This is a genomic window from Mycobacterium hubeiense (genome assembly GCF_002838065.1).
In the GTDB taxonomy this organism is placed as follows: domain Bacteria; phylum Actinomycetota; class Actinomycetes; order Mycobacteriales; family Mycobacteriaceae; genus Mycobacterium; species Mycobacterium hubeiense.
Window position 1 is genome coordinate 1 of record NZ_PIZU01000021.1, and the last position, 57,179, is coordinate 57,179.

Consider the following 57,179-nt stretch of genomic DNA (forward strand, 5'->3'; position numbering starts at 1 on the left):
CCAACTGCAACGCCTCACCGCCGACGCTCACGAGCGCGGCGACGCAGCCGCCGTCGAATTGAACACGGCGATGCTCGACAAGGTCTCCAAACTGATCAGCGAAATCGACCCGAACACCACGCAGGAACCTCAGTGAGCGCCGACGACCGCGAACGCCGCACCGCACGCCGGACCGCAGCAGCCGCCGCCCGCACCACCGACGCCACCGCCCGCGCCCGCCGCGCGATCACCCGACTGCGAAACACCGGTCAGCCCGTCACCTTCGTCGACGTCGCCCGCGACGCCGGTGTATCGACCAGCTTCCTCTACCAGCACAGCCAACTACGCGACGACATCACCAACCTCCGCACCACCACGACCACCACGGCGACGGCCGCAACAGGGCGCGCGGCAAGCCTGGAATCGCTACGCACCAAACTCGCCACCGCGATCGCCCGCAACCGTGAACTCACCGAACAACTCGCGCAGCTTCGCACCGAGAACGAAGCACTTCGCAGCCGACTCCTCGAATCCCGCATCCCTGCGGCGACACCGCATCCGTCATAGCCGGACCGGACCCAACCAGAACCAACGGGGCCACAGCGCAGCCCACCACCGTCGACGACTTCCTACAGATAACCCGGNCGATTCCCCTAGGCTCCACGTAATCTCAAGCGGCACTACGGTTTTGGTGCCACTTCGACGCTGGGCGGCCGCGGCGACGGCTCCGGCTGCATCGACCGCCGGATGATCGAGAACGCCACCGCTCCCCCGGTCAGCACCGCCGCACCCACCCCGATCAACAGCAGCGGCCGACGGCGACGCGTGGGCCGGCGCGCCTCCTGGAACGCCTCGGGCAGGCTGGCCACCACTTCCTGGGCGGCGGACAGCTCTTGGGCGATCGTTTCCTGCGCCTCCTTGAGCTGATCGGCGAGCCGGCCCTTGCGGTAGCGCTCACGAATCGCACCGCCGGCCGACTGTGCGCCGTGCAGGCCCAGCGCCAGGGTGCCGCGCGTGATATCGACCGGCCCGACGGCGGTGTACGTCAGACCGCGCCTCAGCCGCTCGCGTGGGGTCAGCCGAGTCTTCGCTGTAGCGCTCACGTTTCGCCCTTCTGCCGACGGTTAGGCACTCCCCTAGCCTGCCACTGTTGGCGACGTGGCACACTGGCATCCCGTGACGAGCCCCATTCAGACAGCGACCGCGACGCTGCACACCAACCGCGGCGACATCAAGATCGCTCTCTTCGGAAACCACGCTCCCAAGACCGTCGCCAATTTCGTCGGCCTTGCGCAGGGCACCAAGGAGTACAGCACCGAGAATGCGTCGGGCGGGACGTCGGGTCCGTTCTACGACGGGGCAATCTTTCACCGCGTGATCGACGGCTTCATGATCCAGGGCGGCGACCCGACCGGCGCCGGCCGCGGCGGCCCCGGCTACCAGTTCGCCGACGAGTTCCACCCCGAGTTGCAGTTCGACAAGCCCTACCTGCTGGCGATGGCCAACGCGGGCCCGGGCACGAACGGCTCGCAGTTCTTCATCACGGTCGGCAAGACGCCGCATCTCAATCGCCGGCACACCATTTTCGGTGAGGTCGTCGACCCCGAATCGCGCAAGGTCGTCGATGCGATCGCCAGCACCGGGACAGACCGCAACGATCGGCCTACCGAGCCGGTGGTGATCGACTCGATCACCGTGTCATAAACGCGAGCGCAGGCTAGCCGCTGCCGGCGTAACCGGCCGCGGTGAGCGCGTCGAGAACATTCAGCGGGTCGGTGCCCAAGTCCCATCGGGTGAAGACCAGCAGGCGATCGTCGACGATGTCGATTTCCAGCAAGCGCACCTTGCGGGCGATGCGACGAAATTCCGTGATGCGAATGATCTTGATATCACTACGCTCAAGTACCTCTGTCCGCCACCATCCGCGGATTAGCAGTCCGTCGTCAGTGATTGCCAGTTTTGGTCGCGCGCGCCACGAGAGCGTTGCAAACACAAGCAGTCCCACTGCGGCAATCCCGGTTAGAAGCCGTCCAGGCGGATCTGTGATTAGTGTCACAGAGGCGACAGCCATTATAAGTCCGCATATACCGGAACCCACGATACCCAGCGTCGACGGACTCCACTCAGTTTGCTGCACGGGTTCTTAACACCCTCTTACCGTTGCTAACGAGGTTATCCACAGGTGCTATCCCCAATGGGGATGAATCACACCCGTGTGATTGGACATGCATGACGTTGCTGAAACAGTAACGCGTGGAACACGAGATGAATTCAAACGAGCGCTTGCTTCGGTTAGCGCCAGCGCATGGTGAGCAACAAACCGGTGATCATGAAAGCAAACGCGATCGCGTAGTTCCACGGCCCCAGTTCGGTCATCCATTGCAGAGCGGTCGGCGTGCTCGATCCTCCCGCGGCCAGCTGGAATACCAGCAGCCACAGCAGCCCGATGAGCATCAGGCTCACGAACAGCACCACGAACCACACGCTGGACGGTCCAGCTTTGACCTTGACCGGCGTCCGACTCACCGGGCTGACGGTGAAGTCGTTCTTCTTGCGGACCTTGGACTTGGGCATGGGTACCTTCGCGGTGCGACGATGAAGCAGGATTGCACTACGAGCCTAACGTAGGCCCGGCGGCGGGAGTTCAACCGATGGAGCAGAACAGGCGGTCGCCCTGGCGGTTCGGCGTGCCGCTGGTCTGTCTGCTGGCCGGGTTGCTGCTGGCAGCCACCCACGGCGTGTCCGGCGGCGACGAGATCCGCCGCAGTGACGCTCCCCGGCTGGTCGACCTGGTGCGTGAGGCCCAGCAGTCCGTCGACCGACTGACCGCCGAGCGCGACGCCCTGGTGACGGCGATCGACACCCAACACGGCGGGTCTCCCAGCGCCGACGCGGCGTTGGCCGCCATCACCAGGCGGTCGGCCAGCCTCACCGCGGCCGCGGGCCTGGACCCGATGCGCGGTCCCGGTCTCGTCGTCACTCTCAATGACGCCCAGCGCGACGCGCAGGGCAGGTTCCCCCGCGATGCGTCACCTGACGATCTGGTGGTGCATCAGCAAGACATCCAGGCCGTGCTCAACGCCTTGTGGAGCGCCGGCGCCGAGGGCATCCAGATGCAGGACCAGCGGATCATCGGCACGTCCGCGCCGCGCTGTGTGGGCAACACATTGCTGCTCAACGGGCGCACGTACAGTCCGCCCTACGTGATCACCGCGCTCGGCGACGCCGCGCGCATGCAGGCCGCGCTGGCCGCCGCACCGCTGGTCACGCTGTACAAGCAGTACGTGGTGCGGTTCGGCTTGGGCTACACCGAAGAGCCGCGACCGCTCGTCGAACTCGTGGGCCACACCGAACCCGTGCGCATGCGCTTTGCCGAGCCGGCGGGCCCGATCGGCTACTGAGCTAACCAGCGATTTCGGCGCGCGCAGTCGTGGTGAGCGCGACCAGGCGCGCCGAAATCGCACTAGGTAGCCTGGCCTGATGCAGGTTCTGGTCGTCGACAACTACGACAGCTTCGTCTTCAACCTGGTCCAGTACTTGGGCCAGCTCGGTGTCGACGTGCAGGTGTGGCGTAACGACGACGCGCGGCTGGCCACCAACGACGACATCGCCACCGCGATGCGCGAGTTCGACGGCGTGCTGCTCAGCCCCGGCCCGGGCACGCCCGAACGGGCCGGCGCATCCATCCCCGTGGTCAATGCCTGCGCCGCGGCACGCACCCCGCTGCTGGGCGTGTGCTTGGGGCACCAAGCCATCGGCGTGGCATTCGGCGCCACCGTGGACCGCGCACCCGAACTGCTGCACGGCAAGACCAGCATCGTGCATCACACCAATACCGGTGTGCTGCAAGGACTTCCGGACCCATTCACCGCAACGCGCTATCACTCGCTGACCATCCTGCCCGATACCGTTCCGCCCGATCTCGAGGTCATCGCTCGCACACCGGGCGGCGTCATCATGGCGGTGCGCCACACCGGCCTGCCGATCCACGGCGTGCAGTTCCACCCCGAGTCGATCCTCACCGAGGGCGGCCACCGGATGCTGGCCAACTGGTTGGGCTACTGCGGACAAGCACCCGCCGAGGCGCTGGTCCGTCAGCTCGAAGACGAAGTGGCCCAAGCGGTTCGGGCCGCTACGACGCGAAGCTCAGCGTAATACTGCTGCCGAAGTTGACCCCGGTGCCCGGCGCCGGATTCTGGGTGACGACGGCATTGGTCCGCTGCCCGCTGTTGGGCACGTCGGCGCCCTTCACCAGCACACCGGTCCAGCCCAGCGCACGCAGAAGCGGTTCGACATCGGTCCAGAACATGCCGCGCACATCGGGCATGACGAACTGATTGCCTCGCGACACTTGGATCTGGATCACGGTGTCCTGCGGAACCGTCTCTCCCGCACCGGGAATGGTGCCGACAACCTGGCCCGCAGGCTCAGTGCTGTCGACCTCGACCGGAACCGAGCGGGCGAAGCCGAACGCGGTCAGGTTCTGCTGCGCCAGCTCCAGCGTCTGACCCTTGACAAGCGGCACCTGACCCGTCGAGGGACCCGAACCCACCACGATGGTGATCTCGTTGGTGATCGCCGACGTCTGATTGGCCGGCGGGTTGGTGGCGATCACCTTGTCCTTCATCTCCGGCGTCGACGGTGACGTCGACTGCTTGAACCGGCCGAACCCGGCGTCGGTCAGTTTGCGCACCGCCTCGGCATACGACAGCGACGACACGTCGGGCACCTCGCGCTGCTCGGGCCCGGTGGAGACGTTGACGGTGATCTCGTCGCCGGCGTCGACCGAGGTGTTGGCCTCCGGTTCGGTGCTGATCACGTGATCGGGCGGCACCGTGGAGTCCGGATGGTTCTCCGTGCGGGTCTTGAACCCGCGGTTCTGCAGCGCCGCAATCGCGTCCGCGGAGGCTTGGCCGCGCACATCGGGCACCTGCACGTCGCGGGGGTTACCACCGATCATGTTGATGGCGATGGTGACCACCACGGTGAGCACCGCCAGCGCCGCCACCGCGATCACCCACCGGCCGACCGACCCGCCGCGGTCACGGTCTGGGTAGGCCGGCTGTGGGCGCACCATGTGCTGGATCGGCTCGGTGCGGTCGTTCGTCGGATTGGAGGCCAACAGCGACGACCGCTCGGCGTCCGTCAGCACCTTCGGCGCCTCCGGCGGCTGCCCGCTGTGCACCCGCACCAGGTCTTCGCGCATCTCCGCGGCGGACTGGTAGCGATTGTCCGGATTCTTCGCCAGCGCCTTGAGCACCACGGCGTCGAGTTCGGGGGAGATGTCGGCGTTCCGCTGAGACGGCGGAATCGGATCCTCGCGGACATGCTGATAGGCCACCGCGACCGGCGAATCGCCGACGAAAGGTGGTTCGCCAGTGAGGATTTCGTACAGCACACACCCCAGCGAGTACACGTCGGAGCGGGCGTCGACGGTGTTGCCGCTGGCCTGCTCGGGCGACAGATACTGCGCGGTGCCGATCACCGCGGCGGTCTGGGTGACGCTGTTGCCGCTGTCGGCGATCGCCCGGGCGATGCCGAAGTCCATCACCTTCACCGCGCCGGTCTTGCTGATCATGATGTTGGCCGGTTTGACGTCGCGGTGGATGATGCCATGCTGGTGGCTGAAATTCAGGGCCTGGCAGGCGTCGGCGATTACCTCGATGGCCCGCTTGGAGGGCATCGGGCCTTCGGTGTGCACGATGTCGCGCAGTGTGACGCCCTCGACGTACTCCATCACGATGTAGGGCAGCGGGCCCGTCGGCGTCTCGGCCTCGCCGGTGTCGTATACCGCGACGATGGCCGGATGGTTCAGCGCCGCCGCGTTCTGTGCCTCCCGGCGAAACCGCAGGTAAAAGCTGGGGTCGCGGGCGAGGTCGGCGCGCAGCACTTTGATCGCGACGTCGCGGTGCAGTCGCAGGTCGCGTGCCAGATGAACTTCGGACATGCCGCCGAAGCCGAGGATCTCGCCGAGTTCATATCGGTCGGACAGTTGCTGTGGGGTTGTCATGTCGCGGTCTGTTCTGGGGTGTGAAGCCGGATTACCCCGATCTGGCCGTCACTGACACTCGGCAGTGCGGCCGGGGACTCGTACGGCGTCGTCTGCGTGACGGTGTCGGTCACCGTGGGCGGCGGCGTCTCACGGTCCTTGCGGTCTTGGGCGTTCAGCACGATCAGGATGGCGATGACGATCGCCAGCGCGCCGAGCACCCCGGCGGCCCACAGCAGGGCGCGCTGACCCGACGAGAACGTGCGGCGCGGCGGCGGCGGACGGTGACTGCCGGTGGCGGGGCGCACGCGGGCGGCGGTGGCCGGCGCCCGCCCGGTCAGATCCGCGGCGGCGCGGGCCTGCGCGGCCGAGGGGACCGCCGCCGGCGTCGCACGCCCGATCGACGGCGCCTGATTGGGTCGCGGTGGCCGCCGACCCGCGCGCACCGCGGCGACGGCGTCGGCGAACGGCCCGCCGGAGCGGTACCGCATCCCGGGGTTCTTCACCAAGGTGATCTCGATGAGTTCACGGACATTGGGCGGCAGATCCGCGGGCAGCGGTGGCGGCGTCTCCTTGATGTGCTTCATCGCCACCGTCAGCGCGCCGTCGCCGGTGAACGGCCGCTTGCCCGAAACAGATTCGTAGCCAACGACTCCCAGCGAGTACACGTCGCTGGCGGCGGTGGCGTCGTGGCCCAGCGCCTGCTCGGGCGCGATGTACTGGGCGGTGCCCATTACCATGCCGGTCTGCGTGACGGGCGCGGCGTCGACGGCCTTGGCGATGCCGAAGTCCGTCAGCTTCACCTGCCCGGTCGGGGTGATCAGGATGTTGCCGGGCTTGACGTCGCGGTGCACCAGACCCGCGGTGTGCGCGACCTGCAAGGCGCGGCCCGTCTGCTCGAGCATGTCCAGCGCGTGCCGCAGCGACAGCCGCCCGGTGCGCTTGAGCACCGAGTTCAGCGGTTCGCCGTTGACCAGCTCCATCACCAGGTACGCGGTGCGGCCTTCGCCGTCCATCTCGGTTTCGCCGTAGTCGTACACGCTGGCGATGCCGGGATGGTTGAGCATGGCGACGGTACGCGCCTCGGCGCGGAACCGCTCGACGAACTCAGGGTCCGTCGAATACTCGGCCTTGAGCACCTTGATCGCGACGCGACGACCCAGCCGGGAGTCGACGCCTTCCCACACCTGGCCCATGCCGCCGGTCGCGATGAGCCGCTGCAGCCGATACCGGCCTGACAGCGTGACTCCGACCCGCGGACTCATTACGATCCCTCCCGCAGCGCCGCCGCGATGGTGGCGCGTCCGATCGGGGCGGCCAGTGCGCCGCCGGTTGCCGACAAGCGGTCGCCGCCGTTCTCCACCAGCACCGCGACCGCAACTTTCGGCGCCTGGGCCGGCGCAAAAGCGATGTACCAGGCATGTGGCGGGGTGTTGCGCGGATCCGTTCCGTGCTCCGCCGTGCCGGTTTTCGAAGCGATCTGCACGCCGGCGATGGCTCCCTTCTGCTGCGTCACCTGCTCGGCGGCGACCATCAAGTCCGTAAGTGTAGCCGCGACCTGGGGTGACACCGCCCGGCGCTCTTCCTGCGGAGCGGTCGAGCTGATGTTGGTCAGGTCCGGCCCTTTCAGGCTATCGACCAGGAAGGGCCGCATCGTGACCCCTTCGTTCGCGATGGTGGCGGCCACCATGGCGTTTTGCAGCGGGGTGAGCGCGACGTCCTTCTGCCCGATGCTCGACATGCCCAACGCGGCGGCGTCGGGGATCGTGCCGACGGTGGACTCGGCGACCTGCAGCGGGATCGGCGCCGGCGGCGCGTCGATGCCGAACGCGTGCGCGGCGTCCTTGAGCGCCTGCTCGCCGACGTCCATGCCGAGCTGGACGAACGCGGTGTTGCACGATCTCGCGAACGCCTCACGTAGCGCCGCCGTGGACCCGCCACCACATGGCGCGCCGCCGAAGTTCTCCAGCGTTACGGTGCTGTCCGGCAACGGAATTCGCGCCGCGGCGGGCAGCTGTGTGTCGACGGTGGCACCGGCCTGCAATGCGGCCGCGGTGGTGATGACCTTGAACGTGGAACCCGGCGGGTACACCTCGGAGATCGCCCGGTTCAGCAGTGGGGACGCTGGGTCGTCGCGCAACTGCTGCCAGGCCTGCGACTGCTTGTCGACGTCGTGGGTGGCCAGCAGGTTGGGGTCGTACGACGGCGCCGAGACCATCGCGAGGATCTTGCCCGTCGACGGCTCCAGCGCCACCACCGCGCCCTTGCACGGACCGTTGCACCCGTTGGCCATGGCGTCCCAGGCAGCCTCTTGCACTTCGGGTTTGATGGTGGTGTCGACGTTGCCGCCGCGGGGGTCACGCCCGGTGAAGAAGTCGGCGAGACGCCGCCCGAAGAGGCGTTCGTCGGAGCCGTTGAGGATGGTGTCCTCCGCGCGTTCCAGTCCGCTGCTGGAATAGCGCAGCGAATAGAACCCGGTGACGGGGGCGTAGGTGAGCGGGTCGGGGTAGACCCGCAGATAGCGGAACCGCCCCTCGGTGGACACCGAGTACGCCAGCAGCTGGCCGCTCGCCGAGATCTGGCCGCGCTGGCGCGAGTACTCGTCGAGCAGCACCCGCTGGTTGCGCGGATCCGAGCGGTACCCGTCGGCGGTGAACACCTGGGTGAGCGTGGCATTGGCCAACAGCAGCACGATCAGCGCCATGATCGTGACTGCTATGCGGCGCAGCGAGGTGTTCATACCTTTTCGATCACCTCGGTGTTGGCCGCCGCGATCGGGGTGGACTGCTGCGGGGTGGTGACGATCGGTCGGCGCGCGGCGTGGCTGATCCGGACCAGGATCGCCAGCAGCACATAGTTGGCCAGCAGCGACGAGCCACCGTAGGACATCCACGGGGTGGTCAGCCCGGTCAACGGGATCAGCTTGGTGACGCCGCCGACGACGATGAACAGCTGGATCGCCAGCGTCGAGGCCAGCCCGGCGGCCAAAAGCTTGCCGAAGCTGTCGCGCACCGCGATCGCAGTCCGCAGACCGCGGATGATCACGATGGTGTAGAGCATCAGCACGGCCGCCAACCCGACCAGGCCGAGCTCTTCACCGACCGCGGCGATGATGAAATCGGTGGAGGCGGCGGGCACCGTGCCGGGTTGTCCGTTGCCCAGCCCGGTGCCGAAGATGCCGCCGGTGGCGAAGCTGAACAATGACTGCACCATCTGGTAGCCGGCGCCGTCGGGATCGGCGAACGGGTCGATCCAGGTCTGCACGCGGACCTTGACGTGGTCGAAAACGTAATATGCCGCAACGCTTCCCGCGGCGAACAGCGCCAGTCCGATGACCACCCAGCTGAGCCGGTCGGTGGCGACGTACACCAGCACCAGAAACGACGCATACAGCAGCAGCGACGTGCCCAGGTCCTTTTCGAAGATCATCACGCCGACGGACGCGATCCACGCCGCCAGCAGGGGCGCCAGGTCCCGCGGCCGCGGCAAATCCATTCCCAGGAAATGCTTTCCGGCGCTGGTGAACAGGCTCCGCTTGGCGACCAACACCGCCGCGAAGAAGATCAGCAGCAAGATCTTGGAGAACTCCGCGGGCTGAATTGAGAAGCCCGGCAACTCGATCCAGATCTTGGCGCCGTTCTGCTCGGACATCGAGCGGGGCAGCACGGCCGGTATCGCCAGCAGGATCAGCCCGGTGAGGCCGCAGACGTATCCGTAGCGGGCCAGCACCCGGTGGTCGCGAAGGAAGATCACCACCAGTGCGAACGCCGCCACACCGACGAGCGTCCACAGCATCTGCTGGCTGGCGGTGCCGCCGAGGCCGTCGGACGTCAGGTCACCCTCGGCCAGGTCGAGCCGGTGAATCATCACCAGCCCCAACCCATTCAGCAGGGCGACCACTGGAAGCAGCAGCGGGTCGGCGTACGGCGCGAATCGCCGTACCGCCACATGTGCGCAGCCGAACAGCGCCATGTAGCCGGCGATGTAGGTGGCCAGGTCCCAGCGCACACCCTGCTCCTGGTTGGCTTCGACAAGCAGGAGTGCCACCGTGGTGATCACGGTGGCGAAGCCGAGCAGAAACAGCTCCGCGTTGCGCCGGTTGGGCAGCGGCGGCATCACGGTCACCGGTGACTGGGGCTGCGTCGTCACGACACCGCCCTGCAATTGGTGCCCGGTTCGGGTGGGGGAGGGGGGAGGGCCGTCACCGTTGGGGGCGGGGCCGGAGCGGGCGATGTCGGCGCAGGCGGGATGATCGTGCGTGGCGTCTCCGGCGCGGGGGAGTCCTCCGGCAGGCCGGGAGTGGCTGGCGCGCCGGGGGTTTGAGTCGGCAGATGGGGGACGGGCGTGGGAGCCTTGGTTTTCGGTGCGGGCGGCGGGCAGATGGGCAGCACCGAACTGCGGGCCAGCTCCTCGATCTGGGCGATGGCCTCGTCGAGGCTGCCCGACGGCAGGCCGGCCACCACCTGGGCGCGCTCGGACGGACGCATGTCGTTGACGCCCAGCATCCGGCAGTCCAGGTTGTCGCGGGATTGCCCGGCGCTGATCAGCGACAACTCATTTCGCGCGTTGAGGCACCCCAGCAGATAGGGCTGCTGAAGTGCGTAGCCGAGAAACGAGCCCTGCACGCCGCGCATGATCGACACCGTGCCGTCATGCTGGCTGACGTAATAGTTGCTGCGCACGATCTCGCGGCCGATGGCCAGCCCGGCGAGCACCACGAGCAGTACCAGCACCGCGGCAATGAGCATCCGGCGCCGCGAGCGCGGACGTTTCACGGGCTCTTCGGGCTGGGGCACAACCCTTTTGGGCTCGTTGCGGCGCGGGTTGAACGCCGACGCCCGTCCTGCCGCGGTGTTCGGCGGCACCGTGTCCTCGTCGCCGGACACCGCGCCGGCCAGGATGGGCTGGGTCTGGCCGTAGTCGTAGTCGATGACGTCCGCGACGACGACGGTGACATTGTCGGGTCCGCCGCCGCGCAGCGCCAATTCGATGAGGCGGTCTGCACTTTCGGCGACATCGGGGATCTGCAGGGCCTCGAGGATGGTCTCGTGGCTGACCGGATCGGACAGCCCGTCGGAGCACAGCAGATAGCGATCGCCGGCGCGGGCCTCGCGCATGATCAGCGTGGGCTCCACCTCATGTCCGGTCAACGCCCGCATGATCAACGAGCGCTGCGGATGGCTGTGCGCCTCCTCCGGGGTGATGCGGCCCTCGTCTACCAGGGTCTGGACGAACGTGTCGTCCTTGGTGATCTGGGTGAGCTCACCGTCGCGCAGCAGGTAACCGCGCGAGTCGCCGATGTGCACCAGGCCAAGCCGGTTGCCCGCGAACAGGATTGCGGTCAGCGTCGTGCCCATACCCTCGAGCTCGGGGTCGGCCTCGACGTGCGCGGCGATCGCCGAATTGCCTTCGCGCACCGCGGCGTCGAGCTTGGAGAGCAGATCGCCGCCGGGTTCATCGTCATCCAGGTGGGCCAGCGCGGCGATCACCAGCTGGCTGGCGACCTCGCCGGCGGCGTGCCCGCCCATGCCGTCGGCCAGGGCCAGCAGGCGCGCACCGGCGTACACCGAGTCTTCGTTGTTGGCGCGGACCAGCCCACGGTCGCTGCGAGCGGCGTACTTGAGGACGAGTGTCACGGGCGCAGCTCGATTACCGTCTTGCCGATTCGAACCGGCGTGCCAATCGGAACCCGTACCGCCGTCGTCACCTTCGCCCTGTCAAGGTATGTGCCGTTCGTTGATCCTAGGTCTTCCACATACCATTCCGAACCTCGCGGGGACAGCCTGGCATGACGGGTGGACGCGTAGTCGTCGGTGAGCACGAGCGTGGAGTCGTCGGCGCGCCCGATCAACACCGGCTGTGAGCCCAGGGTGATGCGGGTGCCGGCCAGCGCGCCTTCGGTGACGACGAGCTGGCGTGCGACGCTGCGACGCGCCCGGTTCGGCAGCAGTGACCCGCGCAGTGCGAGCCCCCGGCGCACCATCACCGCGCCGGTGGGGGCGTAGATGTCGGTGCGCAGAATCCGCAGCACCGACCAGATGAACAGCCAGAGCAGCAACAGAAAACCGACACGCGTCAGCTGCAGAACTAATCCCTGCATCCGACGTCCTCTCCGTCCCCGTTACGTCGCGCCCCAAACACGACACCGATCCTCGGCTCGGCCACCCGTGGCAACGTCACGATACTTGGACGGCCAGCGAAGTGAAGGTGAAGCGGACAGCTTCTCACCCCGCCGCGACCGGTTCGAGAACTCAGTGAACGCGGACGATGATCTCAGAGTGGCCCAGCCGGATCACGTCCCCGTCGGCCAGCTGCCACTCCTGCACCGGCGCATTGTTCACCGTCGTGCCGTTGGTGGAGTTGAGGTCACTCAGCAACGCGACCTGGCCGTCCCAGCGGATCTCCAAATGCCGCCGGGACACCCCGGTGTCGGGCAACCGGAACTGTGCGTCCTGGCCACGGCCGATGATGTTGGCGCCCTCACGCAGCTGATAGGTGCGCCCGCTGCCGTCGTCGAGCTGCAGGGTGACGGTGGTGCCGGTGGACGGGTAGTCGCCGCCGTAGCCGCCGGGCTGACCGTAGCCGCCCGCGGGAGGCTGGCCGTAGTCGTAGTCACGGCCGGCGGGCTCGGCGTAACCGGGCTCGCCGTACCCGGCTGCGGCGGGGGGCTCAGCGTAGCCGCGGCCGTAGTCCGGCTGGCCGTAGTCGCGACCTGCGGGCTGCCCGTAGCCGCCGCCGGCCGGTTGACCGTAGCCGGGCTGATCAGGGTAGCCACCCTGGTCGGGGTACGCCGGGCGCGGCTCGGGACGGCCGTAGCCGGCCGGGGGCTGGCGGTAGTCCTGCTCATATCCGCCGCCCTGCGGGGGATAGCCGCCGGGCGCCTGGCGATAGCCCTGATCCGGGTAGCCGCCCTGCGGGCCGTAGCCACCCGGCTGACGCTCGTAGGACTGCGGCGGGTAGCCCTGATCGGGGTAGCCGCCCTCCGGATAGCCGGCGTCGTCGGGGTAGCCGCCGCGAGGAGGGTAGCCACCCTGATCGGGGTAGCCGCCCTGGTCCGGTGGCGGCGGATACGCGCCGCGTGGATCTTGGCCGCGGGGATCATCCTGCGGCGGGTAGCGGTCGTCGTAGTACTCGTCGGCCGGCCGCCCCTGTCCCTGGCCGCCGCCGCGGTAGCTCGGATTGTCAGTCATCGGTGGTACTCCTACCTCTGAGATGAACGCACGGTCTGGTTGTGCTGGGGCGGGTTCGCCAGTGGTCGAGTCGGGGTTGACCGCTCCACGTGCACGGAACTGTCCGGTGTGCAGGTTCGGCGACTGCGCGAACCTGACAACCACATCACCATACGTTTGCCACCCCTGGTCATGGATATAACCCTGAAGATGCTTGGCAAAAACGGTAGACGTGACGTCAGGATCGGCGCTCACTTTCTGGTAGTCAGGCACACTGAGGGTAATGACGTAATCGTTCGGGGCCAAAATGCGACCGCCGCCCACTTCCCGCGCCCCGGCCTCGGCTTCACGGCGCAGCAGCGCCTCAACTTCTTGCGGCACAATCGATCCGCCGAAGACGCGAGCGAAGGCATCGCCGACGGTCGATTCGAGTTTGCGCTCGATACGGTCCACTAGACCCATATCACCGCCCGCCCTCTGTCGTCGTTGTCCGTCGGTCCTGCTCACGCGTTGATCCGCCCGCGTGTCGCCTGGCCACATTGCTTACATGCATGGTATCGGCCCTGCACAGCGCAGCGGGACCAACAGAACTCTGAGAATCCCATCGCGGCAGGTCAGCAGCGGTGATCTTGATGATTTGGACGCTTGCTGGCGAACTGTGCGCGGCGATCGGTACGGTTGGGAGACGGGGTGGCCGGTCTGATAGGCTCCCCCGGGTTGTTGGGGCGAGTGGCGGAATGGCAGACGCGCTGGCTTCAGGTGCCAGTGTCCTTCGGGACGTGGGGGTTCAAGTCCCCCTTCGCCCACACACGACTGAGCCGAGTAGCCACTCGGCGCCACGGCGCGCGCCGATGCCCGCTTAGATAACCCGTATGCATCCGGTCGGGGCGGTCATTGCGGGGTACCGCGTCGAGCGCGTGCTCGGCTCGGGCGGTATGGGCACCGTCTACCTCACCCAGAATCCGGAACTGCCCCGTCGTGATGCGCTCAAGGTGCTCTCCGCCGGGTTGTCGCGCAACCCGGAGTTCCGCGCCCGGTTCATCCGCGAGGCCGATGTCGCCTCCCGGCTCAACCACCCGAACATCGTCTCGGTGTACAGCCGCGGCGAGACCGACGGCCAGCTGTGGATCGCGATGCAGTTCGTGGACGGCACCGACGCCGACGCCGCGCTGCGGGCGGGCACCATGACGCCGGCGCGCGCGGTGCACATCGTCGCCGAGGTCGCCAAGGGACTCGACTACGCCCACCGCCACAACGTCGTGCACCGCGACATCAAGCCCGGCAACTTCTTGCTGTCCGGCCCGGTCGGTGACACAGAGCGGGTGTTGCTGGCCGACTTCGGGATCGCGCGTGCGCTCGACGACGTCGGGCTGACGGCCACCGGCGCGCTGATCGCGACGATGGCCTACGCCGCGCCCGAGGTGCTCGCCGGCACCGGCATCGATGGCCGTTCCGACGTGTATTCGTTGGGCTGCAGCCTGTTTCGTCTCCTGACCGGCAAGACACCGTTCGCCGGCGCGAACGGCCCGGCCGCGGTGATGATGGCCCACCTGCATCAACCGCCGCCTCGGGTGACCGAACGCGTGCCTGGTCTGCCACCGGAACTGGACGGCGTGATCGCGACCGCGATGGCCAAGGATCCCGCCCAGCGGTTCCAGACCGCCGGCGATCTCGCCGGGGCAGCCCGGGCGGCGCTGGACGATCGCGCCACCGAGACGACGGTGCCGTGGACCGTGCTGCCGAGCCGCGAGGTGATGTCGTATCCGAATCCGCCTGCAGGGCAGCAGTGGTGGCAGTCGCCGTCGGGACCGAGCACGATGATGAGTCCGGCCGCGCAGCCGACACAGTTTCGCGCGGCCGCCCCACCGAGCGTTCAGCCGCGCCCGGCCACTTCACGCCGTCGACGTCCGCGCGCTTGGATCCTCGTTGCGGTCGCGGCGGCCGTGCTTTTAGCCGGGGGCACCGTCGCGGCGCTGAGCATGAACCGCGGATCTTCTGACGACACTGCACAACCCGAGACCACCACGTCGGTTTCGTCGACCCCGCCACCCGTCCCGGTGTCGGCGCTGCCTGAACTGCTGCCGCCGCTCGCCGAACTCGCGCCGATCGTCGGCGGCACAAATCTTGTGGTCGACGCGAGCAGCCCGCTCGCCACCTTCACCAGTGGCAATCCGACGCCGCAGGAATGTGTCGGCGTGTGGATGCCCGCCCAGAACGCTGTCTATGAGGGCAGCGGCTATCGCGCAATGCAGGTGCAGTCAATCACTGACCACGACGACGCCCGCAAGCTCACCCAACTGACACTTTCCGTGGCAGCATTCCTCACCGCCGAGCAAGCCAAGCAGTTCATGGACGGGCAATCGCAGGATTGGGCGCAGTGCGCCAACCGCGCAATCACTTTCAGCTATTCGGCAGCGCCTCCAGTCCGGATGGATTTCGGCCCACTTGTTACTAGCGACGACGGAATACTTTTGGTTAGCCAGCGCATGGACGTGTCACCGCCGGACCAGCACTGCAACCACGCGTTGGCCGTTCGCAACAATGTGGTGATCGACGTGCAGGCCTGCACCATCCTGCCTGGCGACCACGCGGTCACCATAGTGCGGGACATCGTCGCCCGGATCGACCAACAGGAGAAGTGATGCTGTCCGCCGGATCGGTGATCGCGGGATATCGCGTCGAGGGGGTACTGGGCGCGGGTGGTATGGGCAGCGTGTACCTGGTGGCCAACCCGGTGCTACCGCGTCGCGAAGCGCTCAAGGTGTTGTCCGCGGAGTTGTCCCGCGACAACGACTTTCGCGCCCGGTTCATGCGCGAGGCAGACGTCGCGGCAAGCCTTGTGCACCCGAACATCGTCGAGATTTACAGCCGCGGAGAGACCGACGATGGACAGCTGTGGATCACCATGCAGTACGTCGAGGGCACAGATGCCGACGACGCACTGCGCGCGGGAGCCATCTCACCGGCCCGGGCGGTGTTCATCGTCGCCGAGGTCGCTAAGGCGCTCGACTACGCGCATCAACAGAACGTCATCCACCGCGATGTGAAACCCGCCAACTTTCTGCTCTCCAGCGAAGGCGGTGTGGAGCGAGTCCTGTTGGGCGACTTCGGAATTGCGCGCGCTCTTGATGACGTCGGCTTGACGGTAACCGGTTCGGTGCTGGCGACAGTGCCCTATGCGGCACCCGAAGTGCTCAGCGGCATGCCGATCGACGGGCGCGCTGACCTGTATTCGTTGGGCTGTAGCCTGTTTCGATTGCTGACCGGCCGAACGCCGTTCGGCGACGACGTTCCGGTGCCGGCGATGATGATGGCCCATCTTCAGCAGCCGCCGCCGCGCGTCACCCAGTACGTGCCCCAATTGTCGCAGGCGTGGGACCAGGTGATCGCCACCGCGATGGCCAAGGATCCCGTGCACCGGTTCCAGTCGGCCGGCGACCTCGCTGCCGCGGCGGCGGCAGCGTTAGAGGGACGGGCCATCCCGGTGGTGATGCCGCCGCCGTCGACAAACGCGGCCCCGACAGTGATGCCGACGCCGCCTACGCAGCTCGGGTGGTCGCCGTCCGCCACGCAACCCAAGCCCGTCAGACGGCGCCGGGGGAGATGGATCGCCGCCGGGGCGGCGGCAGCGCTCGTAGCCGTCGGCACGACTGCAACGTTGGCGATGCAGCCGGATTCGTCGCCTACGGCGACATCGACCACGACGACGTCGGCGCCGCCGGTGCCGGTGTCCGATCTCGAAAGCCTAATGCTCACAACGGAACAGGTCAGTGTGATCATGGGAGTGGGCATGAATCCCGAGCAGGTGTCGACAAACATGGGCGGTGACGCCCAGTACATGCCGGACAAAGAGTGCGCCGGACCGTGGGCGCCGGGGCAGAGACTCGTCTACGCCGGCAGTGGTTGGGTCAGCGTCGCGCAGCAGCCCCTCAGCGCGCCCGGCACCGGGCAACCGCCCTTGCCGTATCAGGCATTTCAAGCCATCGTGGGTTTCCCGTCCGCCGATCTCGCGGATAGATTCCGGGCGTCGCAGATGGGCACTTGGGAGCGATGCGCCAACCGTACGGTCCAATACGAGTCGCCGGGATCCCCGGGATTAGTGAGCATCATTTTCGGCGCATTCAGTACCACCGACGACGGAACCCTCACTATGACACAGATCTTGGAAGGCGCCCAAGGCTGGCTCTGCGGCCGCGCACTAGGCGTGCGTAACAACGTCGCGATCGACACGCTCGCATGCAGCCCGGACGACGCTGTGGGACAAGCGGTCCGGCTGGTGAACGAGATCGCCGCCAAGATCTCGGGCTAGCTCGTCACCCTGTCCAGGATCAGGTTGACGATCGCCGAGGCGTGATCGGCGACTGAGTGGCTGTTGTCACTGCAGGCGACCACATCGGCCACCACGTTGGACGACGCGGCCAGGCCGCGGGCACAGCCGAACCCGCCCGCCCCCTCTTGCGTTCGGGAGAGGACGTTCACGCCGTTGGAAACCTTTGGCGGAGTGGCGTTCCAGTTGACTTGCTGATTGGAAACCTTGAGCGTCAGGGGTTTGCCCGCACACTCCCGCCAGGCGTCCTTCTGCTTGGCAACGAACGCGTGCGCCTCTTCAGCGCTGCCGAACGTAACCACACCGGCGTCCATGCGGCCGGCGGTCAGCGCGGCCGGATCCAGCAGGCGGTGACCGTAGACGCCCTCGTAGCCCGAACCGCGGTAAACCGATTCGACCGTGCCGAACACCGCGCCCATGCAGTGCGGGTCTGAGATCGCATCCTCGGGCACCGACTCGAGCTTGCGGTATTTGAGGGCGACCAACAGGCCAGGGACCTTCATCACCTTGCCCATCTCGGCGGCCGAGGGCAGCAGCTCGGGCAGCTGCGAGTTCTTGACCAGGGGCTTGCCATCGGACGGCTTGGTGCCGGCGTAGCGCGCCGTGCCCTCCACGGTGGTGGTACAGGAGGCCACGGTGCAGGCCAGGACTAGCAGGACAAGGGCGGCGGCGCGCGATCTCACGAGGAGCACGGTCCGATTGTCCCGTAACCCGGCCGTCGGCCGCAGCGGCATCCCGGTGACGGCCCTCACCGGACCGACCTGACACTATCCAAGCGTGGGCAAAAACGAACGCGCGAAGATCGTCATGACCGATGACGAGATCGCGGAATTCATCGAGCACAGCCGCACCGCCACCATGGCCACAGTGCTACCGAACGGGCGTCCGCATCTGGTCGCGATGTGGTACGCGGTTCTCGACGGCGAGATCTGGTTCGAGACCAAGGCCAAATCCCAGAAGGCGGTCAACCTGAAACGCGATCCGACCGTAACGGTCATGGTCGAGGACGGGCTGACCTACGACACTCTGCGCGGGGTGTCGATCGACGGCCGCGGCGAGATCGTCGACGACCCCGATACTCTTCTGCGCGTGGGGATCAGCGTGTGGGAGCGCTACACCGGGCCGTACACCGACGAGATGCGCCCGTTCGTCGATCAGATGATGAACAACCGGATCGCGATCCGGGTGGTGCCGGAGCGGATGCGCAGCTGGGATCACCGAAAGCTCGGGATGGCTGCGATGCCAGTCGGCGGCAGCACGGCCAAGTACCTGGGTTCGGTGTGATGGGCGCGCCGAACCGGCCCAGCCAGCTGGACTCGCCGCTGCTTCCGAAGATCTTCAAGTACGTGGGCAAGGCGCATGTGTGGGTTTACCGCCGCACCGGCGGGAGGATCGGCGGCAAGTGGCGCATCGGCGCGGGGTTCCGCAAGCCGGTGCCGACGCTGCTGCTCGAGCACCGCGGCCGCAAATCCGGCAAGGTCTTCGTCACCCCGCTGCTCTATATGTTTGACGGCTCCAACGTGGTGATCGTGGCGTCGCAGGGTGGACGGCCCGAGCATCCGCAGTGGTATCGCAACCTGATGGCCAATCCCGATACGTACATCGAGATCGGTTCGGATCGCCGGGCGGTGCACGCCGTCACCGCCGACCCGCAGGAGCGGGCCCGCCTCTGGCCGCGGCTGGTCGAGGTCTACGCCGACTTCGACAACTACCAGAGTTGGACCGAGCGTGAGATACCAGTGGTCATCCTGCAGCCGCGCTAGACGGTATGAGGGGCTGGGGCCTCACTCACATGTGAACGTGGGTTGCCGACAGGAAACGGGTCCTGGCCGGTAGAGCCACAAGATGTGGGAGCCCCAGTGAAGGTCCAGCGTACGAGTGTTGGGTTGGATGTGCACGCACGATCGGTCGCGCGAGATCTGGTCCGGGCCCGCGAGGACTGCCGCGGGGATTTGATGACCGCACGACACCGGGTCTCGAAACTGCTGCTGCGCCAGGGAATCGTCTATTCCGGCGGACGAGCTTGGACCGGCAAGGCTGCGCGCCCAGAAGTTCGACAACTCGGCACTGCAGCTGAGCACGAGGCGGCCTTCGACGCGCTGCTGGCGTGTGTGGATCGGCGGAATCGTCTCGATGACGCGATTACCTCGATGGCCGCCGACAGTGAGTTCACCCCGATGGTGCACCGGTTGGGCTGCATCCGCGGCATCGCGACGTTGACCGCGTTCGGGTTGGGATCTGGCTTCCCCAGCGGTGCGTGCCCGAGGACAAGCCGCGAACCTCGGCGCACAGTGGACCGTGTCAGGCCGGGTCGACGATGTCATCGAAGTCGTGGTGCTTTTTGAGGTAGCCCGCGACCATCGGGCAGACCGCGACGATGCGCAATCCCGCATCGCGCGTGGCCTCCAACGCCTCCCGCACGAGAATCGTTGCCAGGCCGCGTCCTTCGTATGCGTCGGCGACCTCGGTGTGGGTGAACACACGCTGGCCATCGCGGTCGGTGAACTGGGCGAACCCCACCTGCTGTCCCTCGACCGAGATGGTGAAGCGGTGTGGTTCGGCAGTGACCGTGATTGGTGCGCCGGTCTTGTCGGTTGTCATCAGCTCTCCTTCGGGTTCGCGCGGGGGCGCAGGGTGGCATTGGGCAGCGGCGGCGCGGGCAGCCGGTCAATCGCGCCGCGGTACCCATCCACGGCGCCGAAGCGGGCGTCGCGGTCCTGCCACATCTGACGGTAGGCGACGATCTCGTCGTGACTGCGCCCGACGAAGTTCCACCACATCACCAGCTGGTCGGGGAACGGCGGACCGCCCAGCAGCAGCGCACGGGCAGGCCGGTCGCCGCGATTGGCGATCGTCAACTCGCGCTGACCGGCGCCGTGGAAGGCGAGGTCGGCGACGTCCAGCGGTGCACCCCCGACGTCGATGCGGCCCTGGTCGAGCAGTACGCCGTGCTCGAAGCTGGGATCTACGTCTAGCGTGATGGTGGCCCGCGGCTTGAGGTCAAGCTGTGCGCCGAGCAACGGGGTGAAGGTGTGGACGGGGGAGCGGTCGCCGGCCAGCTCGCCGAGGAACACCCGCAGCACCGCTCCGTCCACACTGCGAGGCGGCGGGACATAGTGGGCGAAGTCCCGGCCGGTGTCACGGTCTGCGGCGGGCAGCGCCACCCACAACTGCACGCCGTGCAGCACCGTGGTCGCCGCGGTGGACACTTCGGAGTGGCAGATGCCCGCCCCGGCCGTCATCAGGTTCAGCTCGCCGGGCCGGACCATCGCATGCACGCCGGCGCTGTCGCGGTGCTCCACCGCGCCACTGAAAAGCCAACTGACCGTTTGCAATCCGGTGTGCGGATGGGGAGGCACGTCCATGCCGGTACCGCCGCGCACGTCGTGCGGACCGTAGTGGTCGGCGAAGCACCACGCGCCGATCAGCGACCGCTCCCGCTGCGGCAGGGTGCGCCGCACCAAGATCGCGCGCGGACCGCCGAGCGGCACCTCCCGAGGCTGCAGCACGCCGACGAATGATGAAGCCGTACAAGCAACTTCCGCCGGAGCGGTGTCGGTGTTGCTCATTGACTCACAGTAGCCTCCGCGGGCTGCGTCATCGCCGCGCGAATCAGCTTGAAGTCGTGCTCACTGATCCTGAACACCCCGAACTGGAACTTGTATCCCCACCGCTTCTTGTCCTCGATGAACTCGAGTTCATCGATCAGCGGGCGGACCGATGTCTCGGAGCACTCCAAGAAGTCGACATTTCGCCGCCACGGCTGGAAGTCGGGCCCTCCGTCGGCCTGATACGCCTCGTCGTCGGCCACCTGGCCGATGGCGGTGAACGCCTGCAATGGTTCGCCGTCGGGGTAGACGGTTCGCGGTGAATAGAAGATGACCCAGTCGCCGCGCTTCATCTTGCGCAGCATGGTCGGCTTGCCGTGGTTGGCCTTGGTGAAGCGACCGCGAACCCCACGCTCGACGTGGTCGCGGCTGACGGTGTTGATCCAGTAGTTCATAACGCCGACGCTAGGTCGGTGCTCCGACAGAATCGCCCAGCCGAAGGCTTGTCACGCGCAGCCTGTGGATAACTCCTAGCATCAATACCCGTGGCGCTGACCGCCGATCAGCACGCAACGTCCGGTTCTCGAAGCCGCCGATCTTTTACCGCGGGTACGACGAAGACGAGGTCGACAGGGTCCTCGACGAAGCGGCGCGACGATCGCCGAACTCGACCGCAGATAAAGAGGTATTCCGCCCCCTCGCCGCCGTCCCCTCGCATCGACGGCGAGAGGGCGGACGATCAGGCGGACTCCGGAAACACTCGGCGGACTGTGCGGACCGGATAACCGTTGCGCTCGGCGAGCGAGCGCAGCTGCCGCAACGCGAACGTACGGCCGCGGCCGGCTTCCGGAATGACGATGCCGGCCCACAGGCCCTCGGCCCGCGGCAGCTCGCAGGCCTCGCGCGCACACATCCAGCGGCGCGGGCAGCCGCGGCAGATGGCCTTGGCCGCGTCGTCGGCGGTGGTGGTCCACCGCTCCGGATCCTGCGTGCAGGCACCCACCGGGGTCTCGTCGAACATCACTACGCTCATGGCCCTCGCTCCTCGTACAAGCGTTGCGGCCGTCCTGCCGCATTGCCGCAGAATCTATAGCAGAAACCGTAGCAATGCAACAGTTAGCGCTACATCGAGAGGTCAGGAGCCGTACAGAATAGCTCCGACCTGCACTGATAGTCCCCGCCGCGCCCGTTGCGGCGATTCGGTTCAAGGCCGCCAAAGGTGTAGCTTCGATACGGAACTGTTGCAACGACATGGCTAGAATTGCGGCGGAGATGACCAACGTGGGGTCGACGACCGAACCGGCGGCGTTGATCATCCGTAACGGGGCGACGTCGCAGGTGATCGAGCCAAGCCGGGGTGTGGTGACGATCGGTCGCGACCCGCAGTCCGTGGTCCAGATCGACGATCTGCGGATTTCCCGTACTCATCTGCGCGCCGAGTATGTCGACGGTTGGTGGCGAGTCACCGACAGCAGCAGGAATGGGATGTATGTCGATGGAGTGCGGATGGGTTCGGTGACAGTCAACGACCGGGTGACGGTCCAGTTGGGTGACCCCATCGCCGGGCCGTCGGTCGCCTTTGAGGTCGCGGCCGCCAAGGGCGAAACCGAGGACCACGCGACCACCGTGTTGGATCCGGGCATGGTTCGCGCGGGCGCGGCGGCCGCTGCCCGGCGGCGGGAACTCGATATCAGTCAGCGTCGCCTGGCCGCTGAGGGAATCATCAACGCAGGGGCCCTCATCGCGTTCGAGAAGGGGCGGAGCTGGCCGCGCGAACGCACCCGCGCCAAGTTGGAGCAAGTGCTCCAGTGGCCGCCGGGAACGATCGCGCGGCTACGTCAAGGAGAGCCGGTGGCCCGCGAGGAGGCCACCGAGGTTCTCGCATCCGACGACGAGGTGCCGCTGGTTGCACAGGCGGTGATCACCGCCGTGCACACCCTCGGCGCAGCGATTGACAACCTGCCGGCCGTCGAGGATCCGGACTTCACGTCGCGGGTGACGGCCATTCTTGCCGACCTGCGGCAATTGGAGACGGTTGCCGCGCAGGCCACCCGGATCAGCAAGGTGACACCCGCCTCGATCAAGGCGCTCAGCGCAGTGCGACGGAGGATCGACGAGCTGACCATGCTCGCCGCCACCGCGCCAAGTGCCACGCTGGGTCAGCGGCTGTACGCCACCCGCAGGCGGGCCAATCTCACGATCAGTGAAACCGCCCAAGCCGCAGGAGTTTCCGACGACGTGGTGGTTCGAATCGAATCAGAACGCGAAGTGCCCGCGGAGGCGGCTCACGCGGTCGAGTCGCTGATCAAGCAGCTCGACTAGACCGCGAGAGCCGGCCCTCCGTTCGTCAGGCCGCGGGCCCGTGGCTCACCGGCGCCGGCACGGGCGTGGTGGGCGTTACGGGCGTCGCTTCGGTGCCCTCGGGAGCCTGCCCAGCCGGAGCCTGCTCGGTGCCGGCCGGCGCAGGTGCCTGCGCGGGTGCGGGCGTCGACAAGCTGCCCTCCGGCGTGGTGCCGAGGCCGCCCTCCGGTGCGGGGGCGACAGCGGCGGGAACCGCAGCGGGCTGGGCGCCTTCCGGCTGTGGCGTCTGCGGGGTGCCTTCCGCAGGTGCCTGCTGGGTACCCGCGGGAGCAGGCGTGGTCGCGGTGCCCTCGGGGGCAGGTGCGGCTGGGGTGCCCTCCGGGGCGGTGCCCAGGCCACCCGCGGGCGTCTGGTTCGCGATCGGCGTCGTCGCCGCACCCTCAGCGCCCTCCGGCGCCTCTTCGGTCTCGGCGGCGGCCGGAGCCGGCGTGGCCTCGGCGCCCTCCGGAGCCGGTGTGGTGCGGCTACGCGCCGGCGCGGGTGAGGACTGGCTGCCCGACTGACCCTGCGACTGTGCCGGCTTCACCCAGACGGCCAGGTCCTTGCCGGCGGCGTTGTACACCACGCGGTCGGGGGCCGGACCGGTGACGTCGAAGTAGACCTTGCCCTTGGTCTCCTGGCCCTGCGCCAGCGTGGCGGGGTTGACGCCTTGCGGAGTCGCGACCTGGAACAGAGCGCGGTAGTTGGTGCCGTCGCTCGCGCGCGCGTTGAGGTTCGAGACGATCGGCGTCACCCCACCGTCAATGGCCTTGTTCGTCGCGGTGGCTTCCCACAGTTTTCCGCGGACCTCGTACGGGATGGTGTCGGAGCTGGGTTTGAGGTCAGTGATGATCCAGCCCCCGTTACCCAGCTTCGCCTGCTCGCCGATCTCGTAGGTGGCCACGGGCGCAGCCTCGGCGTCGGCGAACGCAGCCGGCGCGCCGACGAAGACGGCGCCTGCCGTGGCCAGAGTTGCTGCTGCCAAGGCGGTGGTGCTCTTGTTGATCTTCAAATCATTCACTCCTGAGTCGTCCATTGGCGGCTGTCCCCGAATTCGGGGTGGTCACTGCATGGAAAAGTTAGCAGGTTAAGAAATTCTGTGGGACGTGCGGAGAGGTTCAGCCGGCGGTATCCGCCGCTACGGCGGTAGCTGTCGATGAACCGTTGACACGTAACGCAATGCCTGTGGCGTGCCGATGCAGGCTGTGCGTTCGCTGCGTTAGTTGCGATCCCTGGTGCGATCATCCTGGGCGGGGAAGTGCTCGGCCAGCGCCGCGGCGATCTCGATGAAGCGACGCCGCGTGGCCGGCGACATCTCGGTGGTGCGGTCGATGACCCCGCCGGGACGCAGATGCCCGTCGAACGGCACCTCGACCACCGTTTGACCGTGGCCCGCGAACTGCTGCGCCAGGATCGAGCGCGTGCGTTTGTCGGCGTGACCGTCGGAGTCGTTGAGGACGATCACCGTGCGCCGCAGCAGGCCGGTCAATCCCCGGTTGGCCAACCAGTCCAGCGTCTGACCTGCGGCGGCAGCGCCGTCGACCCACGGTGAGGACACCACGATGAGGGCATCGAGATCCTTGAGCACTTCCTGCGTGACCGGCGAATCCATCGTCGAACTGCAGTCGACGATCGAGATCGTGAAATGGCGGTCCAGTCGCGAGGTGGCTTCGCGATAGATCGCCGGGTCGAGGACCCGTCGACGCGCAGGAGAAGCCTCGCCCGCCAACACGAACAGCCCCGCAGAGTTGTTGCCCACCCGGGCCCGCACATCGGCGAAGGTCTCCAGATGCTGATCGGAGGCCAGCTCCCAATACGAGCTCTGCGCCTTGGGATCCACCCGGCTGCCCAGCTTGCCGAACGCGGTGTCGGCGTCGATGGCCACCACGCGATCGTCCTGGCGTAGTTCGGCGAACACCGAGCCCACACTGGCCGACACCGTCGTCTTGCCGACGCCGCCCTTGCCCATCACCCCGATCTTGTAGTGCCCGCGCAGCGCGCCCTTGATCTTGTTCTCGAGCTCGGCCAGGCGGATCTCGTCGGGTGACGGTCCCGGATTGATGAGCCCGAAGCTGGCCTTGTACACCAGCAGACGCCAACCCCGCCCGGGCGGTGTCCGGCGCGCCGGAACCAGATCGCTGACCGGGATCCGGTCCGCGTAGGACGGCGGGGGCGCCAGGGGCGCAGGCCACGGCTGAGTGGGAGGACCACCGGGAGGCTGTTGTTGCGGCGCCGACGGCGGCGGCGCGGCGGGACGCGGAGCGCGTGGCTGCCAGTGGGGTTGGCCCCACGTGCCGGGATCGGGCCGGGGATCGGGCCGGGGGGCGCCCGGCGGCATCTGGCGCGTATCGCGGTTGGCCTGCTGAGGTGGGCCCTGGGGTGGTCCATAGCGCGATGGTTGATCGCGGAACGTCCCGTCCTGCGGTGGCGGCGCTTCCGGGGTGCCGCGGGGCGGGGTGTGGTCGCTCAGAATCTGCGTCGGCCCAGTGTTAAACGATTGCGGCTCATCGGGTGCCTCGCGGGCCTCGTCGGCCGACGACTCCGGCGGCTCGGGAGACTCGGGGGGCTTCGCCGGCACAAAATCCACCGGTGGCCGTCGCGGCACCGGCTTGGGCGGAGGTGGAGGTGGCGGCTTCGGCTCGGGCGCCGGCTCGTAGTCAGTTTCCTCGGGACCGGTCCAGCCGAGTTCCTGCCGCAGAGCATCATCGCGGTCAGTCACTGCACTTCTCCTCCGGAAGGTCCACGGCGCAAAGATCGGCCTTCCCAAGTATCAACTACGAAGTGGTGCCACTGCGTACGGCCCGCGGATGCGCGTGCGTCCAGCAAAGCGACGGCGGCGGTGAAATAGCGCCGCGGTGTAGAGCGGACCCAGCCTGCCGTTGCCAACTTGCGACGCGCGTGCGGTTATCGGACGTCGAGCGCCGAGATGCCGCTGGCCAGAATTTGCTGAAGCGACCTGAACGTCAGCTTTGCACCACCGAGATTTCACCGCCGCGTTGCTGCGAGTGCGGTTTCTGGCCGCAGAATTAGTGCACTGGAGGGGGTCGATTCGCTGGTACCCTCGCATCCGGCGAAGGGGTTTGCGCGTATGGGTTCAGGCGGGGAAATGGTGGATCTCGGCAAAGGCATCGGCGGTAAGGACGCACGTCGCGATCGACCGATGCAGAATCTATAGCCATGTCCAGTCCGTTTGCAGCGAACAGCAGGCCTACTCATATAGACGACGTCGTCGGCGTCGAGGTCACGATCGACGGCATGCTCGTCATCGCCGACCGCCTGCATTTGGTCGACTTTCCGATCAGCCTGGGCATCCGGCCGAACATCCCCCAACCCGAGCTGCGTGACCGGGTGTGGGAGCAGGTCGCTCGGGATCTGACTGAGCAAGGAGTGCTGAATCTTTTCGGTGAGCCGCACCCCGAGGTGGCGGTGATGGTCGACACCCTCAGCAGGCCTGATCGGATTCTGGAGGGCCGCTGGTGGCGTCGCGATGTCGGCGGCAAGATGGTGCGTTTCGTGGTCGTCCGCAAAGGCGAGCGCCACGTCGTCGCCGCCCGTGACCAGGACATACTGGTGCTGCAGCGGGTCGCCCCGCAGGTGGGTCTCGCCGGCATGGTGACCACCGTCCTGGGCACCGCCGACCCCGCTGACGTGGAACCGCTGACCGGCGTGGCCAGCAAATTGGCCGAATGCAAGACCGCAAATCAGTTGGCGCAGTACGGCATCGCACCGGCGTCGGCCCGCGCGTACGCCGACATCATCAACGACCCGACCAGCTGGGTGGAGATCACCGCCACCGAACGTCATCCGGGTGGCACGACGACGCAGGCCGAGGTCGCCGCCGGGGTGCTGGACTCCCGCCAAGGTCGGATCGTGTCGATACCGCGCCGGGTGAACGGCGAGTTGTTCGGAAGCTTCCTGCCCGGCACGCAAGCCAACCTGCAGCGCGCGCTGGACGGGCTAATCGAATTCCTGCCGTCGGGCACATGGTTCGAGCACAGCGACACCGACGCCGCCGACTCGGACGCCTACCCGGACTGAAAGGCGCCCATGGTAGGTGAATCTCCGCCCCACGATCCCGACGACGATGAGTACGACGACCTGGCCGCGCTCGACTTCACATACACCGATGACGACCCGGACGACAACGGTCTCGACGTGCTGGCCGAATACGCCCCCATCGCAGAACCGGAGGACAGCGATGACGTGACCGCCCCGGTCCTGGCGGAGGTGGAGGACGATGATGCCGCTGCGGTGCCGCTGTTCACCGTGACCAATCCACCCGGGACCGTGACTGTGACTACTTTTATGGACGGCCGCGTGCAACAGATTGAACTCTCGCCGAAAGTAACGACTATGACGGAAGCAGATCTCGCGGAGGAGATCCTCGTGATCGCAGACCTGGCCACTCAGGATGCCAGGTCTGCGCAGTATGCGTACATGCTCGAAGGGATGCGCCAGCAGGGCCATGACGACATCGCCACCCGCGAGTTCTTGACCCGCGACCTGGATCTGCCCACCCCCGAACAAGCCGAAGCGGCACGCGCGGAGGTCTTTTCGACCAGATATGTGAGTGGCCATGAGTGATCACCTGGCAAGCCTTTTCGGTAGCGCTGTCGGCATGCTGCCCAGCGCACCGGCACGGTCGTTCGAACTGTTCACCGAGATCACCAATCTGGACGAATCCGCTTGCGACGCATGGGTAGGACGCATCCGCTGCGGTGACACCGATCGGGTGACGTTGTTCCGCGCCTGGTACTCGCGGTCGAACCTCGGCCAGCTCGCGGGCGCTGCCGAGATCTCGATGAATAGCCTGGGCGCCAGGGTGCCGATCGGCGGGATGTTCGGCGACATCACCTATCCGATCAACTCACCGCTGGCTATCACGATGGGTTTCGCTGTCCACGAGGCGTCCGTCGGCAACTTCGCCGACGCGATGGAGGCGCTCGAGGATGTGCCCGCCGGCGGCGCCGAGCACCTGATCTCGTGGGTCAAGGCAGTGATCTACGGTGCGGCCGAACGGTGGACCGACGTCATCGACGAGGTCCGCGGTGCGGGTGGCTGGCCGGACAAGTTCCTCGCCGCCGCGGCGGGAGTCGCGCATGGCGTCGCGGCCGCCAACCTCGGGCTGTTCACTGAGGCCGAACGCCGTCTGACCGAATCGAATTCGTCGCCCGCAGGGGAGGCGTGCGCGCCGGCCATCGCGTGGTATCTCGCGATGACGCGCCGCAGCCAGGGCAACGAAGAAGCCGCGGTGGCGCTGCTGGAATGGCTGCAGGCCACCCATCCGGAGCCCAAAGTCGCTGCCGCGCTGAAGGATCCGAACTACCGACTGGTGACGACGACGCCGGAGAAGATCGCCTCACGCACCGATCCGTGGGATCCGGCCAGCGTGGTGGCAGACACCTCCGGACGGGAGAAACTGCTGGCCGACGCCCAGGCGGAACTCGACCGCCAGATCGGACTCACCCGAGTCAAGGAGCAGATCGAGGCCTACCGCGCCGCGACACAGATGGCCAAACTACGCGCGGCGCGAGGCATGAAGGTGGCGCAGGCGTCCAAGCACATGATCTTCGCTGGGCCGCCGGGTACGGGTAAGACCACGATTGCCCGGGTGGTGGCCAATATCCTTGCAGGGCTGGGCGTGATCGCCGAACCGAAACTCGTCGAAACTTCCCGTAAGGATTTCGTCGCCGAGTACGAAGGCCAGTCCGCGGTCAAAACCGCGCGCACCATAGACCGGGCGGTCGGCGGGGTGTTGTTCATCGACGAGGCCTACACGCTGGTGCAGGAGCGCGACGGGCGGGCCGACCCGTTCGGCACCGAGGCGCTGGACACCTTGCTGGCCCGCATGGAAAACGACCGCGACCGGCTGGTGGTGATCATCGCCGGGTACAGCGCCGACATCGACCGGCTGTTGGAGTCCAACGACGGCTTGCGCTCACGGTTTGCCACCCGCATCGAATTCGACTCCTACACCCCCGACGAGATTGTCGAGATCGCCAAAGTGATTGCTGCCGCGAATGATTCGAAGCTCGATGAGGAGGCCGCCAAGCGGGTGCTGGAGGCCGCGACGTTGTTGAGTCAAAAGACGTTGAACGGGAAGCCGGCGTTGGATATCGCCGGCAACGGTCGGTATGCCCGCCAACTCGTGGAGGCCGGCGAACAGAGCCGAGACATGCGGCTGGCCCGCTCGGTCGACTTCGACAGCCTGGGCGTGGACCAGCTCAGCGAAATCAGTGGCGAGGATATGGCCGCGGCGATCTCGGCGGTGCACGGCCGCCTGAACATCAGCGAGTAGGCGCGAATAGGCGATGGCAAGTTTCCGGCTCACCACCAAGGTTCAGGTCAGCGGTTGGCGGTTTCTGCTGCGCCGCGTCGAACACGCGATCGTGCGTCGGGACACCCGGATGTTCGACGACCCATTGCAGTTCTACAGCCGGGCGGTGTCGGCGGGCATCGTCATCGCAGTGCTGATCTGTTTGGGCGCCGCACTGCTGGCCTATTTCAAGCCGCTCGGAAAGCGCGGCGGCGACACGCTTCTGGTCGATCGCTCCACCAACCAGCTCTTCGTGGTGATGCCGGGCAGCGGAGAACTGCGCCCAGTGTACAACCTGACCTCGGCCCGGCTGGTGCTGGGCAATCCGAGCACCCCGGTCGAGGTCAAGTCCGAGGAGCTGAATCGGATGCCGAAGGGCCAGCCGATCGGGATTCCGGGCGCGCCTTACGCCACTCCGGTTGCGGGCGTGGCGGAATCGATGTGGACGCTGTGCGACACGGTGCCCAAGCCCGACAGCGCGGTGCCCACCGTGGAGACGTCGGTGATCGTGCGCCGGCTGGCGATGGACTCGTCGGTCGGCCCGCTGACGCCGGACGAGGGCATGCTGGTGTCCTACAAGGGCGACAACTGGCTGATCACCGAATCCGGTAGGCACGCCATCGATCTCGCCGATCGCGCGGTGACCTCGGCGGTCGGCATACCTGTCACCGCGAAAGCCACGCCGATCTCGGAGGGGCTATTCAACGCGCTGCCCAACGCGGGGCCGTGGGCGCTGCCCCCGGTGCCGGCCACGGGCGCGCCGAATACCGTTGGGCTACCGCCGAACCTGGTGATCGGCTCGGTGTTCAAGACCGTCACCGACTCCGACGAGCAGCACTATGTGGTGCTGCCCGACGGCGTCGCGAAGGTCAACAACACCACGGCGGCCGCGCTGCGGGCGACCAACTCCTACGGGCTGATCGAGCCGCCGTCGGTCGAGGCCAGCGTGGTGGCGCGGATCCCCGAGCAGGTGTTCGTCTCGCCGCTACCGGACGAGCCGTTGGAGATCCTGCTGCGCGAGGATGCGCCGACGCTGTGCTGGTCGTGGGAGCGGGTGCCGGGTGATCAGGCGCCCAAGACCACGGTGATCGCCGGGCGGCGACTACCGATCCCATCGTCGGCACAGAACACAGGCATCGACCAGATCGGCGGTGACTCAACCGTTTTCATTGACGGAGGCCAGTTCATCCGGCTGCAATCCCCGGACCCCCGCTTCGGTGAAAGCCTCTACTACATCGACCCGCAGGGCGTGCGCTACGGACTGCCGGACGAGGAAACCGCCAAGAACCTCGGGCTGTCCGCGCCCAAGACGGCGCCCTGGCAGGTGGTGAGCAAGCTGGTGGACGGGCCGGTGTTGACCAAGCAGGCCGCCCTGCTCGAACACGACACGCTGCCCGCCGACCCCAACCCACGCAAAGTCGACGATGGGCAAGGCCAATGACCACAAAGAAGTTCACCCCGACCATCAAGCGTGGCCCGCGGCTGACGCCGGGTGAGATCACCGTCGCGCCACCCGACGACCTCGGCGTCGAGATCCCGCCGTCGGGCATCCAGAAGGCGCTGCCGTGGGTGATGGGCGGCGGCATGCTCGGCATGATCGCGATCATGATCTTCACCGGCATCCGGCAGCTGTCGCCATACATGCTGATGATGCCGCTGATGATGATCATGGCCACCGTCGGGTTCATGGCGGGCGGCGGGCCGGGCGGCAAGCGGGTGCCCGAAATCAACGCCGACCGTAAGGAATACCTGCGGTATCTGGCCGGGCTGCGCACGCGCGTCACCTCGTCGGCGGCCGCCCAGGTGACGTTCTTCTCCTACCACGCACCGCATCCCGACGACCTGCTGTCGATCATCGGTACCCACCGCCAGTGGTCGCGACAGACCAATTCCGACTTCTACGCCGCCACCCGCATCGGCATCGGCTCCGAACCGGCCGTGGATCGGTTGTTGAAGCCGTCGGTGACCGGCGACCTGGCCGGACCGCAAGGCGCGCCGCAGCCGCACCTCGAGCCGGTCAGCCACATGTGGGTGACCAAATTCCTGCGCACGCATGGGCTGGTCCACGACTGCCCGAAGCTGGTGCAGCTGAGGACTTTTCCGACCATTGCCGTCGGCGGCGACCCCGCCGGCGCGGCCGGGTTGCTGACCGCGATGATCTGCCACCTGGCGGTGTTCCATCCGCCGGACCTCCTGCAGATCCGCGTGCTCACCGACAACCCGGAGGACCCGAACTGGTCCTGGCTCAAGTGGTTGCCGCATGTGCAGCACCAAACCGACACCGACGCCGCGGGTCCCACCCGGATGGTCTACACGCGCCCGGACGGGCTGAGCGATCTCACCGCGCGTGGGCCGCACACCGCCGACGCCGCGCCCAGCGGCCCCTACGTCGTGGTGGTCGACTTGACCGGCGGCAGAGCAGGTTTCCCCGTCGACGGCCGTGCCGGCGTCACGGTGATCACGTTGGGCAACCACCGCGGATCGGCCTACCGGATCCGGGTCGACGCGGACGGCACCGCCGATGACCGGCTGCCCAACCAGACGTTCCGGTTGGTCACCTCGGTTTCCGACAAGATGACGCCCGAGCAGGCCACCCGGGTGGCGCGCAAACTGGCGGGCTGGTCGATCACCGGAACGATCATCGACAAGAACGTCCGGGTGCAGAAGAAGGTCGCCACCGAATGGCACCAACTCGTCGGCGCGCAGTCGGTCGAGGAAGTCACGCCGGCGCGCTGGCGGATGTTCACCGACACCGACCGCGACCGGCTGCGGATTCCGTTCGGCCATGAGCTCAAGACCGGCGAGATCATGTACCTCGACATCAAGGAGGGCGCCGAGTTCGGTGCCGGCCCGCACGGCATGCTCATCGGCACCACCGGTTCGGGTAAGTCCGAGTTCTTGCGGACGCTGATCCTGTCGCTGGCCGCCACGCACCATCCTGATCAGGTGAACCTGCTGCTGACCGACTTCAAGGGCGGGTCGACGTTCCTGGGCATGGAGAAGCTGCCGCACACCGCCGCGGTGGTGACGAACATGGAAGAGGAAGCCGAGCTGGTCTCCCGTATGGGCGAGGTGCTCACCGGTGAACTGGACCGGCGCCAATCCATCCTGCGCCAGGCGGGTATACAGGTGGGTGCGGCGGGCGCGCTGTCCGGTGTGGCCGAATACGAGAAGCACCGCGAGCGCGGCGCTGACCTTCCGCCGCTGCCAACGCTTTTCGTCGTCGTCGACGAGTTCGCCGAACTGCTGCAGAATCACCCCGACTTCATCGGCTTGTTCGACCGGATCTGCCGCGTGGGCCGGTCGCTGCGCGTGCACCTACTGCTGGCGACGCAGTCGCTGAACACCGGCGGGGTGCGCATCGACAAACTCGAACCCAACCTCACCTACCGCATCGCGCTGCGGACGACGAGTTCGGCGGAGTCCAAGGCGGTGATCGGAACGCCTGAGGCGCAATACATCACGAACAAGGAGAGCGGCGTCGGCTTCCTCCGCGTCGGAATGGAGGACCCGGTCAAGTTCCACAGCGTCTACACCGGCGTCCCCTACGAACCGTCCAAGCAGGATCGCGACGACGGTGAGGCCAAGCCACGGTCGCACGCGCAGAGCAGGCTACGTATCCATAAGTTCACAGCGACACCGATATTCGACACGGCGGTGACGTCATGACAAGCACTGATTCCGGCCAGCGCGTACTGCGCGAGGTCGTCCTCGATCAGTTGACGACAGGTGAAATCCGGGCGTACCGGATGTGGTTGCCGCCCTTGGCGGATCCCACGCCGGTCAACGAGCTCATCGAACGCGACCACCAGCGCGCGCCGCTGCGTTTCGGGCTGGGCATCATGGACGAACCGCGGCGGCACCGCCAAGAGGTCTGGGGCGTCGACGTTTCCGCCGCGGGGGGCAACATCGCGATCGGCGGGGCACCGCAGACGGGGAAGTCGACATTCCTGCAGACGCTCGTGCTGTCGGCCGCCGCGACGCACACGCCGCGGCAGGTCCAGTTCTACTGTGTGGATCTCGGCGGCGGCGGCCTGATGTATCTCGAAGACCTGCCACACGTCGGCGGTGTCGCCACTCGCGCCGAGCCGGATCGGGTCAACCGCGTCGTCGCCGAGGTGAAAGCCGTTCTGCGGCAACGTGAGCAGACCTTCAAGCAGTACCGCGTCGGGTCGATCGCGTCCTACCGGCAGATGCGCGAAGATCCGAACAGCCCCGCGGCGGCCGATCCGTTCGGCGACGTGTTTCTCGTCATCGACGGCTGGCCGGCGTTCGTGGCGGAGTTCCCGGATCTGGAACCGGTGGTGCAGGATCTCGCCGGGCAGGGTCTGGCCTTCGGCGTGCACACCATCATCTCGACACCGCGCTGGACGGAACTGAAGTCACGGGTCCGTGACTATCTGGGTACCAAGATCGAGTTCCGGCTAGGTGACGTGAACGAAACCCAGATCGACCGCATGACCCGCGAGATCCCCGCGAACCGTCCCGGCCGGGCGATCTCGATGGAGAAGCACCACCTGATGATGGGGGTTCCCCGCCTCGACGGTGTGCACAGCGCCGAGAATCTCGTGCCGGCGATTACCGCTGCGGTGCAACACATTGCGGCGCAGCACACCGACGAAGCCCCGCGGGTGCGCGTGCTGCCCGACCGCATCTACTTGCAGCAGCTCGACCCGCAGCCGCCCGGGCCGGACGCCGACTACCGCACCCGGTGGACCGTGCCGCTCGGTATCCGCGAGTCCGATCTCACCGTCGCGTACAACCACATGTACACGACGCCGCACCAAATCATCTTCGGGGCGCCGAAATCCGGTAAGACCCGTATCGCCCATGCCATCGCCGAGGCGATCTGTGCGCGCAACAGCCCGTCACAGGTGCGGTTCATGCTCGCCGACTACCGGTCGGGCCTGCTCGATGCGGTGCCGCAGAGCCACCTGCTCGACGCCGGCGCCATCAACCGCAACAACAAATCGTTCGAGGAGGCGGTCAAGGCGCTGGCGTTCAATCTGCAGAAGCGGCTGCCGCCGCCCGACCTGACCACCGCACAGCTGCGGTCCAGGTCGTGGTGGACCGGCCCCGACATCGTGCTGCTGGTCGACGACTGGCACATGGTGGTCGCCGCCGCCGGGATGGTGCCGCCGACGGCGCCGCTGGCGCCGCTGCTGCCCGCGGCAGCCGATATCGGCCTGCACATCATCGTCACGTGCCAGATGAGCCAGGCACACAAGGCCACCATGGACAAGTTCGTCGGGGCCGCTTTCGGCGCCGGATCACCCACGATGTTTCTGTCCGGTGAAAAGAACGACTTCCCGTCCCGGGAGATCATCGTCAAGAAGAGACCCCCTGGCCAGGCATTTCTCGTCTCGCCGGACGGAAAAGAGGTCATTCAGGCGGCCTATGTCGATCCGCCGGAAGAAGAAGTGTTAGCACCACCGCTCCAGAGCGGTTAAGATCTTACGGAGCACTACAGCAACGTTGGCAATAACGCGCCAGCAAACAGATCGGGGGACTGTGCCAATGACGACCAAGCAACGGCCGTCTCGTCTTGTGCAGTCCAATATCCAGTGTGTTCGGAATAAGTGAGGAGTTCGCGCAAATGCAACCTATGACCCACAACCCCGGTGCTGCGGGAATTGGCGCCCAGGTCGTCGCAAACGGTGCCCGTGGTTTGGCCGGTGGTACCGCCGCTACTTCGGCCGTTACCGCCCTGGCTCCGGCCGGCGCCGACGAGGTTTCCGCGGCTGCCGCGGCGTCCTTTGCCTCGGACGGCGTCGAGACTCTGGCGACCAACGCCTTCGCGCAGGAAGAGCTCGCGCGAGCAGGTGCGGCGTTCGTCGAGGTCGCGGGCATTTACGAGGCGGTTGACGGCGCCAACGCCGCCGCCCTGTCGTAACGCACTAGGTCTAACTGGTCTATTCGGGAGCAAACACAGCGATGCAATTCCCGCCACTTTTGGCGTTCTGGGACGCAATGCCCCCAGAGGTCAATACCGCACGGCTGATGGCTGGAGCCGGCCCCGCGCCGATGCTCCAGGCCGCTGCGGGGTGGGAAGCATTTGCCATCCTTCTGGAAACCCAGGCCGACGAATTGGCCGCAAGCCTGGCCAATTTGAGTGCGTTGTGGACCGGAACAGCGGGCGAACGAGCGGTTGCGGCAACGATGCCAATGGTCGCTTGGCTACGGGTTGCCTCGGCGCAGGCGCAGCAACGCGCAGCGGCGGCAACGGCTCAGGCCGAGGCGTACAGCACCGCGCTGGCCACGACGCCGCCGCTGGCGGAGATCGAGCTGAACCACATCACCCACGCGGTACTGGAGGCCACTAACTTCCTCGGCATCAACACGATTCCGATCGGGTTGAACGAGGCGGATTACGTCCGCATGTGGCTTCAGGCAGCGGGCGTAATGCACACCTACCAGTTCGCGACAGCGGCGATCTGCGCCGTCTTGGAGCCGATCATGAAGCCGAAGCCGGTCGTGATCCCGGGCGCCGAGGGCGCGGCGATGGCGTCCATGGGGCAGATCGCGGCGATGGCGCCGGGCTCGGCGTTCCGCGAGGCGGCGTTCGCGCACGTCAGCTCGCAGGCCGCAGTCGAGTCCGCGGCGTTGCAGGGCGGACGTGCCGCCGCGCTGGGCAACCACGCGGCGACGCGCGCCGAAGGTGCGGTGCAGAAGGCCGAAAACGTGGCCCAGCAGGCGGGCCGACAGCAGGACAAGGCCCAGCCGGCGGAGCAGGGCATGCAACAGGGCATGCAGATGGGTATGCAGGTGGCCAGCCAGGTCGGCTCCATGGTCGGTCAGCTGCCGCAGCAGGCCACCCAGATGGTGCAGGGCCCGATGCAGACCCTGACCCAGCCGCTGCAGCAGGTGTCGTCGTTGTTCAGCCAGATGGGTGGTGACAACGGCAGCGCCCAGATCGGACTGATCGGGGCCAGCCCGTTCTCCAACCATCCGCTGGCCGGTGGATCCGGTGCGGCTTCGGGCGCGGGCCTGGTGCGCGCGGCGTCGTTGCCGGGAGCGGGCGGCACGTCGCCACGCACTCCGCTGATGGAGAACCTCGTCGGCAAGCAGACCGACGTGGCCCCGGTAGCGGTGGCGGCCGGTGCGGCGGCAGGCGCCACCATCGGCGGTGCGGCACCCGTCGGCGCGGGCGGTGCCGGCATGGGCCCGATGGGAATGATGGGCCAGAACAGCAAGAGCGGCGGTTCCAAAGCCGGGCTGACCGCGCCGCGACCACTCGCCCAGGACCTGGGCGAAGACGACGAGGACGACTGGTAGTCGTCCACCTACAGACTTCCCGGCCACCCGGCCGGAAAGACTCGCCATTCCAGTGGTGAGGACACAGGAAGAAAGAAAGAGTATCCAGCATGGCACAGATGAACACCGATGCCGCTGTCCTCGCCAAGGAGGCAGCGAACTTCGAGCGGATCTCCGGTGAGCTCAAGAGCGTCATCGCGCAGGTCGAGGCGACCGCCAGCGGTTTGATGCCGCAGTGGCAGGGCCAGGCGGGCCAGGCCGCACAGGCCGCGTTCCTCCGTTTCCAGGAGGCCGCCGATCGCCAGGTTCAGGAGCTGAACGACATCTCCACCAACATCCACAGCTCCGGCATGCAGTACACCTCCACCGATGAGGATCAGAGCGGCGCTCTGTCCTCGGCGATGAACATCTGACCAACTCACCACACGAACGGAGATAAGACATGACAGAACAGGTTTGGAATTTCGCGGGCATCGAAGGTGGCGCGGGCGAGGTCAACGGCGCTGTCGCGACCACCGCCGGCCTGCTGGACGAGGGCAAGGGTTCGCTTGCCGCGCTCGCCTCGGTCTGGGGCGGTAGCGGTTCGGAGGCCTACCAGGCCGTGCAGATGCGTTGGGACAGCACCTCCGCTGAGCTCAACGCCGCGCTGCAGAACCTCGCTCAGACCATCAGCGAGGCCAGCGCGACCATGGCTCAGACCGAAGCCGGTGTGACCGGGATGTTCGCCTAGTCACGACGTTGCAGCACTAAGGTGGGCGGGTAGGCCCAGCGCCAATCCCGCCCACCTTGTGCGCTTCGGCGCGACTTAACAATTGAGAGGTACCAATGTCGGCCGACTATGACCGGCTCTTCTCCGACCCGGGGCAGACGGTCGAAGAGCACACGTTGATCGTGAAGCGCGAGGATGTATTGGCCGGGACCGCGGCACCCATGCCCGCCGGACCGGAAGGACCGGAAGGCAAGAAGGAGGCGCCGACGTCTCCGACGCCGCCGATGCCCGTGACACCGCCCCAGACACAGACCCAGGCCGGGCCGGCGCAGACGCAGGCCGCGCAGGCGCCGCCCCCACGCGCAGCTGAAACCACTGCGCAGATGCCACCGACCCGCACCGGCGGGTCGCATCGGCAAGCCAACAGCATGATGCGCACGCCGCAGGCCAACGCGCCCACCGGCGCGGCGTTCGAGCAGCCGCGGTCGGCGCCCGCCCCGATGCCGCGTCCAGCGCCGGGACCAGCACCTTCACAGCATTTCGCCGAGTCGCAGCCCGAGACGACGGGCACGTGGCGGCCGGGCCAGACCATGACCACGCCAGCGGCCCCGACGACGGCCGCAGCGATCGGTGAGCACCGCGCCATCGACGCGCTGTCGCACGTGGGCGTCAAGTCGGCGGTGAAGATGCCGTCGCAGCGCGGCTGGCGGCACATCCTTTATGTGCTGACGCGCATCAATCTCGGCCTCTCGCCCGACGAGCTCTACGAGATGGATCTGCACGCCCGGATCCGGCGAAATGCCCGCGACTCGTACCAGATCGGCGTCTTCGGGCTGAAGGGCGGCGTCGGCAAGACTGCTGTCACCGTCGCGTTGGGCTCGGCGTTGGCGGAGGTGCGAGGCGATCGCATCTTGGCCATCGACGCGGACCCCGACGGCGGCAACCTCGCCGACCGCGCGGGCCGGCAGTCCGCGGCGACGATCGCGGATCTGCTGTCCGACAAAGAATTGGCCCGCTACAACGACATTCGTGCGTACACGAGCATGAACTCGTCGAATCTGGAAGTGCTGTCCTCCGAGGAGTACAGCGGCGCTCGCCGTGCCTTCAACGACGAGGACTGGAAAGGCGCGGTCGAGGTCGTCTCGAAGTACTACAACCTCGTACTCGCCGACTGCGGCGCAGGGCTTTTCCAGCCCGCCGCCCGTGGTGTGCTCTCCACGGTGTCGGGCATGGTGATCGTCGCCAGCGCGTCGATCGACGGGGCGCGCCAAGCCGCGGTGACGATGGACTGGCTGCGGCAGAACGGTTTTCAGGATCTGCTGGGCCGGTCCTGCGTGGTGATCAACCATGTGGTTCCGGGCAAGCCGAACATCGATGTCGAGGATCTCGTGCAACAGTTCGAACGTCACGTCCCGCCGGGCCGAGTGGTTGTCCTGCCATGGGACAAGCACATTGCTGCAGGCACGGAAATCCAACTTGATCTGCTGGGCAAGACATTCCAGCGGCGGATCATCGAGTTGGCCGCGGCGCTGTCCGACGACTTCGACAGGCTCGAACGGCGTTGACCGCGACGGCCCCCGCAACCGCAACCTCGACGTCGAGCGTTTCGCCCGGCCGGCCGACGACCACCCGAGTGACCATCCTGACGGGTCGGCGCATGACGGATCTGGTGCTGCCTGCGGCGGCACCGATCGAGTCCTACATCGACGAGACGGTGTCGTTCCTGGCTGAACTGCTCGAGGACACTCCGGCCGATGTGTTGGCGGGTTTCGACTTTTCGGCTCAAGGGACCTGGGCGTTCGCCCGTCCGGGCTCGCCGCCGTTGAAGCTCACCGAATCACTCGACGACGCCGGCGTGGTCGACGGGACCTTGCTGACGTTGGTGTCGGTGAGCCGCACCGAACGGTATCGGCCGCTGGTCGAGGACGTGATCGACGCGATCGCGGTGCTCGACGAATCGCCGGAGTTCGACCGCACGGCGCTGAATCGTTTTATCGGCGTGGCCATTCCGGTGGCGGCGTTGGCCATCACGGTGATGTCGCTGGTGGGCTGGAGCCGCAGCGGGCACGGCTGGTGGTGGCCGGTGGCGCTGGGCGTGTTGGGGATGGGTCTGCTCGTCGGCAGCGTGTTGGCGCAGAACCGGTACCGCAATCTCGACATGGCCGAAAGCCTGCTGGCCGCATCGGTGCCGGTGCTGGCGGGAGCGGCGGCGCTGGCCGTGCCGCTACCGCGCGGAGTTGATTCGCTGGGTGCACCCCAGGCCGCGGGTGCTGCGGCCGTGGTGCTGCTGCTGACGCTGGCGACCCGGGGCGGACCGCGTAAACGGGCGTCGTTGGCGTCGTTCGTGGCGGTGGCGTCGATCGCAGCGACGGGCGCGGCCATCGCCTATGGCTACGGATGGCAGTACTGGGTGCCGGCGGGCGCGATCGCGTTCGGTCTGATCATCGTCACCAACGCGGCCAAGTTGACGGTCGCCGTGGCACGCATTGCGCTGCCGCCGATTCCGGCTCCGGGGGAGTCGGTGGCCAACGAGGAGCTGCTCGACCCCGTCGAGCATCCCGACGCCACTGACGAGGAATCGCCGACGTGGAAGGCGATCATCGAGTCGGTGCCGGATTCGGCCGCGAGGCTGACGGAGCGCAGCCGTCTCGCCAAGCAGCTGCTGATCGGCTTCCTCACCGCGGGTGCGTTGGTGTTGGCGATCGGCGCCATCGGCGTTGTGGTGCAAGGGCATTTCTTCATCCACAGCCTGATCGTGGCCGGATTGGTGACGACGATCTGTGGCTTCCGCTCGCGGCTGTACGCCGAACGCTGGTGTGCGTGGGCACTTTTGGCAGCGGTCGTGATCATCCCGACCGGCGTGATGGTCAAGCTGTGCATGTGGTATCCGGATACCGCGTGGCTGGTGCTGAGCATCTACACGGCGTTGGCCATCGTGACCTTGATCATTGTGGGAGCGACGGACAGCGTGCGGCGGGTGTCGCCGGTGACCAAGAGGATCCTCGAGCTGCTGGACGGTGCGGCGATTGCGGCGGTCATCCCGCTGCTGCTGTGGATCGCGAGCGTGTACGACCTGTTGCGGAATCTGCGGTTCTGATCTCTTGAGGGGGCGAGGTAGTGAGCGAACAGCTGAAGGTCGACCCGTCGGTGCTGCAGACGGTTGGCGCCTCGTTCGGTGAGGCCGGGGCGGGGATCGCAGGAATAGGTGCGGATGCGCCGCTCGGGGACGCCGCAGGTGCGGTGCCGCAATTGGCGACGGCGAGCGCGTGCCAGCTGGCGGCGTCGGCGGTGGCGTCGGAGACTACGGCGATCGCCGACGGTGCGCGCACGTACGGCGGAAACCTGAACTCGGCTGCGGGCCAGTATCAGGGCAAGGACGAGACCGCGGCCGATGCGATCAAGCACACCGTCCCGCGGTAGTTGCTCGGCAACCGCGATCACCCAAACTTCGTGCAGTGACCAATGTTGCTGTTCCGGTAACATTTCGCTGGTGACGCCTGAGGGAGGCTGCCCAGTGTCTAAGGATGTGCGCGATTCCTCGGCAACTGAGCCGACGATGCGTGCGTCCGCGCGTTTGCTGGCATCGCGCCAAGTAATGCTGCGCGCAGCTCAGGCGAATCTTGCTGCGCCTCCGCGTGTTCCTGTGAGCGCTGACAAAGGACTGTAAGGATGGGTAATCCGGAACTCAGGGTCGTAGAGCAAGCACTCAATTGGGAGCCCGCCCAAGTGACGGTGCCCTCGGTGCCGGCAGTCGCCCCGGGCGGCGATCCGATGAGCGTGATGATCGCCGCGTTCATGCCCACGGTCCCGGTGGACGTCGTCGACAAGGTCGCGAAGACGCGGGCGCGGGAAGAAACGTTCAAAGCCAACCTGGAGGCTGCGCGCAGCGCGTACCAGAACACCGACGGCTCAGAACAACAGAATCTCCAAGCCGCCAGCGCCGCCACCGACGCGGCCGCCGCACCCAGTGCCGCGGGTTCGCCTGCGGGCGCGGGATCTCCGGCGGGGCAGATGGGTCAGCTCGGCCAGATGATGGGCATGCCGATGCAGATGGCGGCGCAGGCCGCACAGATTCCGATGCAGATGATGGGCATGGCAGCAGCGGTTCCTCAGGGCATCATGCAGGGCGTCCAGAGTGCTATGCAGCAAGTCGGCCAGATGTCACAGATGGCCGGCGGCAGCGGTGAAAAGGACGGTGCAGACGCGGATCTCGCGGATAAGGCGGCAGAGGCGGCGGAGCGTACCGAGGAATCCTCCAAGACGCCCGAGGAACGCAAGACCGAACCTGCCGACGAAGCGCGGTCGGATGAAGGCGCGTCAGGGGGCGGCTCCGGCAGTGAGCGGGCACCTGCAGAACCTCAGCAAGACAAGGCAGTCGCGCCGCCAGCGCAGACGCGTCCGGCTGATTCTCCGGAGATTGCGCTGTGACACAAGGCTATTGGAGAGGTGTTGATACACGCATGACTGTGGGCATGGAGATGGTCCGATGACGCAGCCGCCACCGCCGCCGGGTGGTCCGCAGTATCCGCCGCCAGGCGCACCGGGCCCGTATCCGGGGCAAGGGCCGCAGTGGCCGCAGCAGCCGTGGGGTGCGCCACCGCCACCACCGCAGAAGCGCGGTAACGGATGGAAGTGGGCATTGGGCGGCGTGGCATTGCTGGCGGTCATCGGCGTGACCGCGGCAGTGACGCTCTCGGTGGCTGGCGATGACGATGGCAATGGTTCGACGACCACGCCAACGGCATCGGGAAATACATCAGAGATCGCGAGCGCCGACGACAAGGGCCCAGTCACAGTTATTACCGAGGATCCATCGTGCGCCCCGGCGCGACCGATCCTCGAGACCCGCGCGGCGACGCAGCGGAACGGTTGGATTCAACGCGACCCTTCAATCCCCGCAACTGCCTGGACGCCCGAAGTGCGTGCACAATACGAAGCGGTGCAGCAGTCGATGCGCGGTTCCGCTGACCAACTGGTGCCGATAGCGAAGCTGACACCGCACCGCGTGATGCGCGAACTCTACGAACAGCTCATCGCCTATTCGCGCGCCTATGCGGACAGCATCCCCTCCTACACCGCACCCGATGACAACCTCGCGCTCGCCTCGGTCGCCGCAGCCAGCGCGGTGACCTACGTGTGCTCCGCTATCACGTACGGGTCCGCACCTGCGCGTGGGCCATTAGTGCCGGCGCTGCCTGCCCCGTCGAGCGTCTCGCCCTTAGGTGATCCTTCGCACCCGAAGCAATTCCTCACGGAACCAAACTCCGTGTGTAGTGATTGGGATACGGCATGGACACAATTTCAGAAGGACACCGCGGCTTGGCGTGAAACTCCGGCGGACATACCCGGTTCTGAATGGACTCCAGCGCAACGAGCGACCAACGACGAAGTTGTACCCGTGATGCGCAGATTCGCCAGCGAGCTGCAGACCCTTGGCGGACGTAGCGACAATCCCACGCTCCGGGACTTCGCTGACCTATCAGCTCAGTATCACCGCGCGTACGCCCAAGCGCTGCCTACATACACACCAGCGGATAACTATTTAGCGACGGCTGCGCTGAACTCGGCCGGCGTCGTACAGGCGGCGTGCCTGGCAGCTAAGGAGTAGGCGCCGTGACACATTCAATCGCAGCGAAAGCACTTCGGCGGGGATGTTAGATGGCGATTCAGCCAGACAACAGTGAGTACGGTGGCCAGACGGTCACAGGTGCCGGCTGGCCGAACGTAAATGAAGACGACATATCCGCCGCTGCCAAGTCATTTGAGGATTTGGCGTCCAACCTTCGCGACGAAGTTATCCCGGCCGCGCGTAACCAGATGATGAATCTGTCGGACGCGTGGGAGGGCTCTGGGTCCGAGGCAGCGCGGGATGAGGCTAGCGCGATCATCAGCCAGCATGAGGCGAACGCAACTGCAGCCCAGATGACCGCAGGTCAGCTGCGAAAAATGGAAGCCTCGGTCGTTAAGGCGAAGAACTTGGCGAATTTCGTGGCCGCTGTCGTTCAGGCGTTGTGCGAAAAGATTAGGAATGAAGCAGTCCCGGATGGCGCGGAGGACACACGCAGCGCCCGAATAGCGCAAGCGATCACCGAGGGATTCAAGGAAAACGTTGAAAACGTTGCGGCTAGCACAACAGAGTTGGCTAGCAATCTCCGTGTACCAATCGGCACACCCGGGGCAGATGGAAAAGTGCCGGCTACTCCGCCGCCAGAAGTTCCCGGTGACAAGGGGCCAGGTGGCCTAGCTCCGGGCGAAACAGCCGCGCCCCCACCACCACCGCCGCCAGCGGGTGAGCCACTCTTCTTCAAGGGGTCAGGCGGCCTAGCCCCGGGCGAGCCCGTCGCGCCCCCACCACCGCCGCCTGCCACGGAGCCCGCTTCCTCCAAGGGACCAGGTGGTCTCGCTCCAGGTGAGCCAGCCCCGCCGCCGGCACCCAAGCCGTCCGTTGTTGAAGCGCCCGAACCCGCGGCTCCACCTCCTGCGATGCCCGCTCCGGGCGCCCCCGCTTCCCCTGCGGCTTCTACCGGAGGCAGTAGCGGCGGGGTGAGCGGAATCTCGGGTTCGCCTGGTGGCCTTGGGTCTTCGTCCTCGTCGTCCTCGAGCGCGGGTTCGTCGTCTTCCTCCGCGGGCTCGTCGTCGAGCCCGACCGCCGGATCATCGAGCAGTGCGGCTTCCGCTGCCGACGCCGCGAAAGCCGGTGCCGCGCCTGCTGGCCCCATGTCGCCGCTTGAAGCCGCCGCCAAGGCAGCGAGCGGTGCTCAAATGCCGGCACCACCGCCTCAACCCCTTCAGCCCGCCGCCTCCGCAACACCTGCCCAGCCTCCGGCCGCGCCAGCCCCTCCCGCGGCCACCACTACTGCCGGCACAACCGGCGGCGCAGCCGGGCCTGTCGGCGCCGGCGCGGGCCCGGCGCCCGCTGCTCCCATGCCTGGTTCGGGTGCCTCGACCGGCACACCGATGCCGCTCGGCCCCCCGCCCACCCCACCTCCCGCCGCCCCCGTGCCAGCCACGCCCCCTGCGGGACCGGTCGGTCCCGGTGTCGCCCCGCCAGCCGCCGCTTCTGGCGCTGGCGCGGTCGGTCCTCCGGCACCCGTACCCGTGTCGGCGCGTCGTGCGGAACGCGACGCGATCGCAGCCGCAGCCACGGCCGGCGCACTCCGGCGCAAGACAGATGGCTTCGACCCGTTGCGCCTGGCGCGTCAGATCGCGGCGGCACTCAATGCGCCCCAATCGATTCCGCATATGGCGTGGGGCTTCCTGTGGGCCACCGGCGTCACCGTCGACGGAACCATTCTCGTGGCCAACACCTACGGCCTCGGCTACATCCCCGAAGGGGTGAATCTGCCGGAGCAGGCCAGGATGGTGAGTGCCGACGACTCGATTGCCCCGTCCGAGCGAGCGAAATGGGTGGCGTATCCGTACTTGGCATTGCAAGGATGGGCCCAGCACAAGAACACCCGCTTGCAGGCGGTCATTGGGACTGAAGAGCAGTTGAAAGGGTTGGACCCCGGCGCTCGAAAGGTCTATCTCGACGAGGCCGACATCCCGGCCAACGGCACGATGCAGGGGCGCAGTCGGCTCGAAGTCATCGCCCCCGGGCCAGCCGCTCAGTTGACCTCGACGGCCGACGCCTCGTTGATAGAACTGCTACCGACACGGCCCGTCGATGACAACCCGCCCGAAGACAGGTCAGAGCAACTGTGGTTCGACATGCTCAAACCGCTGATGCGGTCAGGCACCGGCCGTGAGACCGCGCACCTGGAGGCGTTCGTCACCTATGCGAGCCACAAAGAAGAGTTGCTTCTGCACCAGGCCCATACAGCGACCGACGCCACCACCCAGCGAGTTGCGATCGCCGATTGGGCCTACTGGCAGCACCTCAGCGTCCTCAACTCAGACGCACTGACTGTTCCCGCGTCCTCGTAACCCAGCGGCACCCCGAGATCAGCCCCAACTGGCTCAAACCATTGCGCACAGTCGGCGCGGATCGGCCCGATATCGGCACTGCCGACTGGCGCACGAATCCGTGTGTCCAGTTGAAAACCGTTCATCTTAAGCAGGTTTCGTGCGACGAACGGTAGAGTCGTGCGGAATTTCGCGACACTCGCCTCACTGTGTCGGAGGACCAACGATCTGCACCGCGAATGGCCCCAGACGACGTCTTCACGGTGCGGACGTACGCCACCAGCGCAGACTACGGCCCGAAAATAGTGCGCAGATCAGCAGGTCACAGCCTGCGGCTCGCACGGCCCGCCGGACTGCACGTGCAGCGAAGGTGTGAGCGCGACGCCACTAGCCGAAGGCGCTGTTACGAGATCGTTCCCTAAGTCATCTGGCGACCGCTGGCCAGCCCGGGTATGCGGGCTTCGTTGGGAAATCGGAACGCGGATGCTGTCCCGCGATCAGGAACTTGCGCCGCTCTGGAGGATCGGGCGCCTTGTCGACGCATGCGGCAAGATCAGCCTCGTACGACGGCCACTTCTCGCTGCGTTCGCCTTCGAAGAATGAGAATGAGTTCAGCGCGCCAGTGATCCTCCAGTCACCGAAGACATCGCCGGATGGTGCGGGCGCTGGCCCCTTCTGCGGAGGTAGAGCGTGCGGCGTATTGTCCTCAGGTGCCGTCATTTTCACAAAGTTGGCATTGATCCCGGCGTTGACATCACGAAGTTTCCCCCATTGGCCGGTAACAGCGAACCTGCCGTCGCCCTGCTCTTGGGCCGTCGTGTAGTCGTACCTGCATACCACAGCGGTGACATTTCGGCCTGAGGCCGTGAGGGACAGTATGTGGGTGTAAAGCGTGCCGACAAGTGGTTGCTTTAGGGGAATTTCGGTATTCGGCCAGCGACCCCATTCGCTGGGATCATCACTTTGCGGATCGTCCGGCAGCACCGCGCGAGTAAATCCGGGATAGGCAAAGTCAATATCTCCCATCGACTGCGCTAACTCGACGGATTCCCAGTAGGCGCGAACCGGCACTGCGGGTCCACCGAACAGGTCAATGCCGGGCTCCGCGCTCCACACCATTCGCAGATTGCTGAGCAAGCCACCCCAACGCTCGACGGGTTGCGGCGGGGGAGGGGGAGCAGGTTCCGGCGCATTTGGTGTGCAACCAGCGGTGATCAGTAGTGCGCCTGTAGCGGCGAGCAGGCGCGTCATGCGCAGCGGTATAACCATCGGTTAAGGGTCCGGTTTCTTGACGAGGTCTTCGTAGTGCTGTGCGACGTGACCGACCGGGTTGACGTCCTCCCCGACGGTATAAGTAACCGCATTGTTCAGCTTGGATTCCCAGGTGCTCTGAGGCACCGAAATGCCGTTGAATTGCTTGATTTCCTCAGGGGTCCCGATTCTCATACCCTTCGTCGGGTCCTCCGGATTCACAGGAACCAGGTATTCTTCGGGCACCCCAGTGATCGGGACTCCGGCGGCAATCAATGGGTTGAGCGTCACTTGTGCGGCTTCGCCGTAGCCCATATTGGACACGATCGGCGCCGCCGCGGCCGGGTCCGGTGGCTTGCCGATGAACGTTTCTTGCATCGACGGCGCCAGAAGATCGATACCCTTGCTTGCCAGGTCACCGCCCCCGGGGATGAAGCCAATACCGGTGGTAGCTGCTTTAACGCCGAATTCGTATGCAGACTTCTGTCTCTCATACGCCTGTACGGCTTGGTCGTGGCCGTTGAGATCCGTGGCGTATGCGGCGTTGACCGTCCCGCATTCGACCAATCCCTTCAACGTCGCTGCGTCAAGCAGCCTGTCGTTGTACTGCTCGATATTGGGAACGCCGTTCTTGACCGCGTCCGCGTACTCGCTTTGGGCGGCCAACGCCGCTGCAGTTGCCTTGCCGTTGAACCAATCTGAGGCCTCTTGGTCGGTGCTGATCACCGAGAAGATGCCCTTGGCGATGTTCATGTCTTTGTCGCCGAGATCCGGCGCGTCAAAGGGATCCGTCTGATCGGCCGTAGACAGGTCAGCGATGTCCGGTATGTAATCCCCCAAGCCGTGAGCATAGGCCTTCACGAGTTCCGGGTTTACCTCGCCGAGAGTCTTTTCGCCCGGCAGGTTCAGGAGTTGATCCTCGTGTGTACCGATATAAGTCGCGTACTTCTCGGCAGTTTCTGCGGCGATGACGCTCTCAGGCCCCCCCCTGCGCGTTCTCCGTCCAGCCGATGAGAGACCCTGCCGCCACGCCCTTGTCTGCCCACGCGTGCTGATTAATGTCGTGCAGGAAGTCGTCACCGTCCTTGCCGAGCAGGTGGTCGTGAACGACCTGATGATCACGCCCCGCCGAGGTAAAGATCTCGGAGACCACAGGATCAAGGAACGGATCGCGCCCGACGTTCTCGCCGTTGCTTGCCGGGTCCTTCTCCCAGATCGGTGCGTCCATCATTCTGTCGGCCTTGCTCAGCATTTCGCGGTCGAGCTCGGTGCCGGTTTGTAGTGCTGGGTCTCCGTCGCGCACGATCCCGGCGATATCTCGCATTTGCTCGGCGTAAAGGACGCCGTCGGACTTGATCGCCTGCTGGACACTCTGCGGAAGCTGGTCGACGCTGCCCTTCACGATCTGGTTGGGATCATCGAGAGAGCCGACTTTCGTTTCGGCCTTCGGGAACTGCACATTCGGGTTACTCATGAGCTGCCACGAGTCGCCAATGATGTCTTTGTGCCCACCAAGTCGTTGTTCAGCCGACTTCAATTGCTCGACCGTCATCCCGTTTTGTTGGGCCTGCATCTGGCTCAGGTATGAGGCTTGTTCGGGCGACAACTCTTGACCGGGTTTGATTGAGCCGATGACTTCCTCGACGCGCGCTGCGGCTTGTTGGTCGCCAGCCAGCGCATCCTGAACGTCCTGTTCGGCCCTCTTCCGCGGATCCTTTTCGTCGGTTTGCTCCTCGCCGACCGCGTTCTGTGCGTCGCCTTCTTTGCCTTCCTTGGCAAACTTCTGACCGCTGCCCAGCGCCTCGAATTCGCCCTGGAGCTTACGTATTTCAGCCGCGATCGCGTTCGATTCGCCGTTGGATCGTTGGACGATCTCCTGCAGCTGCGCCAGCCCCTTCTGCGCGAGCGCCATCCGCATCTGCTCACCGGACTTACCCGGCGGAATGCTCGCCTCCATGTCCGCCACCCATTTGCGCAGGTTCTCCAGATCACGACGGCCCGCGGAAACCACCTCCGCGGACTGATCGACCTGCGTCTTCAGTTTCTGGTCCAGCGTGGCGAGCTCGCCGATGACCCGACGGTGCTCGGTGTTGGCCGCGTCGTAGTTCGTCGCGGCTGAGCCACTCCATCGCGATCCCGGCGCGGCGGCTTCCAGCCCCGACTCCAGTTGCCGCAGCTTGCTGCTGTTGTCGAACTTCTCACCCGTTTCGGGCGTGCCTTGGCCATAGGTCTGGCGTGCGTTGTCCCACGTCGTGTAGAACGCCCCGAGCACACTCACTTGCTCAGTATCCCAGGCCCCCAGCTACCTCCGTGCCACTAGATCCAATCGTCCACACGCGCCAATCCCCTTACGTGGCCGAATCTCCCCACTCGGCGGTGATTTCGGAGACCATCTCGTCGATGCGCTCACGGTCGGCCTCGATCGACGTCGTTGCTTCCTCCATCGCGTTTTGCAGCGCCTCGTTGAGGCGTTGCTCGACGGTCTGAGCTCCCAGCCGTAGCAGCCCGTCTTCGATGAAAACCCCCGTCAGGTGGTGATGCCCGTTGAGCGTGACCTCGACGGTCTTCGATTCGTCGGTGCCCGTGAAGGTTTCGCTGTTCATCTTGTGCAGCTGATCATCCATGATCGACTGCAGCCGCTGCGCATTGCGCAACACCGCCGCCACCTGAGGATGCATATCCTCGGTCACTTGGAGTCCTTGTTCTCAGGCGTTTCCCGCCGACGACGTTGCCCGATGATGCCCTCGGTCCACGGCCGCTCCTCGGTGTACAGGTCCTCATCGGGGGCCAGGTTGGGGTCGCGGCGCTTCTCCTTGCCCTGATTCTGACCACCGCCATGACCCATCGGCATACCACCCATGCCCATGCCGCCCATGGCTCCGCCCGCCGCGGCGGCCGCCGGCGCGATACCCGCTCCGCCGCGGGGCCCATTAGTCGGTGACGGCGCTACCGTCTCAGCGCCCACCGCCGGCTGCAACGGCGACGGTGGCACACCGCCGCCACCCCCGCCGCCTCCGGAGCCTGCACCGCCACCGCCGGCACCACCGCCGCCGGAAGCCGCGGGTTCGAGACGAGGATCCGTCAGCTTGGGGATGTCCGGTTTGCCCCCGGGCAGCCCACCGGGCATTCCGCCGGGCATGCCGCCTCCTGACGGGGCGCCGCCACCCGACGGCGCACCCCCGCCGGACGGCGAACCGCCGCCTGCCGGCGAACCCGACTGCGCCGCAGCAGGTTCCGCGCTCATCGGCGACACCGCCGGTTGTTCGGTCGGTGCGCCACCCGCCGGTGCACCACCGGCACCCTGACCACCCGAGGGCCCACCTGAGCCAGGCGCGCCGCCCTTCTCGTTCTCCGGCCGCATCAACGGCGGCACGTCATCCATCTTGATCGGCACCGACGGGTAGGCACCGGCCGGCGGCTCCTCCGGGGTGACGGACGGATAGCTGATCGCGCTCGCGTACTGCGCACGGACGACGTCAGACTGCTGCTGCAGCGCCGCATACGCGCCCAACTGCTCGGCCGGCGGCAGACTTTCGAACGCCGCGATATCCGCCTCGTCGGGATGCGCCGCCTTCTCCATTTGATGGACTTGCGCGAAATGTTGCGCGTACCCGGCCAACGTCCGGCATTTCTCGGCGACGTCGTACAGCCACGATTCATGTCTGCGCAGCGAACCCTCGGCGGCCTCGGCGGCACCGCCCTCCCAGTGCGTGTCGCCGAGCGAAAAGTCCTTGGCACGCTCGGTCAGCTGATCGGACGTCACGTAAAGGCCATGCGCGAATTCATGCAACGACGCGCCCTGGTCTCCCGCGGCGAACTGCCGCGCCGCCGCGACCCAGTCGACGCCAAGGTCTGTCGCGGGCAGCTCTGGACACCTGCCGATGGGCATCGGAACCGAAGGCGGCAGTGTGGGATTGGGCGTCACCGAATCAGCGGCTGGCGGCGCTTGTCCGTCTCCGCCCATGGTCGCCGCAACCGATTGCCGTTTGAGCTCATCCACCTGCTCGTAGACGGTGGCCGCGGTTCTCAGGCACTCGGCCAACCGAGCGGCTTCAGCCTTTCCCGATGCGACCGCGGCCGCCAGCTGCTCCTGGGAGGCGCGCAACAACTCTGCCCCTTGGGCGGCGATAACCAGCATGCACGGCGGAACCGGCGGCGGGGGCACGGTGGGCCAGTCTGCAGTGAGGGTGTCGGCTTTCGCCCGCAGAGTCGCGGGATCGACTTTGACGTTCATGGGCCTGCTCCCGTTACTGTTCCAGCGCCATCTGGTAGCGGCTTTCCTCGCGCGGGTTGATCAGCCTGATCGGCAGCTGACGGTGGCGTGGCGTGTCGATGAAGTTGTGCCGCAACACCACTCGCCCGATACCCGGGTGCGGGCCCAGGTACGTCGTCGAATTCGGCCATGACACCTTGGCCACCTGCCCGATCCGCCCGTTGACGAATCCCGCGAACTCACGGAACTGCGGCAATAACGTGACGGTCGCACCCGCCGCCGCCGACCGCACCACAAACTGCGTAAACAGCCGTGCGTCACCGAGATTGATGCTCACGTCGACGTCGTCGAACGGCATGTACACCGGGTAACGGTCCGCGGTCTCGCCCACCAGCACGCCCGCAGAGCCGATCGGCAGCTCGTAATGTCGGTCGGTCACCGGGCTCAAGCCCTGCAGCGCCGCCCGCTGACCGCCGAACAGACACGAAAAGCCACGCGGCGTGGTGGGATTCGCCAACGTCGTCAGCAACACTGTCGTCGTCGGCGGCGCGCCCGGACGCAACCGCATTCGCACGATGGTGTGATCCGCCCGCGCCGACCACCACACATCCGGGCCGCCCGGCGCGCTGTACGCGGCCGTGAAGGTGCTGCGGCCCTTGATCGCCGACCATGTCTCGCGTTCAAAGCTGATCTCCGTCGCATGGTCGAACGCGTCGAAACTGCGCCCGCACCTAGCGTCAATCCCGTTGCTGGCCAGCTGATCCGCGATCCGCGTCGTCGACGCCACCAGGTAGCGCGCCAGCCCCGCAACCCCCGCCGCCCGGCGCTGCGCCGATTTCTGGGTGTGCTCCGGCGACGCCCGCAGCACAATCCATGTCCGACGGCTCGCCGGCGCCGGATATGGCCCCACCACCTGTTCGTACAGCGCTACCAGGCTCGCGGGCGCCGTCTTGCCGACCCGATACCCGGCCGACACCACGTCGACCTCGAGGTCGGGGCAATGCGCCTCCACCAGCTTTTCGACGAGGCGGGTGTCGACAACGTCGTCGGTGTAGGCCTTACCGCCGACGATCACCGTCGGCGTGAAAGGCCGTGGCACTAGCTCGATCACCGACACTAGATGATCGCCCTGCCATCGCACGGCCACGTGGTCGCCCGGCATCACCGTGGCGCCGACCGCGGGCTCCGACGGCGGCGGCGGCGCGCTGCGGTGGCGTCGCCGCCACGAGAACAGCGCGGCGATCCAGCCGGTGATCCGCCGCCCGCGAATCGTCAGCACCGACGCGATCGCGATCAATACCGAGAGGGCAACGCCCACCCAGATCTGGTCGAAATGCAGGAACAGCGCAATGCACGCGGGAATCAGCACCGCGGCCCAAATGCCGTGCCCCGTGGTGAATCGCAGGCCGAACTGACGGAAGAAGTTCTTCATCGGCGCCTCAATGCGCGTCGAGCCAGCGCGCCGACGCCGAGCGCCAGCGCCAGGCCTGTACCTGCCAGCACCACCCACGTGATGGGTCCGCGGTCAGGCGGCGGCACATACGGCGGCGGCGGAAGCTGTTTGACCTTGTAGGGCACGGTCTTCGGCCCCTCGGGCACATCCCATGTCAGCGCCGCCACCGGGTCGATCACTCCAGCGCCCACATAGTTGTCGACGCCGCCGCCGGGATGGCGTGCGGTCGCGGTGATCCGGTTGATGATCTGCGCTGGCGTGAGGTTGGGGAAGCGCTGCTTCAACAAAGCGGCGAGACCCGAAACATATGCTGCCGCAAACGAAGTGCCGCTGATCGGGATCGGGCCGTCCTGACCCTGCAACGCGTTGATCGGTTCGCCGCCGTACCCCAGCGCCATCAGGTTCTCCGCCGGCGCCGCCGCGCCCAGCCACGGACCGGACATCGAAAAGTTGCTCGGCTGCCCGTTCTGCCCGATGCCGCCGACCGTCAGCACCAGCGGCGAGTACCAGGCCGGGCTGACGATCGTCTGCACCTGCTTCCAGCCGCGTGGATCGGCCGGGATCGACGGGTCCGGCGGCGGATTCTGCGTACAGTCCTGTCCGGTGTTGCCGGCGGCGACGATGATCACCGCACCTTTGACATTGGTCGCGTAGTTGACGGCCGCTCCCAAACTGGCCTCGTTGATCGGCCGGGTCACCTTGTAGCAGGCGGCCTCGCTGATGTTGATCACCTGCGCGCCCATATTCGCCGCGTGCACCACCGCCCGCGCCAGGCTGCGCAGCGAACCCGCCGTCTGAGTGGTGTTGGGGTCGTTGGGATCCTGGCGTGCGCCCACCGGTTGAAACGCCTCCGAGGTCTGGCGCAGCGACAAGATCCGCGCATCCGGCGCCACCCCGATGAAGCCGTCGGTTGGCGCGGGCCGGCCCGCGATGATCGACGCGGTCAGCGTTCCGTGCGAATCGCAGTCGGACAGACCATTGCCCGCCTGGTCGACGAAATCGCCGCCCGGCTCCGCCGGCACCCGCGGCGAACCGTTCACCCCGGTGTCGATCACCGCGACAGTTACTCCCGCGCCCGTTGCGAACTTCTGCGCCTCGGCGATCCGCAGATAGTCGTTCGCCCACGGTTTGTCCGCGAAGTTCGAGTTCGGGAACGACGTCGGCGCCGAACACACGCGGCGCTGCTCCGTCGGCCCGTCGGGACCCGTTTCATCGGGTGGCACGGCCCCCGGATCGATGGTGGGCGGCTCGATGGCGACCGCGGGAGGGGCGCTCAACAACGCCAGCATGAGCACTGCCAGAAGCACGACGAAGCGCGTCACGCCGGCGTTCCCCCTTCGAACCACACCCAGCGAGTAGTGTGCTGGGGCGCCGATAGCAAACCAAAAGCCGCCCCGCGGGCGGCGCGTTCTCTCACGTCAAGCCGACTGGCAAATTGCACGGGAGCAATCTTAAGGGCATGCCGAAGGGGCGGGCTCCGGTTTCTCCCCCCGCCGACCGCCGCCGGAGCCGTCGGCGCAGGTCAGCGTGTTCTACGCGTCGAGATCCTGCTGCACGAGCTCCGCGACGGTGTTCAGCACCGCTTCGTCGTCGGAGGAAACGGTGACTTCAGCGCCGTTGCCGGCGCCCAGCGTCATGATCATCAGCGCCGAGCCGGCGTCCACCGGTTCACCGCCGTCCATGGACAAGGTGACCGGGACACCGGCGTTGACGACGGCTTCGGCGATGATCGCGGCGGGCCGGGCGTGCAGGCCGATGGCGGAGCCGACGATGACGGTCTTGGCGGGCATGTGTTTCTCCTTGGTGGGGTGGTGGACGGGTCAGGCGGGCACCGGCGCGGGGGTCTCGTCCGCGACGACGCTGGGTTGGGCGAACTGTTTGGCGGCGATGACCGCCACCGCGCCGGCGACGGTGCCGGCGGCCAGGGCGACGAGGAACCACAGCAGGTGCCCGATCGCGAAGAACACGAAGATGCCGCCGTGCGGTGCCTTGAGCGTGACGTCGAACGCCATCACCAGCGCGCCGGTGACGGCGCCACCGAACATCATCGACGGGATCACCCGCAGCGGGTCGGCCGCGGCGAACGGGATGGCTCCCTCGGAGATAAAGGACATCCCCAGAAGCCAAGCGGCCCTGCCGTTCTCCCGCTCGGGTTCGGTGAACAGCCCCGGCCGCAGCGTCGAGGCCAGCGCCACCGCCAGCGGCGGCACCATGCCGGCGGCCATCACCGCGGCCATGATCCGCAGCGACGCGGGATCGGCGATGTTGAGCCCTGCGGTGGCGAATGCGTACGCCGCCTTGTTCACCGGGCCGCCGAGGTCGAAGCACATCATAAGACCGAGGATGACGCCGAGGATGACCACCGAGGTGCCGGTCATGCCGCTCAGCCAGTTGGTCAGGCTGGTGGTGAGCCACGCCAGCGGCCGGCCCAGCAGCAGGAACATCAGCAGGCCGACGATCAGCGACGCCAGCAGCGGGATCACGACGACGGGCATCAGCCCGCGGAACCATTGCGGCACTTTAGTTCTGCTGATCCACAGCGCGGCGAATCCGGCGATCAGGCCGCCGACGATGCCGCCGATGAAGCCGGCGCCCACGAACACGGCGACGGCTCCGGCGGTGAATCCCGGTGCGATGCCGGGCCGGTCGGCGATCGCGAACGCGATGTAGCCGGCCAGCGCCGGAACCAGGAACGAAAACGCCAGACCACCCAGCGTGAACAACACCGCTCCGAGGTACTGCATCAGCCCGCCGCTCGGCAGGTCGGTCAGCGAGTTCGTCGTCGCGATGATGTTGCCCAACGAATCGGTTTCACCGGCAGGGGTACTGGCGATGTCGTACCCCGCGAACAGGAAGCCCAACGCGATCAGCAGACCGCCGGCCGCGACGAACGGGATCATGTAGCTCACGCCGGTGAGCAGGATCTGACGGGTGCGGGTGCCCCAACCCACGCCGCCGGCCGACGCCGCGGCGGGTACCGGTTCAGCGCCACCGCCTTCCACGCGTGGGGCATTGGGATCAGCTGCGGCGGTGAGCGCGTCGGCGATCATCTTGTCCGGCTCGTTGATGGCGCGTTTGACGCCGGAGGCGACGACGGGCTTGCCCGCGAAACGCTGCTTGTCCTTCACACCGACGTCGGTGGCGAAGATGACCGCGTCGGCTTTGGCGATGGTCTCCGCGGACAGCGGCGTGCTGCCCGAGGAGCCTTGGGTTTCGACATGCAGGGTGGCGCCGGCCTTCTTGGCCGCGGCGGCCAGCGAATCGGCCGCCATATAGGTGTGTGCGATGCCGGTCGGGCAGGCGGTGACGGCTATCAACGTCTTGGGTTGCGGTGCAGCGGGTTCCTTTGCCACAGCGGGCTTCTCAGGGTTCAGCACGCCGTCGACGAGTGCGACCACCTCATCGGGCGTCGACGCGGCCCGTAGCGACTCGACGAAGTCCTTGCGCACCAGGGCGCGGGCCAGGCTGGACAACAGCTTCATGTGCTCGGCGCCGCCGGCCTCCGGAGCCGCGATCAGGAACGCCAGATCGGCGGGCCCATCAGGGGCGCCGAAGTCGACGGCGGGCTTCAACCGCGCGAATCCGATCGACGCCGTGTCGACGTGCGGGGACCGGCAGTGCGGGATCGCGATGCCGCCGGGCAATCCCGTCGCGGACTGCTCCTCGCGGGCCATCGCCGCGGCGACCAGCCCGTCGGCGTCGCTGGTGCGCCCGGCGTCGGCCAGGCGATTGACCAGCCGGCCGATGACGGCCTGCTTGTCCCCGCCTGCGTCTCCGACATTGATATCCAGCAGAACCAGGTCGGTGTTGATGATGGGCTCGGTCATGGGGTCACTTCCGTTGTGGCGGCTACGAATTCGTTAACTCGGACAGCGTCGAGGTCGATCTGGTCGGGGGAGGGCAGCGCCGAGCCGGGCATGGCGGCCGCGGCGCTGCCGTAGGCGACGGCCATCTGCAGCCGTTGCGCAGGCACGGCTCCTAGAACGTCGGCGCGCAGGTATCCGGCCAACGAAGCATCACCGGCGCCGACGGTGCTGCGCGGCACGATCGGCGGCGGGGCGGCGACCCAGCCGCCGGATTCGTCGACCAGCACCGCGCCCGCGGCACCCAGCGTCGCAAGGACCGCGCCGACCCCGCGCTCCACCAACTGGCGCGCCGCGGAGACCACGGGTTCGGGATCGCCTTGGGCCACCGCGGCCTCTAGTGCTTGGGCCGAAAGGCCAAGGGCCGCAGCGAGTTCCTCGGCATTGGGCTTGATCAAGTCGGGAGCCGCCCGATCGAACGCCGTCACCAGCGCGGCCAGCGGGGCGTCGGAGGTGTCCACCGCGACGCGGCAGGGCAATCCGGCCAGCAGTGAAACCACATCGGCGTACCACCCGTCGGGCACTCCCGGCGGCAACGATCCCGACAACACCACCCATGCCGCGTCGCCGGCGCTCGCGACGACGGAGCGGGTAAGCGTGTCCAACGCGGCCGCGTCGAGCGCGGCGCCAGGTTCGTTGAGTTTGGTGGTGGTGCCGTCGGGTTCGGTGATCGCCAGGTTGGTGCGCACGGGCTCATGGCTCGGCACGCAGCGGAACGGCACCGCGCCGTCGTGCAGCGCCGTGACCAGCGGATCTGAACCCGACGCGGGCAGCACTGCGACCGCGTCGACGCCGGCCAGCGTCAGCGCGCGGGCGACGTTGACGCCCTTGCCGCCGGGCTCGGTGGTCACCGAGCTCACCCG

At 66.9% G+C, this 57,179-nt stretch carries 52 protein-coding genes, 1 tRNA gene and 4 pseudogenes (1 of these 57 running past the window's edge); 30 read left to right on the top strand and 27 right to left on the bottom strand.

What is annotated here, in order from left to right; genetic code table 11:
* Positions 1 to 132 precede the first annotated feature (132 nt).
* Entirely contained in the window at positions 133 to 546 is a 414-nt protein-coding gene (locus CWS39_RS16605; protein ID WP_102144033.1) for a DUF6262 family protein, read from the top strand.
* Between the two features lie 113 nt (positions 547 to 659).
* Here CWS39_RS16605 and cwsA read toward each other — a convergent pair whose 3' ends face one another.
* On the bottom strand, positions 660 to 1,082 hold the full coding sequence (gene cwsA, locus CWS39_RS16610; protein WP_102144034.1) for a cell wall synthesis protein CwsA: 423 nt from the start codon (positions 1,080 to 1,082) through the stop codon (positions 660 to 662).
* A gap of 73 nt (positions 1,083 to 1,155) precedes the next feature.
* On the opposite strand from cwsA, the gene CWS39_RS16615 reads away from it, so the two are divergent.
* Positions 1,156 to 1,683, top strand: a complete 528-nt coding sequence (locus tag CWS39_RS16615; RefSeq protein WP_102144120.1) for a peptidylprolyl isomerase — start codon at positions 1,156 to 1,158, stop codon at positions 1,681 to 1,683.
* Positions 1,684 to 1,696: 13 nt separating this feature from the next.
* Here CWS39_RS16615 and CWS39_RS16620 read toward each other — a convergent pair whose 3' ends face one another.
* Positions 1,697 to 2,116 (bottom strand): PH domain-containing protein, encoded by a 420-nt coding sequence (locus tag CWS39_RS16620; RefSeq protein ID WP_102144035.1) that lies wholly within the window; start codon positions 2,114 to 2,116, stop codon positions 1,697 to 1,699.
* A 155-nt stretch (positions 2,117 to 2,271) separates the two neighbouring features.
* Entirely contained in the window at positions 2,272 to 2,553 is a 282-nt protein-coding gene (gene crgA / locus CWS39_RS16625) for a cell division protein CrgA (protein ID WP_102144036.1), read from the bottom strand.
* Positions 2,554 to 2,630: 77 nt separating this feature from the next.
* Between crgA and CWS39_RS16630 the strand changes: the two genes are divergently transcribed.
* Together CWS39_RS16630 and CWS39_RS16635 are read left to right on the top strand one after the other, a co-directional pair.
* A complete protein-coding gene (locus CWS39_RS16630; protein ID WP_102144037.1) occupies positions 2,631 to 3,380 on the top strand; it encodes a DUF881 domain-containing protein in 750 nt (249 codons plus the stop codon).
* Positions 3,381 to 3,459: 79 nt separating this feature from the next.
* Positions 3,460 to 4,134 carry an aminodeoxychorismate/anthranilate synthase component II gene (locus CWS39_RS16635; protein ID WP_102144038.1) on the top strand — a complete coding sequence of 225 codons (675 nt, stop codon included), beginning with the start codon at positions 3,460 to 3,462 and terminating at the stop codon, positions 4,132 to 4,134.
* Here CWS39_RS16635 and pknB read toward each other — a convergent pair.
* From pknB to CWS39_RS16670, 7 genes are all read right to left on the bottom strand, one after another.
* A complete protein-coding gene (gene pknB / locus CWS39_RS16640) occupies positions 4,112 to 5,989 on the bottom strand; it encodes a Stk1 family PASTA domain-containing Ser/Thr kinase (RefSeq protein WP_102144039.1) in 1,878 nt (625 codons plus the stop codon). The genes CWS39_RS16635 and pknB overlap by 23 nt on opposite strands.
* Positions 5,986 to 7,233 (bottom strand): protein kinase domain-containing protein, encoded by a 1,248-nt coding sequence (locus CWS39_RS16645; protein ID WP_102144040.1) that lies wholly within the window; start codon positions 7,231 to 7,233, stop codon positions 5,986 to 5,988. Before CWS39_RS16645 ends, pknB begins: the two co-directional genes overlap by 4 nt.
* Positions 7,233 to 8,708 carry a D,D-transpeptidase PbpA gene (pbpA, locus tag CWS39_RS16650; protein WP_102144041.1) on the bottom strand — a complete coding sequence of 492 codons (1,476 nt, stop codon included), beginning with the start codon at positions 8,706 to 8,708 and terminating at the stop codon, positions 7,233 to 7,235. Before pbpA ends, CWS39_RS16645 begins: the two co-directional genes overlap by 1 nt.
* A complete protein-coding gene (locus tag CWS39_RS16655; protein ID WP_102144042.1) occupies positions 8,705 to 10,117 on the bottom strand; it encodes an FtsW/RodA/SpoVE family cell cycle protein in 1,413 nt (470 codons plus the stop codon). Before CWS39_RS16655 ends, pbpA begins: the two co-directional genes overlap by 4 nt.
* Positions 10,114 to 11,604 (bottom strand): PP2C family protein-serine/threonine phosphatase, encoded by a 1,491-nt coding sequence (locus CWS39_RS16660; RefSeq protein WP_102144043.1) that lies wholly within the window; start codon positions 11,602 to 11,604, stop codon positions 10,114 to 10,116. The genes CWS39_RS16655 and CWS39_RS16660 overlap by 4 nt, the downstream gene beginning before the upstream one ends.
* Positions 11,601 to 12,068 carry an FHA domain-containing protein FhaB/FipA gene (locus CWS39_RS16665; RefSeq protein WP_102144044.1) on the bottom strand — a complete coding sequence of 156 codons (468 nt, stop codon included), beginning with the start codon at positions 12,066 to 12,068 and terminating at the stop codon, positions 11,601 to 11,603. Before CWS39_RS16665 ends, CWS39_RS16660 begins: the two co-directional genes overlap by 4 nt.
* Before the next feature lie 151 nt (positions 12,069 to 12,219).
* The gene (locus tag CWS39_RS16670) at positions 12,220 to 13,599 is read right to left on the bottom strand and encodes an FhaA domain-containing protein (protein WP_102144045.1); all 1,380 of its coding nucleotides are present in this window, start codon (positions 13,597 to 13,599) and stop codon (positions 12,220 to 12,222) included.
* A 261-nt stretch (positions 13,600 to 13,860) separates the two neighbouring features.
* On the opposite strand from CWS39_RS16670, the gene CWS39_RS16675 reads away from it, so the two are divergent.
* From CWS39_RS16675 to CWS39_RS16685, 3 genes are all read left to right on the top strand, one after another.
* Positions 13,861 to 13,943, top strand: a tRNA-Leu gene (locus CWS39_RS16675).
* A gap of 66 nt (positions 13,944 to 14,009) precedes the next feature.
* Positions 14,010 to 15,779, top strand: coding sequence for a serine/threonine-protein kinase PknH/PknJ (locus tag CWS39_RS16680; protein ID WP_102144046.1), 1,770 nt, complete (start codon positions 14,010 to 14,012; stop codon positions 15,777 to 15,779).
* Positions 15,779 to 17,446: a serine/threonine-protein kinase PknH/PknJ gene (locus CWS39_RS16685; protein WP_102144047.1), complete on the top strand. Its 1,668-nt coding sequence runs from the start codon at positions 15,779 to 15,781 to the stop codon at positions 17,444 to 17,446. The genes CWS39_RS16680 and CWS39_RS16685 overlap by 1 nt, the downstream gene beginning before the upstream one ends.
* Here CWS39_RS16685 and CWS39_RS16690 read toward each other — a convergent pair.
* Entirely contained in the window at positions 17,443 to 18,216 is a 774-nt protein-coding gene (locus CWS39_RS16690; protein ID WP_142386861.1) for a sensor domain-containing protein, read from the bottom strand. The genes CWS39_RS16685 and CWS39_RS16690 overlap by 4 nt on opposite strands.
* A gap of 25 nt (positions 18,217 to 18,241) precedes the next feature.
* On the opposite strand from CWS39_RS16690, the gene CWS39_RS16695 reads away from it, so the two are divergent.
* From CWS39_RS16695 to CWS39_RS30315, 4 genes and pseudogenes are all read left to right on the top strand, one after another.
* Positions 18,242 to 18,748: a pyridoxamine 5'-phosphate oxidase family protein gene (locus CWS39_RS16695; protein ID WP_102144049.1), complete on the top strand. Its 507-nt coding sequence runs from the start codon at positions 18,242 to 18,244 to the stop codon at positions 18,746 to 18,748.
* Positions 18,748 to 19,227 carry a nitroreductase family deazaflavin-dependent oxidoreductase gene (locus CWS39_RS16700; protein WP_102144050.1) on the top strand — a complete coding sequence of 160 codons (480 nt, stop codon included), beginning with the start codon at positions 18,748 to 18,750 and terminating at the stop codon, positions 19,225 to 19,227. Before CWS39_RS16695 ends, CWS39_RS16700 begins: the two co-directional genes overlap by 1 nt.
* A gap of 144 nt (positions 19,228 to 19,371) precedes the next feature.
* Positions 19,372 to 19,497: pseudogene (locus CWS39_RS30310) on the top strand (IS110 family RNA-guided transposase); the annotation flags it as partial.
* Positions 19,498 to 19,581: 84 nt separating this feature from the next.
* Positions 19,582 to 19,698, top strand: a pseudogene (locus CWS39_RS30315) (IS110 family RNA-guided transposase); the annotation flags it as partial.
* A 67-nt stretch (positions 19,699 to 19,765) separates the two neighbouring features.
* On the opposite strand, the gene CWS39_RS16710 reads toward CWS39_RS30315, so the two are convergent.
* From CWS39_RS16710 to CWS39_RS16720, 3 genes are read right to left on the bottom strand one after another with little or no spacing between them, the layout of a single operon-like run.
* Positions 19,766 to 20,065: a GNAT family N-acetyltransferase gene (locus tag CWS39_RS16710; protein ID WP_102144051.1), complete on the bottom strand. Its 300-nt coding sequence runs from the start codon at positions 20,063 to 20,065 to the stop codon at positions 19,766 to 19,768.
* Positions 20,065 to 21,033, bottom strand: coding sequence for a pirin family protein (locus CWS39_RS16715; protein ID WP_102144052.1), 969 nt, complete (start codon positions 21,031 to 21,033; stop codon positions 20,065 to 20,067). The genes CWS39_RS16710 and CWS39_RS16715 overlap by 1 nt, the downstream gene beginning before the upstream one ends.
* A complete protein-coding gene (locus CWS39_RS16720) occupies positions 21,030 to 21,467 on the bottom strand; it encodes an EVE domain-containing protein (RefSeq protein ID WP_102144053.1) in 438 nt (145 codons plus the stop codon). Before CWS39_RS16720 ends, CWS39_RS16715 begins: the two co-directional genes overlap by 4 nt.
* Before the next feature lie 80 nt (positions 21,468 to 21,547).
* Between CWS39_RS16720 and CWS39_RS30320 the strand changes: the two are divergent.
* Positions 21,548 to 21,655, top strand: a pseudogene (locus tag CWS39_RS30320) (DivIVA domain-containing protein); the annotation flags it as partial.
* Between the two features lie 96 nt (positions 21,656 to 21,751).
* Here the strand turns inward: CWS39_RS30320 and CWS39_RS16730 are convergent.
* Positions 21,752 to 22,045, bottom strand: a complete 294-nt coding sequence (locus CWS39_RS16730; protein WP_102144054.1) for a WhiB family transcriptional regulator — start codon at positions 22,043 to 22,045, stop codon at positions 21,752 to 21,754.
* A 239-nt stretch (positions 22,046 to 22,284) separates the two neighbouring features.
* Here CWS39_RS16730 and CWS39_RS29610 point away from each other — a divergent pair.
* Both CWS39_RS29610 and CWS39_RS29615 read left to right on the top strand, forming a co-directional pair.
* A pseudogene (locus tag CWS39_RS29610) lies at positions 22,285 to 22,551 on the top strand (FHA domain-containing protein); the annotation flags it as partial.
* A gap of 102 nt (positions 22,552 to 22,653) precedes the next feature.
* Positions 22,654 to 23,334, top strand: a complete 681-nt coding sequence (locus tag CWS39_RS29615) for a helix-turn-helix domain-containing protein (RefSeq protein WP_233213545.1) — start codon at positions 22,654 to 22,656, stop codon at positions 23,332 to 23,334.
* Positions 23,335 to 23,359: 25 nt separating this feature from the next.
* Here CWS39_RS29615 and CWS39_RS16740 read toward each other — a convergent pair whose 3' ends face one another.
* The gene (locus CWS39_RS16740) at positions 23,360 to 24,388 is read right to left on the bottom strand and encodes a DUF1942 domain-containing protein (protein ID WP_102144056.1); all 1,029 of its coding nucleotides are present in this window, start codon (positions 24,386 to 24,388) and stop codon (positions 23,360 to 23,362) included.
* Between the two features lie 183 nt (positions 24,389 to 24,571).
* A complete protein-coding gene (locus CWS39_RS16745) occupies positions 24,572 to 26,071 on the bottom strand; it encodes a MinD/ParA family ATP-binding protein (RefSeq protein ID WP_102144057.1) in 1,500 nt (499 codons plus the stop codon).
* A 458-nt stretch (positions 26,072 to 26,529) separates the two neighbouring features.
* Here CWS39_RS16745 and CWS39_RS16750 point away from each other — a divergent pair, with 458 nt between their 5' ends.
* The 16 genes from CWS39_RS16750 (at position 26,530) to CWS39_RS16825 (ending at position 45,557) form a co-directional block, all read left to right on the top strand.
* The gene (locus CWS39_RS16750) at positions 26,530 to 27,390 is read left to right on the top strand and encodes an ESX secretion-associated protein EspG (RefSeq protein WP_102144058.1); all 861 of its coding nucleotides are present in this window, start codon (positions 26,530 to 26,532) and stop codon (positions 27,388 to 27,390) included.
* Positions 27,391 to 27,399: 9 nt separating this feature from the next.
* A complete protein-coding gene (locus tag CWS39_RS16755) occupies positions 27,400 to 27,936 on the top strand; it encodes a secretion protein EspD (RefSeq protein WP_102144059.1) in 537 nt (178 codons plus the stop codon).
* Positions 27,929 to 29,650, top strand: coding sequence for a type VII secretion AAA-ATPase EccA (gene eccA, locus CWS39_RS16760; protein WP_102144060.1), 1,722 nt, complete (start codon positions 27,929 to 27,931; stop codon positions 29,648 to 29,650). The genes CWS39_RS16755 and eccA overlap by 8 nt, the downstream gene beginning before the upstream one ends.
* Positions 29,651 to 29,663: 13 nt before the next feature.
* The gene (eccB, locus tag CWS39_RS16765; RefSeq protein ID WP_102144061.1) at positions 29,664 to 31,109 is read left to right on the top strand and encodes a type VII secretion protein EccB; all 1,446 of its coding nucleotides are present in this window, start codon (positions 29,664 to 29,666) and stop codon (positions 31,107 to 31,109) included.
* Entirely contained in the window at positions 31,106 to 33,337 is a 2,232-nt protein-coding gene (eccCa, locus tag CWS39_RS16770) for a type VII secretion protein EccCa (protein WP_102144062.1), read from the top strand. Before eccB ends, eccCa begins: the two co-directional genes overlap by 4 nt.
* A complete protein-coding gene (gene eccCb / locus CWS39_RS16775; RefSeq protein WP_102144063.1) occupies positions 33,334 to 35,118 on the top strand; it encodes a type VII secretion protein EccCb in 1,785 nt (594 codons plus the stop codon). The genes eccCa and eccCb overlap by 4 nt, the downstream gene beginning before the upstream one ends.
* A 146-nt stretch (positions 35,119 to 35,264) precedes the next feature.
* On the top strand, positions 35,265 to 35,561 hold the full coding sequence (locus CWS39_RS16780; RefSeq protein ID WP_102144121.1) for a PE family protein: 297 nt from the start codon (positions 35,265 to 35,267) through the stop codon (positions 35,559 to 35,561).
* A gap of 77 nt (positions 35,562 to 35,638) precedes the next feature.
* On the top strand, positions 35,639 to 36,943 hold the full coding sequence (locus CWS39_RS16785; protein WP_102144064.1) for a PPE family protein: 1,305 nt from the start codon (positions 35,639 to 35,641) through the stop codon (positions 36,941 to 36,943).
* Positions 36,944 to 37,032: 89 nt separating this feature from the next.
* Positions 37,033 to 37,335 (top strand): WXG100 family type VII secretion target, encoded by a 303-nt coding sequence (locus tag CWS39_RS16790; RefSeq protein WP_102144065.1) that lies wholly within the window; start codon positions 37,033 to 37,035, stop codon positions 37,333 to 37,335.
* A gap of 29 nt (positions 37,336 to 37,364) precedes the next feature.
* A complete protein-coding gene (locus tag CWS39_RS16795; RefSeq protein ID WP_102144066.1) occupies positions 37,365 to 37,652 on the top strand; it encodes a WXG100 family type VII secretion target in 288 nt (95 codons plus the stop codon).
* A 95-nt stretch (positions 37,653 to 37,747) separates the two neighbouring features.
* Positions 37,748 to 39,196, top strand: coding sequence for a MinD/ParA family ATP-binding protein (locus tag CWS39_RS16800; RefSeq protein WP_102144067.1), 1,449 nt, complete (start codon positions 37,748 to 37,750; stop codon positions 39,194 to 39,196).
* The gene (gene eccD, locus CWS39_RS16805) at positions 39,193 to 40,728 is read left to right on the top strand and encodes a type VII secretion integral membrane protein EccD (RefSeq protein WP_102144068.1); all 1,536 of its coding nucleotides are present in this window, start codon (positions 39,193 to 39,195) and stop codon (positions 40,726 to 40,728) included. The genes CWS39_RS16800 and eccD overlap by 4 nt, the downstream gene beginning before the upstream one ends.
* 20 nt (positions 40,729 to 40,748) lie before the next feature.
* Entirely contained in the window at positions 40,749 to 41,051 is a 303-nt protein-coding gene (locus CWS39_RS16810) for a WXG100 family type VII secretion target (RefSeq protein WP_102144069.1), read from the top strand.
* Positions 41,052 to 41,300: 249 nt separating this feature from the next.
* Positions 41,301 to 42,059, top strand: coding sequence for a hypothetical protein (locus tag CWS39_RS16815; RefSeq protein WP_142386862.1), 759 nt, complete (start codon positions 41,301 to 41,303; stop codon positions 42,057 to 42,059).
* Positions 42,060 to 42,279: 220 nt separating this feature from the next.
* Entirely contained in the window at positions 42,280 to 43,239 is a 960-nt protein-coding gene (locus CWS39_RS16820; protein WP_233213543.1) for a hypothetical protein, read from the top strand.
* A 1,490-nt stretch (positions 43,240 to 44,729) separates the two neighbouring features.
* Positions 44,730 to 45,557, top strand: a complete 828-nt coding sequence (locus CWS39_RS16825) for a secretion protein EccK (protein ID WP_102144072.1) — start codon at positions 44,730 to 44,732, stop codon at positions 45,555 to 45,557.
* A 402-nt stretch (positions 45,558 to 45,959) separates the two neighbouring features.
* On the opposite strand, the gene CWS39_RS16830 is transcribed toward CWS39_RS16825, so the two are convergent.
* From CWS39_RS16830 to CWS39_RS16875, 10 genes are all read right to left on the bottom strand, one after another.
* Positions 45,960 to 46,787, bottom strand: coding sequence for a hypothetical protein (locus CWS39_RS16830; protein WP_233213544.1), 828 nt, complete (start codon positions 46,785 to 46,787; stop codon positions 45,960 to 45,962).
* A 21-nt stretch (positions 46,788 to 46,808) separates the two neighbouring features.
* Positions 46,809 to 47,648 carry a hypothetical protein gene (locus tag CWS39_RS16835; RefSeq protein ID WP_102144074.1) on the bottom strand — a complete coding sequence of 280 codons (840 nt, stop codon included), beginning with the start codon at positions 47,646 to 47,648 and terminating at the stop codon, positions 46,809 to 46,811.
* A 115-nt stretch (positions 47,649 to 47,763) separates the two neighbouring features.
* Entirely contained in the window at positions 47,764 to 49,065 is a 1,302-nt protein-coding gene (locus CWS39_RS16840; protein WP_102144075.1) for a TPR repeat domain-containing protein, read from the bottom strand.
* A gap of 70 nt (positions 49,066 to 49,135) precedes the next feature.
* Positions 49,136 to 49,477, bottom strand: coding sequence for a YbaB/EbfC family nucleoid-associated protein (locus CWS39_RS16845; RefSeq protein ID WP_199178156.1), 342 nt, complete (start codon positions 49,475 to 49,477; stop codon positions 49,136 to 49,138).
* The gene (locus CWS39_RS30050) at positions 49,474 to 51,021 is read right to left on the bottom strand and encodes a PPE domain-containing protein (protein WP_102144076.1); all 1,548 of its coding nucleotides are present in this window, start codon (positions 51,019 to 51,021) and stop codon (positions 49,474 to 49,476) included. Before CWS39_RS30050 ends, CWS39_RS16845 begins: the two co-directional genes overlap by 4 nt.
* 13 nt (positions 51,022 to 51,034) lie before the next feature.
* On the bottom strand, positions 51,035 to 52,432 hold the full coding sequence (eccE, locus tag CWS39_RS16855) for a type VII secretion protein EccE (protein ID WP_102144077.1): 1,398 nt from the start codon (positions 52,430 to 52,432) through the stop codon (positions 51,035 to 51,037).
* On the bottom strand, positions 52,429 to 53,742 hold the full coding sequence (gene mycP, locus CWS39_RS16860) for a type VII secretion-associated serine protease mycosin (RefSeq protein ID WP_199178159.1): 1,314 nt from the start codon (positions 53,740 to 53,742) through the stop codon (positions 52,429 to 52,431). Before mycP ends, eccE begins: the two co-directional genes overlap by 4 nt.
* 243 nt (positions 53,743 to 53,985) lie before the next feature.
* Positions 53,986 to 54,243: an HPr family phosphocarrier protein gene (locus tag CWS39_RS16865; protein ID WP_102144079.1), complete on the bottom strand. Its 258-nt coding sequence runs from the start codon at positions 54,241 to 54,243 to the stop codon at positions 53,986 to 53,988.
* Positions 54,244 to 54,273: 30 nt separating this feature from the next.
* Entirely contained in the window at positions 54,274 to 56,280 is a 2,007-nt protein-coding gene (locus CWS39_RS16870) for a PTS fructose transporter subunit IIABC (RefSeq protein WP_102144080.1), read from the bottom strand.
* Positions 56,277 to 57,179: the 3' portion of a 1-phosphofructokinase family hexose kinase gene (locus CWS39_RS16875; protein ID WP_102144081.1), read on the bottom strand. The gene runs 81 nt beyond the window's last position; 903 of the gene's 984 nt are visible here — the last part of the coding sequence; its start codon lies beyond the right edge, outside the window — the gene reads right to left on this strand; the stop codon is at positions 56,277 to 56,279. Before CWS39_RS16875 ends, CWS39_RS16870 begins: the two co-directional genes overlap by 4 nt.

Excerpts from the sequence above, each read along its gene's own strand:
- CWS39_RS16685 (WP_102144047.1), top strand. The coding sequence starts at position 15,779 with ATGCTGTCCGCCGGATCGGTGATCGCGGGATATCGCGTCGAGGGGGTA.
- CWS39_RS16670 (WP_102144045.1), bottom strand. The coding sequence starts at position 13,599 with ATGGGTCTAGTGGACCGTATCGAGCGCAAACTCGAATCGACCGTCGGC.
- pknB (WP_102144039.1), bottom strand. The coding sequence starts at position 5,989 with ATGACAACCCCACAGCAACTGTCCGACCGATATGAACTCGGCGAGATC.
- mycP (WP_199178159.1), bottom strand. The coding sequence starts at position 53,742 with ATGCTGGCGTTGTTGAGCGCCCCTCCCGCGGTCGCCATCGAGCCGCCC.
- CWS39_RS16865 (WP_102144079.1), bottom strand. The coding sequence starts at position 54,243 with ATGCCCGCCAAGACCGTCATCGTCGGCTCCGCCATCGGCCTGCACGCC.
- CWS39_RS16710 (WP_102144051.1), bottom strand. The coding sequence starts at position 20,065 with ATGACAACCGACAAGACCGGCGCACCAATCACGGTCACTGCCGAACCA.
- eccCa (WP_102144062.1), top strand. The coding sequence starts at position 31,106 with ATGACCACAAAGAAGTTCACCCCGACCATCAAGCGTGGCCCGCGGCTG.
- CWS39_RS16755 (WP_102144059.1), top strand. The coding sequence starts at position 27,400 with ATGGTAGGTGAATCTCCGCCCCACGATCCCGACGACGATGAGTACGAC.
- CWS39_RS30050 (WP_102144076.1), bottom strand. The coding sequence starts at position 51,021 with ATGAACGTCAAAGTCGATCCCGCGACTCTGCGGGCGAAAGCCGACACC.
- CWS39_RS16715 (WP_102144052.1), bottom strand. The coding sequence starts at position 21,033 with ATGAGCAACACCGACACCGCTCCGGCGGAAGTTGCTTGTACGGCTTCA.
- CWS39_RS16790 (WP_102144065.1), top strand. The coding sequence starts at position 37,033 with ATGGCACAGATGAACACCGATGCCGCTGTCCTCGCCAAGGAGGCAGCG.
- CWS39_RS16665 (WP_102144044.1), bottom strand. The coding sequence starts at position 12,068 with ATGCAGGGATTAGTTCTGCAGCTGACGCGTGTCGGTTTTCTGTTGCTG.
- CWS39_RS29615 (WP_233213545.1), top strand. The coding sequence starts at position 22,654 with ATGGTTCGCGCGGGCGCGGCGGCCGCTGCCCGGCGGCGGGAACTCGAT.
- pbpA (WP_102144041.1), bottom strand. The coding sequence starts at position 8,708 with ATGAACACCTCGCTGCGCCGCATAGCAGTCACGATCATGGCGCTGATC.
- CWS39_RS16785 (WP_102144064.1), top strand. The coding sequence starts at position 35,639 with ATGCCCCCAGAGGTCAATACCGCACGGCTGATGGCTGGAGCCGGCCCC.
- eccE (WP_102144077.1), bottom strand. The coding sequence starts at position 52,432 with ATGAAGAACTTCTTCCGTCAGTTCGGCCTGCGATTCACCACGGGGCAC.
- CWS39_RS16635 (WP_102144038.1), top strand. The coding sequence starts at position 3,460 with ATGCAGGTTCTGGTCGTCGACAACTACGACAGCTTCGTCTTCAACCTG.
- CWS39_RS16700 (WP_102144050.1), top strand. The coding sequence starts at position 18,748 with ATGGGCGCGCCGAACCGGCCCAGCCAGCTGGACTCGCCGCTGCTTCCG.
- CWS39_RS16815 (WP_142386862.1), top strand. The coding sequence starts at position 41,301 with ATGGGTAATCCGGAACTCAGGGTCGTAGAGCAAGCACTCAATTGGGAG.
- CWS39_RS16730 (WP_102144054.1), bottom strand. The coding sequence starts at position 22,045 with ATGAGCGTAGTGATGTTCGACGAGACCCCGGTGGGTGCCTGCACGCAG.
- CWS39_RS16720 (WP_102144053.1), bottom strand. The coding sequence starts at position 21,467 with ATGAACTACTGGATCAACACCGTCAGCCGCGACCACGTCGAGCGTGGG.
- CWS39_RS16750 (WP_102144058.1), top strand. The coding sequence starts at position 26,530 with ATGTCCAGTCCGTTTGCAGCGAACAGCAGGCCTACTCATATAGACGAC.
- eccB (WP_102144061.1), top strand. The coding sequence starts at position 29,664 with ATGGCAAGTTTCCGGCTCACCACCAAGGTTCAGGTCAGCGGTTGGCGG.
- CWS39_RS16800 (WP_102144067.1), top strand. The coding sequence starts at position 37,748 with ATGTCGGCCGACTATGACCGGCTCTTCTCCGACCCGGGGCAGACGGTC.
- CWS39_RS16645 (WP_102144040.1), bottom strand. The coding sequence starts at position 7,233 with ATGAGTCCGCGGGTCGGAGTCACGCTGTCAGGCCGGTATCGGCTGCAG.
- CWS39_RS16780 (WP_102144121.1), top strand. The coding sequence starts at position 35,265 with ATGCAACCTATGACCCACAACCCCGGTGCTGCGGGAATTGGCGCCCAG.
- CWS39_RS16870 (WP_102144080.1), bottom strand. The coding sequence starts at position 56,280 with ATGACCGAGCCCATCATCAACACCGACCTGGTTCTGCTGGATATCAAT.
- CWS39_RS16830 (WP_233213544.1), bottom strand. The coding sequence starts at position 46,787 with ATGACGCGCCTGCTCGCCGCTACAGGCGCACTACTGATCACCGCTGGT.
- CWS39_RS16740 (WP_102144056.1), bottom strand. The coding sequence starts at position 24,388 with ATGGACGACTCAGGAGTGAATGATTTGAAGATCAACAAGAGCACCACC.
- eccCb (WP_102144063.1), top strand. The coding sequence starts at position 33,334 with ATGACAAGCACTGATTCCGGCCAGCGCGTACTGCGCGAGGTCGTCCTC.
- crgA (WP_102144036.1), bottom strand. The coding sequence starts at position 2,553 with ATGCCCAAGTCCAAGGTCCGCAAGAAGAACGACTTCACCGTCAGCCCG.
- CWS39_RS16795 (WP_102144066.1), top strand. The coding sequence starts at position 37,365 with ATGACAGAACAGGTTTGGAATTTCGCGGGCATCGAAGGTGGCGCGGGC.
- CWS39_RS16680 (WP_102144046.1), top strand. The coding sequence starts at position 14,010 with ATGCATCCGGTCGGGGCGGTCATTGCGGGGTACCGCGTCGAGCGCGTG.
- eccA (WP_102144060.1), top strand. The coding sequence starts at position 27,929 with ATGAGTGATCACCTGGCAAGCCTTTTCGGTAGCGCTGTCGGCATGCTG.
- CWS39_RS16630 (WP_102144037.1), top strand. The coding sequence starts at position 2,631 with ATGGAGCAGAACAGGCGGTCGCCCTGGCGGTTCGGCGTGCCGCTGGTC.